The 56,338-nt window shown below is 67.7% G+C and carries 56 protein-coding genes and 2 pseudogenes (2 of these 58 only partly in view); 20 read left to right on the forward strand and 38 right to left on the reverse strand.

Annotated elements, in window-relative coordinates; genetic code table 11:
- Positions 1-136: the start of an acyl-CoA thioesterase gene (locus tag ABQF13_RS03975; RefSeq protein WP_448391445.1), read on the reverse strand. It extends 302 nt beyond the left edge of the window; only the first 136 of its 438 coding nucleotides appear in the window; its start codon is at positions 134-136; the stop codon falls past the left edge of the window.
- A 35-nt stretch (positions 137-171) separates the two neighbouring features.
- Here ABQF13_RS03975 and ABQF13_RS03980 point away from each other — a divergent pair, with 35 nt between their 5' ends.
- Complete coding sequence (locus ABQF13_RS03980) at positions 172-1,278, forward strand: alcohol dehydrogenase catalytic domain-containing protein (protein ID WP_448391446.1); 1,107 nt, start codon at positions 172-174, stop codon at positions 1,276-1,278.
- Here the strand turns inward: ABQF13_RS03980 and ABQF13_RS03985 are convergent.
- Together ABQF13_RS03985 and ABQF13_RS03990 are read right to left on the reverse strand one after the other, a co-directional pair.
- The gene (locus ABQF13_RS03985) at positions 1,275-3,071 is read right to left on the reverse strand and encodes an acyl-CoA dehydrogenase (protein WP_448391447.1); all 1,797 of its coding nucleotides are present in this window, start codon (positions 3,069-3,071) and stop codon (positions 1,275-1,277) included. The two genes, ABQF13_RS03980 and ABQF13_RS03985, sit on opposite strands and share 4 nt — an antisense overlap.
- Entirely contained in the window at positions 3,068-3,772 is a 705-nt protein-coding gene (locus tag ABQF13_RS03990) for a TetR/AcrR family transcriptional regulator (protein WP_448391448.1), read from the reverse strand. Before ABQF13_RS03990 ends, ABQF13_RS03985 begins: the two co-directional genes overlap by 4 nt.
- 140 nt (positions 3,773-3,912) lie before the next feature.
- Between ABQF13_RS03990 and ABQF13_RS03995 the strand changes: the two are divergent.
- From ABQF13_RS03995 to ABQF13_RS04010, 4 genes and pseudogenes are all read left to right on the forward strand, one after another.
- A pseudogene (locus ABQF13_RS03995) lies at positions 3,913-4,023 on the forward strand (CAP domain-containing protein); the annotation flags it as partial.
- A gap of 94 nt (positions 4,024-4,117) precedes the next feature.
- Positions 4,118-5,647 (forward strand): Re/Si-specific NAD(P)(+) transhydrogenase subunit alpha, encoded by a 1,530-nt coding sequence (locus tag ABQF13_RS04000; protein ID WP_448391449.1) that lies wholly within the window; start codon positions 4,118-4,120, stop codon positions 5,645-5,647.
- A gap of 3 nt (positions 5,648-5,650) precedes the next feature.
- The gene (gene pntB / locus ABQF13_RS04005; protein WP_448391450.1) at positions 5,651-7,096 is read left to right on the forward strand and encodes a Re/Si-specific NAD(P)(+) transhydrogenase subunit beta; all 1,446 of its coding nucleotides are present in this window, start codon (positions 5,651-5,653) and stop codon (positions 7,094-7,096) included.
- Between the two features lie 11 nt (positions 7,097-7,107).
- The gene (locus tag ABQF13_RS04010; RefSeq protein WP_448391451.1) at positions 7,108-8,259 is read left to right on the forward strand and encodes an acyl-CoA dehydrogenase family protein; all 1,152 of its coding nucleotides are present in this window, start codon (positions 7,108-7,110) and stop codon (positions 8,257-8,259) included.
- A gap of 232 nt (positions 8,260-8,491) precedes the next feature.
- Here ABQF13_RS04010 and ahpD read toward each other — a convergent pair whose 3' ends face one another.
- Positions 8,492-9,025, reverse strand: coding sequence for an alkyl hydroperoxide reductase AhpD (gene ahpD, locus ABQF13_RS04015; RefSeq protein ID WP_448391452.1), 534 nt, complete (start codon positions 9,023-9,025; stop codon positions 8,492-8,494).
- 2 nt (positions 9,026-9,027) lie between these two features.
- Positions 9,028-9,615 carry a peroxiredoxin gene (locus ABQF13_RS04020; protein WP_448391453.1) on the reverse strand — a complete coding sequence of 196 codons (588 nt, stop codon included), beginning with the start codon at positions 9,613-9,615 and terminating at the stop codon, positions 9,028-9,030.
- A 201-nt stretch (positions 9,616-9,816) separates the two neighbouring features.
- On the opposite strand from ABQF13_RS04020, the gene ABQF13_RS04025 reads away from it, so the two are divergent.
- Genes ABQF13_RS04025 through ABQF13_RS04035 form a run of 3 tightly spaced genes read left to right on the forward strand, consistent with a single transcriptional unit; the run spans position 9,817 to position 12,173 of the window.
- On the forward strand, positions 9,817-10,074 hold the full coding sequence (locus ABQF13_RS04025) for a hypothetical protein (protein WP_448391454.1): 258 nt from the start codon (positions 9,817-9,819) through the stop codon (positions 10,072-10,074).
- 21 nt (positions 10,075-10,095) lie between these two features.
- Positions 10,096-11,376 (forward strand): acyl-CoA dehydrogenase family protein, encoded by a 1,281-nt coding sequence (locus ABQF13_RS04030; protein ID WP_448391455.1) that lies wholly within the window; start codon positions 10,096-10,098, stop codon positions 11,374-11,376.
- Complete coding sequence (locus tag ABQF13_RS04035) at positions 11,376-12,173, forward strand: tyrosine-protein phosphatase (RefSeq protein ID WP_448391456.1); 798 nt, start codon at positions 11,376-11,378, stop codon at positions 12,171-12,173. Before ABQF13_RS04030 ends, ABQF13_RS04035 begins: the two co-directional genes overlap by 1 nt.
- A gap of 58 nt (positions 12,174-12,231) precedes the next feature.
- On the opposite strand, the gene ABQF13_RS04040 is transcribed toward ABQF13_RS04035, so the two are convergent.
- The 9 genes from ABQF13_RS04040 to ABQF13_RS04080 form a co-directional block, all read right to left on the reverse strand.
- Positions 12,232-13,392, reverse strand: coding sequence for an LLM class flavin-dependent oxidoreductase (locus tag ABQF13_RS04040; RefSeq protein ID WP_448391457.1), 1,161 nt, complete (start codon positions 13,390-13,392; stop codon positions 12,232-12,234).
- A gap of 9 nt (positions 13,393-13,401) precedes the next feature.
- Positions 13,402-13,887 carry a DUF456 domain-containing protein gene (locus ABQF13_RS04045; protein ID WP_448391458.1) on the reverse strand — a complete coding sequence of 162 codons (486 nt, stop codon included), beginning with the start codon at positions 13,885-13,887 and terminating at the stop codon, positions 13,402-13,404.
- Positions 13,888-13,905: 18 nt separating this feature from the next.
- Positions 13,906-14,601: a methyltransferase domain-containing protein gene (locus ABQF13_RS04050; protein ID WP_448391997.1), complete on the reverse strand. Its 696-nt coding sequence runs from the start codon at positions 14,599-14,601 to the stop codon at positions 13,906-13,908.
- A 62-nt stretch (positions 14,602-14,663) separates the two neighbouring features.
- Entirely contained in the window at positions 14,664-15,368 is a 705-nt protein-coding gene (locus ABQF13_RS04055) for a haloacid dehalogenase type II (protein WP_448391459.1), read from the reverse strand.
- A gap of 25 nt (positions 15,369-15,393) precedes the next feature.
- Positions 15,394-16,368, reverse strand: coding sequence for an NADPH:quinone oxidoreductase family protein (locus ABQF13_RS04060; protein WP_448391460.1), 975 nt, complete (start codon positions 16,366-16,368; stop codon positions 15,394-15,396).
- Between the two features lie 10 nt (positions 16,369-16,378).
- Positions 16,379-17,242: an SDR family oxidoreductase gene (locus tag ABQF13_RS04065; RefSeq protein WP_448391461.1), complete on the reverse strand. Its 864-nt coding sequence runs from the start codon at positions 17,240-17,242 to the stop codon at positions 16,379-16,381.
- Between the two features lie 75 nt (positions 17,243-17,317).
- Complete coding sequence (locus ABQF13_RS04070; RefSeq protein ID WP_448391462.1) at positions 17,318-18,718, reverse strand: aldehyde dehydrogenase family protein; 1,401 nt, start codon at positions 18,716-18,718, stop codon at positions 17,318-17,320.
- A 102-nt stretch (positions 18,719-18,820) separates the two neighbouring features.
- The gene (locus ABQF13_RS04075) at positions 18,821-19,759 is read right to left on the reverse strand and encodes a class I SAM-dependent methyltransferase (RefSeq protein ID WP_448391463.1); all 939 of its coding nucleotides are present in this window, start codon (positions 19,757-19,759) and stop codon (positions 18,821-18,823) included.
- Between the two features lie 63 nt (positions 19,760-19,822).
- Complete coding sequence (locus ABQF13_RS04080) at positions 19,823-20,458, reverse strand: TetR/AcrR family transcriptional regulator (RefSeq protein WP_448391464.1); 636 nt, start codon at positions 20,456-20,458, stop codon at positions 19,823-19,825.
- 147 nt (positions 20,459-20,605) lie between these two features.
- On the opposite strand from ABQF13_RS04080, the gene ABQF13_RS04085 reads away from it, so the two are divergent.
- Together ABQF13_RS04085 and ABQF13_RS04090 are read left to right on the forward strand one after the other, a co-directional pair.
- Positions 20,606-21,172 carry a TetR/AcrR family transcriptional regulator gene (locus ABQF13_RS04085; protein WP_448391465.1) on the forward strand — a complete coding sequence of 189 codons (567 nt, stop codon included), beginning with the start codon at positions 20,606-20,608 and terminating at the stop codon, positions 21,170-21,172.
- Positions 21,173-21,221: 49 nt separating this feature from the next.
- Positions 21,222-23,375, forward strand: coding sequence for an FUSC family protein (locus ABQF13_RS04090; protein WP_448391466.1), 2,154 nt, complete (start codon positions 21,222-21,224; stop codon positions 23,373-23,375).
- 11 nt (positions 23,376-23,386) lie between these two features.
- Here ABQF13_RS04090 and ABQF13_RS04095 read toward each other — a convergent pair whose 3' ends face one another.
- Entirely contained in the window at positions 23,387-24,355 is a 969-nt protein-coding gene (locus tag ABQF13_RS04095) for a pirin family protein (RefSeq protein ID WP_448391467.1), read from the reverse strand.
- An 88-nt stretch (positions 24,356-24,443) separates the two neighbouring features.
- Between ABQF13_RS04095 and ABQF13_RS04100 the strand changes: the two genes are divergently transcribed.
- Both ABQF13_RS04100 and ABQF13_RS04105 read left to right on the forward strand, forming a co-directional pair.
- Entirely contained in the window at positions 24,444-24,746 is a 303-nt protein-coding gene (locus ABQF13_RS04100; RefSeq protein ID WP_448391468.1) for a DUF222 domain-containing protein, read from the forward strand.
- On the forward strand, positions 24,743-26,131 hold the full coding sequence (locus ABQF13_RS04105) for an HNH endonuclease signature motif containing protein (protein ID WP_448391469.1): 1,389 nt from the start codon (positions 24,743-24,745) through the stop codon (positions 26,129-26,131). Before ABQF13_RS04100 ends, ABQF13_RS04105 begins: the two co-directional genes overlap by 4 nt.
- A gap of 20 nt (positions 26,132-26,151) precedes the next feature.
- Here the strand turns inward: ABQF13_RS04105 and ABQF13_RS04110 are convergent, their stop codons facing one another.
- Complete coding sequence (locus ABQF13_RS04110) at positions 26,152-26,460, reverse strand: hypothetical protein (RefSeq protein ID WP_448391470.1); 309 nt, start codon at positions 26,458-26,460, stop codon at positions 26,152-26,154.
- 552 nt (positions 26,461-27,012) lie between these two features.
- Here ABQF13_RS04110 and ABQF13_RS04115 point away from each other — a divergent pair.
- On the forward strand, positions 27,013-27,312 hold the full coding sequence (locus ABQF13_RS04115; RefSeq protein ID WP_448391471.1) for a hypothetical protein: 300 nt from the start codon (positions 27,013-27,015) through the stop codon (positions 27,310-27,312).
- 107 nt (positions 27,313-27,419) lie between these two features.
- A pseudogene (locus tag ABQF13_RS04120) lies at positions 27,420-28,825 on the forward strand (acyl-CoA dehydrogenase family protein).
- A gap of 6 nt (positions 28,826-28,831) precedes the next feature.
- Here the strand turns inward: ABQF13_RS04120 and eccD are convergent.
- The 12 genes from eccD to ABQF13_RS04180 all read right to left on the reverse strand — a co-directional run bounded on the left by eccD (position 28,832) and on the right by ABQF13_RS04180 (position 42,777).
- A complete protein-coding gene (eccD, locus tag ABQF13_RS04125; protein ID WP_448391472.1) occupies positions 28,832-30,361 on the reverse strand; it encodes a type VII secretion integral membrane protein EccD in 1,530 nt (509 codons plus the stop codon).
- Positions 30,358-31,746, reverse strand: coding sequence for a MinD/ParA family ATP-binding protein (locus ABQF13_RS04130; protein WP_448391473.1), 1,389 nt, complete (start codon positions 31,744-31,746; stop codon positions 30,358-30,360). Before ABQF13_RS04130 ends, eccD begins: the two co-directional genes overlap by 4 nt.
- Positions 31,747-31,836: 90 nt before the next feature.
- Positions 31,837-32,124 carry a WXG100 family type VII secretion target gene (locus tag ABQF13_RS04135; protein WP_069404752.1) on the reverse strand — a complete coding sequence of 96 codons (288 nt, stop codon included), beginning with the start codon at positions 32,122-32,124 and terminating at the stop codon, positions 31,837-31,839.
- Positions 32,125-32,157: 33 nt separating this feature from the next.
- Complete coding sequence (locus ABQF13_RS04140) at positions 32,158-32,460, reverse strand: WXG100 family type VII secretion target (RefSeq protein ID WP_448391474.1); 303 nt, start codon at positions 32,458-32,460, stop codon at positions 32,158-32,160.
- 95 nt (positions 32,461-32,555) lie between these two features.
- On the reverse strand, positions 32,556-33,845 hold the full coding sequence (locus tag ABQF13_RS04145) for a PPE family protein (RefSeq protein WP_448391475.1): 1,290 nt from the start codon (positions 33,843-33,845) through the stop codon (positions 32,556-32,558).
- Positions 33,846-33,880: 35 nt separating this feature from the next.
- A complete protein-coding gene (locus ABQF13_RS04150; RefSeq protein WP_448391476.1) occupies positions 33,881-34,174 on the reverse strand; it encodes a PE family protein in 294 nt (97 codons plus the stop codon).
- A 167-nt stretch (positions 34,175-34,341) separates the two neighbouring features.
- Entirely contained in the window at positions 34,342-36,105 is a 1,764-nt protein-coding gene (eccCb, locus tag ABQF13_RS04155; protein WP_448391477.1) for a type VII secretion protein EccCb, read from the reverse strand.
- Positions 36,102-38,333 (reverse strand): type VII secretion protein EccCa, encoded by a 2,232-nt coding sequence (gene eccCa, locus ABQF13_RS04160; RefSeq protein ID WP_448391478.1) that lies wholly within the window; start codon positions 38,331-38,333, stop codon positions 36,102-36,104. The genes eccCb and eccCa overlap by 4 nt, the downstream gene beginning before the upstream one ends.
- On the reverse strand, positions 38,330-39,808 hold the full coding sequence (gene eccB, locus ABQF13_RS04165) for a type VII secretion protein EccB (RefSeq protein WP_448391479.1): 1,479 nt from the start codon (positions 39,806-39,808) through the stop codon (positions 38,330-38,332). Before eccB ends, eccCa begins: the two co-directional genes overlap by 4 nt.
- A 4-nt stretch (positions 39,809-39,812) precedes the next feature.
- The gene (gene eccA, locus ABQF13_RS04170) at positions 39,813-41,534 is read right to left on the reverse strand and encodes a type VII secretion AAA-ATPase EccA (protein WP_448391480.1); all 1,722 of its coding nucleotides are present in this window, start codon (positions 41,532-41,534) and stop codon (positions 39,813-39,815) included.
- On the reverse strand, positions 41,527-42,000 hold the full coding sequence (locus ABQF13_RS04175) for a YbaB/EbfC family DNA-binding protein (RefSeq protein WP_448391481.1): 474 nt from the start codon (positions 41,998-42,000) through the stop codon (positions 41,527-41,529). Before ABQF13_RS04175 ends, eccA begins: the two co-directional genes overlap by 8 nt.
- Positions 42,001-42,777: an ESX secretion-associated protein EspG gene (locus tag ABQF13_RS04180; protein WP_448391998.1), complete on the reverse strand. Its 777-nt coding sequence runs from the start codon at positions 42,775-42,777 to the stop codon at positions 42,001-42,003.
- Between the two features lie 643 nt (positions 42,778-43,420).
- Here ABQF13_RS04180 and ABQF13_RS04185 point away from each other — a divergent pair.
- Positions 43,421-44,740, forward strand: a complete 1,320-nt coding sequence (locus tag ABQF13_RS04185) for a MinD/ParA family ATP-binding protein (protein ID WP_448391482.1) — start codon at positions 43,421-43,423, stop codon at positions 44,738-44,740.
- On the opposite strand, the gene ABQF13_RS04190 is transcribed toward ABQF13_RS04185, so the two are convergent.
- Positions 44,741-45,478, reverse strand: a complete 738-nt coding sequence (locus ABQF13_RS04190) for a transcriptional regulator (protein WP_448391483.1) — start codon at positions 45,476-45,478, stop codon at positions 44,741-44,743.
- A gap of 329 nt (positions 45,479-45,807) precedes the next feature.
- Here ABQF13_RS04190 and ABQF13_RS04195 point away from each other — a divergent pair, with 329 nt between their 5' ends.
- Positions 45,808-46,098, forward strand: coding sequence for a WhiB family transcriptional regulator (locus tag ABQF13_RS04195; RefSeq protein ID WP_448391484.1), 291 nt, complete (start codon positions 45,808-45,810; stop codon positions 46,096-46,098).
- Positions 46,099-46,165: 67 nt separating this feature from the next.
- Here the strand turns inward: ABQF13_RS04195 and ABQF13_RS04200 are convergent, their stop codons facing one another.
- Positions 46,166-47,731, reverse strand: coding sequence for an acyl-CoA carboxylase subunit beta (locus tag ABQF13_RS04200; RefSeq protein WP_448391999.1), 1,566 nt, complete (start codon positions 47,729-47,731; stop codon positions 46,166-46,168).
- Positions 47,732-47,814: 83 nt separating this feature from the next.
- Here ABQF13_RS04200 and ABQF13_RS04205 point away from each other — a divergent pair, with 83 nt between their 5' ends.
- From ABQF13_RS04205 to ABQF13_RS04215, 3 genes are read left to right on the forward strand one after another with little or no spacing between them, the layout of a single operon-like run.
- Positions 47,815-48,780: a pirin family protein gene (locus ABQF13_RS04205; RefSeq protein WP_448391485.1), complete on the forward strand. Its 966-nt coding sequence runs from the start codon at positions 47,815-47,817 to the stop codon at positions 48,778-48,780.
- Between the two features lie 7 nt (positions 48,781-48,787).
- Positions 48,788-49,120 carry a GNAT family N-acetyltransferase gene (locus tag ABQF13_RS04210; protein WP_448391486.1) on the forward strand — a complete coding sequence of 111 codons (333 nt, stop codon included), beginning with the start codon at positions 48,788-48,790 and terminating at the stop codon, positions 49,118-49,120.
- A gap of 27 nt (positions 49,121-49,147) precedes the next feature.
- Entirely contained in the window at positions 49,148-49,951 is an 804-nt protein-coding gene (locus ABQF13_RS04215) for a thioesterase family protein (protein ID WP_448391487.1), read from the forward strand.
- Positions 49,952-50,001: 50 nt separating this feature from the next.
- Here the strand turns inward: ABQF13_RS04215 and ABQF13_RS04220 are convergent, their stop codons facing one another.
- The 8 genes from ABQF13_RS04220 to ABQF13_RS04255 form a co-directional block, all read right to left on the reverse strand.
- On the reverse strand, positions 50,002-50,967 hold the full coding sequence (locus ABQF13_RS04220) for a ferritin-like domain-containing protein (RefSeq protein ID WP_448391488.1): 966 nt from the start codon (positions 50,965-50,967) through the stop codon (positions 50,002-50,004).
- 128 nt (positions 50,968-51,095) lie between these two features.
- Positions 51,096-51,575 (reverse strand): nitroreductase family deazaflavin-dependent oxidoreductase, encoded by a 480-nt coding sequence (locus ABQF13_RS04225; protein ID WP_448391489.1) that lies wholly within the window; start codon positions 51,573-51,575, stop codon positions 51,096-51,098.
- 4 nt (positions 51,576-51,579) lie between these two features.
- Positions 51,580-52,080, reverse strand: a complete 501-nt coding sequence (locus tag ABQF13_RS04230; protein WP_448391490.1) for a pyridoxamine 5'-phosphate oxidase family protein — start codon at positions 52,078-52,080, stop codon at positions 51,580-51,582.
- A gap of 64 nt (positions 52,081-52,144) precedes the next feature.
- The gene (locus tag ABQF13_RS04235) at positions 52,145-53,326 is read right to left on the reverse strand and encodes a DUF7373 family lipoprotein (protein ID WP_448392000.1); all 1,182 of its coding nucleotides are present in this window, start codon (positions 53,324-53,326) and stop codon (positions 52,145-52,147) included.
- Positions 53,327-53,337: 11 nt separating this feature from the next.
- Positions 53,338-53,616, reverse strand: a complete 279-nt coding sequence (locus ABQF13_RS04240; RefSeq protein ID WP_448391491.1) for a cytochrome C oxidase subunit IV family protein — start codon at positions 53,614-53,616, stop codon at positions 53,338-53,340.
- A gap of 4 nt (positions 53,617-53,620) precedes the next feature.
- On the reverse strand, positions 53,621-54,232 hold the full coding sequence (locus ABQF13_RS04245) for a cytochrome c oxidase subunit 3 (RefSeq protein WP_448391492.1): 612 nt from the start codon (positions 54,230-54,232) through the stop codon (positions 53,621-53,623).
- On the reverse strand, positions 54,229-54,987 hold the full coding sequence (locus ABQF13_RS04250) for a hypothetical protein (RefSeq protein ID WP_448391493.1): 759 nt from the start codon (positions 54,985-54,987) through the stop codon (positions 54,229-54,231). The genes ABQF13_RS04245 and ABQF13_RS04250 overlap by 4 nt, the downstream gene beginning before the upstream one ends.
- Positions 54,984-55,706 (reverse strand): hypothetical protein, encoded by a 723-nt coding sequence (locus ABQF13_RS04255; RefSeq protein ID WP_448391494.1) that lies wholly within the window; start codon positions 55,704-55,706, stop codon positions 54,984-54,986. Before ABQF13_RS04255 ends, ABQF13_RS04250 begins: the two co-directional genes overlap by 4 nt.
- Before the next feature lie 222 nt (positions 55,707-55,928).
- Here ABQF13_RS04255 and ABQF13_RS04260 point away from each other — a divergent pair, with 222 nt between their 5' ends.
- Positions 55,929-56,338 carry the 5' portion of a TetR/AcrR family transcriptional regulator gene (locus ABQF13_RS04260; protein ID WP_448392001.1) on the forward strand. It continues 211 nt past the right edge of the window, so the window shows 410 of its 621 coding nt (coding positions 1-410); it begins with the start codon at positions 55,929-55,931; its stop codon lies off the right edge, out of view.

Here is a 56,338-nt window from a genome sequence, read left to right on the forward strand (position 1 = left end):
TGATCGCCGTGTCGAACAGCCCGTAGTACACCGCGTTGTTGAGGTGGCCGAACATGTCGTTGTCCATCCACCGCGTCGACGCTGGCCAGTGCACCGGGAAGTCGCGGGCACTCGGCGGCGGCTCAGCACTGCTCATGGCAGCAGTGTGTCAGCCGCGGCAGGCTGGTAGCCATGAGAATCCGCGGCGCAGTGCTGGAGGAGATCAGTCGGCCCCGGCCGTACGCCGAGTCGCGTCCGCTATCGGTGGGCGAGCTGGAACTGGCGGCGCCGGGTGACAACGAGCTGCTGGTGCGCATCGAGGCGGCGGGGCTGTGTCATTCGGATCTTTCCGTGGTCGACGGCAGCCGGGTGCGGCCGGTGCCGATGTTGTTGGGCCACGAAGCCGCCGGGATCGTCGAGCACGTCGGCACCGGGGTGTCCGACGTCGACGCCGGCGCCAGGGTCGTGATGACGTTCCTGCCGCGCTGCGGGCAGTGCGCGGCCTGCGCCACCGACGGGTTGACGCCGTGCGTGCGCGGCAGCGCGGCCAACAACGCGGGCACCTTGATGACCGGTGCGCGACGGCTGAGCCGCGACGGCCAACCGGTGCACCATCACCTCGGCGTCTCGGGGTTCGCCACGCACGCGGTCGTGGACCGCCGTTCGGTGGTGCCCGTGGAGTCCGATGTGCCGCCGGTGGTCGCGTCGCTTTTGGGTTGTGCGGTGCTGACCGGCGGCGGCGCCGTGCTCAACGCCGGCCGCCCCCGTGCAGGCGACACGGTGGCCGTGGTGGGTCTCGGCGGGGTCGGGATGGCCGCGGTGCTCACCGCGCTGGCGCACGCCGACGTCCGCGTCGTCGGCGTCGACCGGCTGCCCGACAAGCTGGCGCGGGCCCGCGACCTCGGCGTGCATGACGCGTACACGCCGCAGGAGGCGCTCGACGGCGGTATCAAGGCCGCGGTGGTGATCGAGGCCGTCGGACATGCCGCGGCGGTGCAGACCGCGATCGCGTTGACGGCGCCGGGCGGGCGCACCGTCACCGTCGGCCTGCCCGCCCCGGATGCGCGGATGTCGTTGTCGCCGTTGGGTTTCGTCGCCGAAGGTCGCTCACTGATCGGCAGCTACCTCGGCTCGGCGGTGCCGGCGCGGGAGATACCGCACTTCGTGGGGCTGTGGCGCGACGGGCGGCTGCCGGTGGAGTCGCTGGTGTCGTCGACCATCGCGCTGGCCGACGTCAACGCGGGGATGGACGCGCTGGCCGACGGCGCCGCGGTGCGTCAGGTCGTCCTCTTCGACTAGAACCAGGCTTCGCGCATGTCCAGCGTGGTGCGGTCCAGGCTTTCCAGCAGATCCAGTTGCGGTGCGGTCTTGGGCAGCTCGTAGCGGAAGAAGTAGCGGCCCGCGGCGCGCTTGCCGTCATAGAAGTCGCCGTCGCGGCCGTGCGCGGCGATCAGCTGCTCCAGCCACATCCACGCCACCACGATGTGGCCGAACGCCTCGAGGTAGACCACGCTGTTGGCCATCGCGGCTTCGATGTCACCGGAGCCGAACATCGCCGTGGTGACCGCCACGAGGCGTTGCCAGCTGACCTCCAACGCAGCGGCGTGCTCGGCGATCTCGCCGCCGAGTTCACCGGCGGTGGCCACCGACCGGCCGAGGACGGCGCCCAGCGCACCGAGCGCGGCGCCACCGCGCGCAGTCACCTTGCGGCCCAACAGATCCAGGCTCTGGATGCCGTGGGTCCCCTCGTGGATGGGGTTGAGCCGGTTGTCGCGGTAGTGCTGTTCGACGTCGTACTCGCGGGTGTAGCCGTAACCGCCGTGCACCTGGATGGCCAGGCTGTTGGCTTCCACGCACCACTGCGACGGCCAGCTCTTGCCGACCGGGGTGAGCAGGTCGAGCAACAGCGAGTTGGCGTCGCGCTCCTCGTCGGTCTCGGCGCTGTGCATCAGGTCCATGAGCCTGGCGCAGTACAGCTGCAGCGCCATCCCGCCTTCGACATAGGCCTTCTGCGCCAACAGCATTCGCTTGACGTCGGCGTGCTCGACGATGGGGATCTGCGGCGCCGTGGGGTCGTTGGCGGTCAGCGCGCGGCCCTGTGGACGCTCGCGCGCGTACTGCAGCGATTTGAGGTACCCGGTGTACCCGAGAGCGACGGCGGCCATCCCGACCAGCAGCCGGGCCTCGTTCATCATCGTGAACATGTAGACGATGCCGCGGTGCTCTTCGCCGACCAGATAGCCGACGGCGCCGGGCCTTCCGCCGGGGGTGAACTTGCCCTCGCCGAAGTTGAGCAACGTATTGGTGATGCCGCGCTGGCCCATCTTGTGGTTCAGCCCGGCCAGCGCCACGTCGTTGCGCTCGCCGATCGAGCCGTCCGCGTCGATCAGGAATTTGGGCACGATGAACAGCGAGATGCCCTTGGTGCCCGGCGGGCCGCCGGGAACCTTGGCGAGCACCAGATGGACGATGTTGTCGGTCAACTCGTGGTCCCCGCCCGAGATCCACATTTTGGATCCGAACAGCCGGTAGCTGCCGTCGTCCTGTGGTTCTGCCCGCGTGGTGATATCGGCCAGCGACGACCCGGCCTGGGTTTCCGAGAGCGCCATCGTGCCCGAGAACCGGCCGGCCAGCATCGGTTCGAAGAAGTTGTCGATCTGCTCGGCGGTGCCGAACCGGCTGACCAGGTTGGCGTTGGCGATGGTGAGCATGAGGTAGCCGGCGGTGGCGATGTTACCGGCGGCGAACCAGGCGAAGCCGGCTTCGGCCACGGCGATTGGGAGTTGGGCGCCGCCGCGTTCGTTGTCCATCGACATGCCGAGCAGATCGGCGTCGGCGAATGCGTCCCAGGCCTGTTTGACCTCGTCGATGACGGTGACCTTCTCGCCGTCGAAGCTGGGCTCGTTGGCGTCGCTGGTCTTGTTGTGGTTCGCGAAGTAGCGGGTGGCCAACTGCTCGCACAGGTCCAGCGCGCCGTCGAACGTGTCGCGGGAGTGCTCGGCGAACCTGGGGCGCTTGGTCAGCTCGTCGACGCGCAGCCACTCGAACAGCAGGAAGTCGAGGTCACGTCGGGACAGCAGGGTGGATTTCATGATTGAGCCTGCCCCGCATTCTCGGTGTTCGGTAGGTCGATGCCCAGCGGTGATTCCACCCGCACGGTCTCGTCGCGGATCAGCCCGCGCAGTAGCGCCGTGCTGAACTCGACGGCGATCTCGCCGGCGGTGCGCCGGCCTTGGGGCCGCAGCCAGCGGTACGCACCGAGCGTCATCCCGATGTAGCCGAGGGCGAGCACGTGCGAGTCGCAGTCATAGAACTCGCCGCTTTCGATACCGCGGTCGATCACGTCGCGGATGTGCTCGTAGACCTGCGCCTCGGCCTGGCGGATGTAAGCCACCTGGTCTTCGGTGAACCACTCGGTGATGTAGGGGCCCTCCTGGAAGTACACCGCGGCGCGTTCGATGTCACTGGCGATGCCGACGAGGAGCCTGCGGGTGAAGTGGTAGATCGTCTCGCGCGCCGATGCGCTGGGGTCGTCATGCACGGCGTCGACGGTGAAGTCGGCGGCGCCTTTGTAGATGTCGTAGAGGATCAGCGACTTGCTGGCGTAGTAGTGGTACACGGTGGCCTTGTTGAGCCCGACCGCGTCGGCCACGTCGTCCATTCGGGTGCCGTGATAGCCGCGTGCGGCGAACAGCTTGGTGGCGACCGCCAACAGTTCTTCGCGCCGGGACATCCCGTTGCCCGATGAACCGCCCGCGCGATCAGGCGGTGTCGCAGGTGACGTAACGGACATGGCGACTCACTATATGCAGGCCCGGAAGGTGTCCGGGGCATCAATCAACTGGTTGGCTAGTTTATGTGCTCGGGCTATCGCCGACACCGGCAACGGGTCTAGACTTACGCCACAACCAGCCGCACTCGAGAGGTGATCACGTGGATCCGAACCCGGACTATGACGCGAGCGACGAGCTGGAGTACGGAGCGGCCTGGTTCGCCTGGATCCTGCGCGGCGTCTACCCACCCCCGGCCTACCCCCCGGTGTGAGCCCGCGGTAGCGCTTGGCTGATTTCGTCCCCTCCTACCGCTGACGGTCGGAGGGGAATTTGGTCGCCAGAAGACAGATGGCAGACTCTCCCGGATGATCATTGGGATACCGCGCGAATCCCACGCGGGTGAGACGCGCGTCGCCGCCACGCCGCAGACCGTCGGGCAGCTGATCAAGCTGGGCTATTCCGTCGTCGTCGAGTCGGGTGCAGGCGCCGCTTCCAGCTTCGCCGACGACGCCTACGTCGAGGCGGGCGCCAGCATCGGTGACCCATGGGGTGCCGAGATCGTGCTCAAGGTCAACGCACCGACCGATAGCGAGATCGCCGCAGTACGCGACGGTGCGACGGTGGTCAGCCTCATCTCTCCGGCGCTGAACCCGGACCTGGTGGAGAAGCTGTCCACACGCCCGATCACAGCGCTGGCGATGGACGCCGTCCCGCGCATTTCGCGGGCGCAGTCGCTGGACGTGCTGTCGTCGATGGCCAACATCGCGGGCTACCGCGCGGTCGTCGAGGCTGCGCACAGCTTCGGACGGTTCTTCACCGGTCAGGTGACCGCGGCGGGCAAGGTGCCGCCTGCCAAGGTGCTCGTCGTCGGCGCGGGGGTGGCCGGGCTGGCCGCCATCGGTGCGGCGGGCAGCCTCGGCGCGATCGTGAAGGCCACCGACCCGCGGCCCGAGGTCGCCGATCAGGTCCGCTCACTGGGCGGGGAGTACCTGTCCGTCGACCCGGCGGCCGAGGTCGCTGAGATTTCCAAGACCGGCTACGCCAAGGAGATGGGCGAGGACTACAAGGCCCGCGAGGCCGCGCTCTATGCCGAACAGTGCAAGGACGTCGACATCATCATCACGACGGCGCTGATCCCCGGAAAGCCGGCGCCGCGCATCATCACCGCCGAGATGGTGGCGTCGATGAAGCCGGGCAGCGTGATCGTCGACATGGCCGCGGCCAACGGCGGCAATGTCGAGGGCACCGTCAAGGATCAGGCCGTCATCACCGACAACAACGTGACGATCATCGGCTACACCGACCTGGCCGGCCGGCTGCCCGCCACCGCCTCCCAGCTGTACGGCACCAACCTGGTCCACCTGCTCAAGCTGCTCACCCCGGAGAAGGACGGGCAACTCACCCTGGACTTCGAGGACGTCGTCCAGCGCTCGATGACCGTCGTTCGCGACGGTGAAGTCACCTGGCCGCCTCCGCCGGTGCAGGTGTCGGCGGCGCCGGCGGCGGCCCCTGCCGCCGCGGTCGAGGCCAAACCGGCCAAGGAGCCGATGTCTAACGCGCGCCGGCTCGGCTTGACGTTCGCGGCGGCCGCGGCGCTGTTCGCGCTGATCGCCCTGTCACCGGCCGCGCTGCAGGTGCACCTGACGGTCTTCGCGCTGGCGATCGTGATCGGCTACTACGTGATCGGCAACGTGCACCACGCGCTGCACACCCCGCTGATGTCGGTGACCAACGCGATCTCCGGGATCATCATCGTCGGCGCGCTGCTACAGATCGGCCACGGTGACGTCATCATCACCACGTTGGCCTTCGTCGCGATCCTGATCGCCAGCATCAACATCTTCGGCGGTTTCGCGGTGACCCGCCGCATGCTGTCCATGTTCACGAGGAGCTAACCCATGTTCAGTATCGAGACCACCGCCACCGCGGCGTACGTCGTCGCGGCGCTGCTCTTTGTGCTCTCGCTGGCGGGGCTGTCCAAGCACGAGACCTCCCGCGCCGGCATCAGTTACGGCATCGGCGGCATGGCGATCGCCCTGGTAGCGACGATCGCGCTGGCCATCAACCACCGGATCGAGCCGCTGGGGTTGGGTCTGCTCGCGGTGGCCATGGTCATCGGCGCGGTGATCGGGTTGTGGCGCGCGCGGATCGTCGAGATGACCGGCATGCCCGAGTTGATCGCGTTGCTGCACTCGTTCGTCGGCCTGGCCGCCGTGTTGGTCGGCTGGAACGGCTACCTGCACGTCGAGGCCGACCCAACCGGCGCCGAAGCCGTGCAGCTGGGTCAGGACGGGATGCTGGGCATCCATTCCGCCGAGGTCGTCATCGGGGTGTTCATCGGCGCGGTGACGTTCACCGGCTCGATCGTGGCCAACCTCAAGCTCTCGGCTCGGATGAAGTCGGCGCCGCTGATGCTGCCGGGTAAGAATTTCCTCAACGTCGGCGCGTTGGTGGTCTTCGCCGCGCTCACCGTGTGGTTCGTGATCGACCCGCAGCTGTGGGTGCTGGTGGTGGTGACCGTGCTGGCGCTGCTGCTGGGCTGGCACCTGGTCGCCTCGATCGGCGGCGGCGACATGCCGGTGGTGGTGTCGATGCTCAACAGCTATTCGGGGTGGGCAGCCGCGGCGGCGGGCTTCCTGCTCGGCAACGACCTGCTGATCGTCACCGGCGCGCTGGTCGGCTCATCCGGTGCCTACCTGTCCTACATCATGTGCAAGGCGATGAACCGGTCGTTCATCTCGGTCATCGCCGGTGGGTTCGGGATCGAGGCCGGACCCGCCGACGACACCGACTACGGCGAGCACCGCGAGATCACCGCCGACGGTGCGGCCGAACTACTGGCCAACGCCCGCTCGGTGATCATCACACCCGGCTACGGGATGGCCGTCGCGCAGGCTCAGTACGGGGTCGCCGACCTGACGCGCCGGCTGCGCGAACGCGGCGTCGACGTCCGGTTCGGCATCCATCCGGTCGCGGGCCGGCTGCCCGGCCACATGAACGTGCTGCTGGCCGAGGCCAAGGTGCCCTACGACATCGTGCTGGAGATGGACGAGATCAACGACGACTTCGACGGCACCGACGTCGTGCTGGTCATCGGCGCCAACGACACCGTCAACCCGGCCGCCTCCGAGGATCCGGGTAGCCCGATCGCCGGCATGCCGGTGCTGACGGTGTGGAACGCCGACAACGTCATCGTGTTCAAACGGTCCATGGCGTCGGGCTACGCCGGGGTGCAGAACCCGCTGTTCTTCCGGGAGAACACCCAAATGTTGTTCGGCGATGCCAAGGACCGGGTGGACGCGATCAACGCCGCGCTGTCAGATGCGCTCGCCGCCGCTCATTAAGGTCGATACCCATGCCGGTCGACAGACTGTTACCAACTGACGAAGCGCATGACCTGATCGCACTCACCCGCGACATCGCCGACAAGGTGCTCGACCCGATCGTCGACGCCCACGAGAAGGCCGAGACCTATCCCGACGGGGTGTTCGGTGCGCTCGGTTCGGCTGGGCTGTTGAGCCTGCCGCAGCCCGAGGAGTGGGGCGGCGGCGGCCAACCCTACGAGGTCTACCTGCAGGTGCTCGAGGAGATCGCGGCGCGGTGGGCGGCGGTCGCGGTGGCGGTCAGCGTGCACAGCCTGTCCTCGCATCCGCTGTTGGCGTTCGGCAGCGAGGAGCAGAAGAAGCGTTGGCTGCCGCAGATGTTGTCCGGTGAGCAGATCGGCGCCTACAGCCTGTCCGAGCCGCAGGCCGGTTCGGATGCCGCGGCGCTGCGGTGTGCGGCTGTGCTTTCTGACGAAGGGCCGGTGCCCGGCTATGTCCTCAACGGGTCGAAGTCCTGGATCACCCACGGCGGGCTGGCCGACTTCTACACCTTGTTCGCCCGCACCGGCGAAGGGCCAAGGGGGATAAGCTGTTTCCTGGTCCCCGGTGATCTGCCCGGGCTGAGCTTCGGCAAGCCCGAGGAGAAGATGGGCCTGCACGCGGTCCCGACGACGTCGGCGTTCTACGACCACGCTCACATCGAGGCCGAACGCCTCATCGGCGCCGAGGGCCAAGGTCTGCAGATCGCCTTCTCCGCACTCGATTCCGGCCGCCTTGGCATCGCCGCGGTCGCAACAGGGCTGGCGCAGGCCGCCCTCGACGAAGCCGTCAAGTACGCGAACGAGCGAACCACGTTCGGCCGCAAGATCATTGACCATCAAGGGCTCGGCTTCCTGCTGGCCGACATGGCCGCCGCGGTGGCCAGCGCGCGCGCCACGTACCTGGATGCCGCGCGGCGTCGCGATCTCGACCAGCCGTACTCCCAGCAGGCCAGCATCGCCAAACTGGTCGCCACAGACGCCGCGATGAAGGTGACCACCGACGCGGTGCAGGTGTTCGGCGGCGTCGGATACACGCGCGACTACCGGGTCGAGCGCTACATGCGCGAGGCCAAGATCACCCAGATCTTCGAGGGCACCAACCAGATTCAACGCCTGGTGATCGCGCGCGGCCTGACTTCCTGACCGCTCGCCGGGCACCCCTGGACCGCGAGCAGACACAGAAACGTGTTCTGCAGCTGCGTTTGCAACCTTCTATGTCTGCTCGGCGAGGGAATCGGCACGGCGCCGCCGGTGTGGTCGCACCACGGCAAGCGCGAAGAGCACTGGCTCAAAGTTGAATCGGCTCGAATGATCATCCGATATGACGAAAAAGCGGGGCACCCATCAGGGTGCCCCGCTCTTTCGTTGGGTTCGGCTAGACGGCGGTCAGCACGTCAGCCGTCTGCAGCGCCTGTGCGACGCCGGAGACGATCGATGCCAGCCGGATCGCCTCGAAGATCGCCGTACGCGACACGTCCGCGTCGCGCAGCGTCTTCTCATGCGCGGCCAGGCAGTGCCCGCAGCCGTTGATGGCCGAGACGGCCAACGACCACAGCTCGAAGTCGTCCTTGGCGACGCCCGGGTTGCCGATGATGTTCATCCGCAGGCCTGCCCGCAGGTCGTCGTAGGCGCCGTCGAGCTGCCCCTTGGTGCGGTAGAACACGTTGTTCATCCCCATGATGGCGGCCGCGCCGAGGGCGGCGTTGTAGGCCTCCTCGCTGAGGATGTCCAGCGCGTCTTCGGCGATCTCGCGCAGCAGCCGCTCGGACTTGGTGGCCGCGGCGGTCGCCACCAGCGCACCCCACAGCTGCTGTTCGGTCAGCTCCGTCGTCTTGACGATGCTGCTGAGGTTGAGCTTGAGATCCTTGGCGTATTCCGGAAGCGCTTCCTTGATGCGGTCGATGCTCACGGTTACACCGCCTCGGCGAGAAGCTCTTCGGGCTTGATCGTCGGATCGCCCTTCTTCCAGTTGCAGGCGCACAGCTCGTCGGACTGCAGGGCGTCGAGCACCCGCAGCACCTCGTCGACGTTACGACCCACCGAGCCGGCGGTCACCGACACGAACTGAACCTCGTTGTTGGGGTCGACGATGAACGTGGCCCGGTCAGCGACACCGTCCGCGTTGAGTACGCCGGTGGCCAGCGACAGCTCGCGCTTGAGGTCCGAGGCCATCGGGAACGGCAGCGTCTTGAGGTCCTCGTGCTGGGCGCGCCACTGGAAGTGCACGAACTCGTTGTCGACCGAGACACCGATCACCTTCGCGTCGCGGTCCTCGAACTCCTCGTTGAGCTTGCCGAAGGCCGCGATCTCCGTCGGGCACACAAAGGTGAAGTCCTTCGGCCAGAAGAAGACGATCCGCCACTTGCCTTCGTGATCATCGCTGGTCACACGGGTGAAGTAGTCGTCGGGCTTCTTGGCATCGACCTCCGAGAGATCACCGCCGATAACCGCCGCCATATCGTAGCGGGGGAACTGGTCACCGATCGTCAGCAATGCCATGTGTTTGCACACCATCCTTGGTCTAGTTTGGAGTCAGTCCAGATTACGCATACGATTCTGTTCCTTTTACCGGCTAAAGACAAGGGCTACGAACGTGATAGTGGCCACACCGGCCCGGTGAAATAGGTTCGGTTTCAGCCGATTTCGGCCCCCGCCGTCGCACGACGGCGGGGGCACATACCGGTTGCTACCGTCGAGAGGATGGCAAACATCTCCGAGAACGACCCCATCGACGACGTCGCGCCCGGCGATATCGTGCGCGTTGCCGTCGGCGGCGCCGAGCCGGCGCCCTACCAAGTGGTCCACCAGGACGCCCGCGACGGCGCGGTGGTCGTGACCTACCAGGACGACGACGGCGCGACGTTCGAGGTCGAATACGCCCCCGACGCCCGGGTCACCCGCTCGCTGGAGGCCAAATGGGAGTCCGAACAAAGCCCGACGCAGCACAAGCCGGTTTAGCGGGTGTCATATCGTGGCGGCATGGACTTCGCGATGTCGGCCAAGGTGCAGGACTATCACCAGCGCTTGACCGCTTTCATGACCGAACACGTCTTTCCCGCCGAGGAGGCCTACCACCGGCACCGTGAAGAGGCCGGTCCCAAGGACCACACCGTTCCGCCGGTCGTCGAAGACCTCAAGGCGCTGGCCAAGGAGCAGGGTCTGTGGAACCTGTTTCTGCCACCGGTCTCCGGGCTCACCAACCTCGAATACGCGCCGTTGGCCGAGCTGACGGGATGGAGCCTCGAGATCGCACCCGAGGTGGTGAACTGCGCCGCGCCCGACACCGGCAACATGGAGACGCTGCATCTGTTCGCCACCGAACAGCAGCGCAAGCAGTGGCTCGAGCCGCTGCTGGCCGGTGAGATCCGCAGCGCGTTCGCGATGACCGAGCCCGCCGTGGCCTCCAGCGACGCCCGCAACATCGAGACCACCATGCTGCGCGATGGCGACGACTACGTCATCAACGGGCGCAAGTGGTGGATCACCGGAGCAGCCGACCCGCGCTGCAAGATCATGATCGTGATGGGCCGCACCAACCCCGACGCGGCCAGCCATCAGCAGCAGTCGATGATCCTGGTGCCCACCGATACCCCCGGCGTCGACATCCAGCGCTCGCTGCCGGTGTTCGGCTGGCAGGACCAGCACGGGCACTGCGAGATCGTGTTCGACAACGTGCGGGTGCCCGTCGAGAACCTACTGCACGAAGAAGGGAGCGGTTTCGCGATCGCGCAGGCCCGACTGGGCCCCGGCCGCATCCACCACTGCATGCGCGCGCTCGGTGCGGCCGAACGTGCGCTGACGCTGATGGTCGACCGCGTGCAGAAGCGGGTGGCGTTCGGCAAGCCGCTCGCCGAGCAGGGTGTGGTGCGTGAGTCGATCGCCAAGTCCCGCAACGAGATCGACCAGGCTCGGTTGCTGTGCCACAAGGCCGCGTGGACCATCGACCAGCACGGCAACAAGAGCAAGGACGCTCAGGTGCAGGTGGCCCAGATCAAGGCGGTGGCTCCGCAGGTGGCGTGCGACGTCATCGACCGCGCGATCCAGGTGCACGGCGGCGCCGGTGTCAGCGACGACGTCCCGCTGGCCCGCATGTACGGCTGGCACCGGGCGATGCGGCTGTTCGACGGGCCCGACGAGGTGCACATGCGCACCATCGCGCGCGCCGAGTTGGGCCGGGAGAAGGGCTCTCTCGCGTCGGCGGCGAGCCGCCAATCAAATTCGGCGGCGAGCCGCCAATCGGGTGAAGCGGTGACGTCCTAGTGGCTGTCGGGACCGGAGAACTGGCGGGCGCCTGGAACTTTCGGGATGTCGCGGCGACCACCGGTGTGCGGCCCGGTCGCCTGTTCCGGTCCAGCGAGCTGAGCAGCCTCTCCGAGGAGGGCCGCCAGCGGCTGGCCCAGCTGGGGATCTCGGACGTGGCCGACCTGCGTTCACCGCGCGAGGTCGAGCGCCGCGGGCCCGGAGCTGTGCCGCCCGGTGTGGCAGTACATCTGCTGCCGTTCCCCGATGTGTCGGCGGTCGACGGAGAAGCACCGCACGAGGCCACCTTCCAGAAGATGATGAGCGAGAAGCCCGACGACGAGGACGTCGCGGTGGCGGCCAGGCGGTTCATGACCGATGAGTACCAGCGGTTTCCGACGCTGGGCGGTGCGCGACGCGCTGTGCGTCAGGTGATTTCGTTGCTCGCCGACGGACGCCCGGTTATCACGCACTGCTTTGCGGGCAAGGACCGCACGGGGTTCACCGTTGCAACGGTGCTGGGAGCGGTCGGTGTCGACCGCGACGCGATCCTCGCCGACTTCCTGCGCAGCAATGACGCCGTACCGCTGCTGCGGGAACGCATCCTGGAGTCGGTCCGCGACCGCTCGGAGACACCGGAGGTCGTCACCTTCGCCGAAGCCCGACTGACCGACGAAGTTCTCGGCGTTCGAGAGGACTACCTGGCCAGCGCGTGGCAGACCATCGAGCGGGAATACGGCACGCTGCGCGGCTATCTCGAAGCCGCCGATGTGACCGATGACGATGTCGCCAAGGTGCGCGCCGCGCTGCTCGACTAGAGCGATTTGTGTGCGTTTTGTTGCGCTCACCGCGCCTGAACGCACACAAATCACGCGGCTAGCCGCTTTTTTCTGCCTCGTACTTCTTGGTCATGTGCTCGATGGCGCTCATCTGCGTGGCCGCGAGGTTTTCGCGCACGTCGCGGGCGCGGGCGGCGGCGTCGAGTGTCGGCTGGGCCTGACCCTGGAAGTGCGGAATCACCTCGGCGGCAAACAGTTCCGCTGAGCGCCTAGTGGCCGCGGGGTTGGCCCATTCATGGCCCATTTGCAGCATGCACCCGAACCCGCCGGACTGCTCACACAGCCGCTGCACCTGCGCGCGGGCCTGGTCCGGAGTGCCGATCACGCCCGCGCCGGCGCCGTTGATGACATCGACGACCTCGTCGATGTTTTCGCCGGGCACCTCCATCTGCGGGAACGCCGCGACCTTCTGGAAGTAGCGGTACCAGTGTTCGATGCCGAAGCGCACGTCGGTGCGGGCCTGTTCCTCGGTTTCGGCGATATGCATGGGGCACACCAGCGACCAGTTCCTGCGGTCGACCATGGTGCCGAACGCGGCCGCGCGTTCTTCGGCGATCCCCCAGTGGTGAGCCAGCGCGTCGAACCCCTCGACGACCAGGGTGGCGCCGATCGACAGCAAGCCGATGCCGTGCTTGCCCGCCAGCCTCGCACCTGTCGGTGAGGCCACCGCGGCGACGGCCAGCGGGATGCCGTCCTCGGCGTAGGGAGCCAATTGCAGTCGGGCGTCGTGCAGTTCGTGGGTGGCGGTCTTGGCGCTCACCGTTTCCCCCGCCAGGAGCCGCACCACGATGTCGAGGTTGGTCTCCAGCAGTTCGCGGGTGTCGGTGGGCGTCAACCCGATCATCGCCGCGTCGGTGGGCAGCGAGCCCGGTCCCATGCCGCCGATGATGCGGCCGTGGGTGAGGTGGTCGAGCAGCATCAGCCGGTCCGCCACCCACAGCGGGTTGTGGTAGGCCAGCGAGATCACTCCGGTGCCGAACCGAATCCGCTTGGCCCGCTCGGCGGCCGCGGCGATGAACACCTCCGGTGAGCTGATGATCTCGCTGCCCGCCGAGTGGTGCTCGCCGATCCACGCCTCGTCGTAGCCCAGCGCATCGAGATGTTCGACGAACTCGAGGTCGCGCTGCAACGCCAGCGTGGGGTGGGTACCTGCGCGGTGAAAGGGTGCGATGAAGTATCCGAACCGGAGCTTGGCCATGCCTGCAAGCTACTGCGTCAGGTACACCCCGATGATCCAAACGACGGTGGCCAGCAGCGCGCCGGCCAACTCCACCCCGACCGACAGCGCGACGCCCTTGAGCGCGTGTTTGGTCGACGTCCACGCCAGCGTCGGGTCCTGGCGGCGGGCGAACTCAGCGGCGTACACCCCCAGGACGAACCCGATGAACAAACCGATCACCGGGATCACGAAGAACCCGACGACGCCGGCGATCCCGCCGATGACCAGCACCGAAGTGCGAACCTGCGCCTCGCGCATGCGGCGCACCGGCCAGGTGTACTTGATGATCGCCGACACCACGATCAGCGCGGCCGCGATCCCGAACACCACCCACGAGGTGGTGGTGTTGACGACAACGGCCCACACCCCGATCGCGCCGATCACCAGCAACACCCCGGGCAGGATCGGCAGGATGATGCCGGCCAGGCCGACGGCGATCGCCAGCGCCACCAGGAGAATGCCGCCGAGGCTCACGTCAGCGAGCTTAGGCCGTCACGGCTTGCGTCCGCGCACCCACTGCACCGTGCCGATCATCTTCGTCCGCACGCTGGCCAAGCCGAGATCCTCCAATGTGTCGGCCAGTTGGTCTTCGTCGAACACGTGCGCGCCGAAGTCGGGCAGGAACCGGGAAATGTACGCGGCTGGTCCGGCGGTCGGCACCATCACCGCCATCCGGCGGCCGGAGCGCAGCACCCGCACCATCTCCGCGAGCGCGGTGGCCGGTTCGGGGATCAGCTGCAGCATCGCCACCGACACCACCGCGTCGACCGACTCATCCCGCAGGGGCAGGCGTGAAGCGTCGGCGCGCAGGAAGCCGACGTTGGGGCCGGCGTGGGCCCGGACCGCGCGGCTCAGCATCGGTTCGGAGATGTCGACGCCGAGTGCCAGGCCGGCCGGCCCGACCGCACGACCGAGCGCGGCGGTGACGTTGCCGGGCCCGCTGCCGACGTCGAGCGCCACCCCGCCGACGGGCAGGTTCAGCCACTCGGTGGGCTCCTGCCACGCGGTCAAGAGCCTGCGCACGACCATCTGCGTGTTGTCGTAGAACATCGAACCGAGTCGCGATGCCCACATCGCCTGGATCGGGCCGGTGTTCTTCTCACCCTCGGGCGTTTCCCCGAGCAGGTCGAGGTAGCCCTCGCTGACGTCGAGATGCTCGGGCGGGTCGATGAGCAGTCGGGAGGCCATCTGCAGCGCAGGCGGCAGGGGTTGGGTGGTCACGAATCCACGCTACGCCTTCGCCTCCGCGGCTACCCGTTCAGCTTGTCGGCTAGGTCGAGGAAATCCGTTGCCGTGACGTCGAACTCGCCGTCGTCGACGCGGTGCGGCGGGCGGCGCGGACCACGTTCGAGCGGTCGGGCCACATAGGCGGTCCTCAGCCCCGCATCGCGGGCCGCGCGCAGGTCGCCGGGGTGCGCGGCGACGAGCATCAGCTCGCCGGGGGCCACGTCGAGAAGTTCGGCGCAGCCGAGGTACGCCTCGGGGTCGGGTTTGTAGTGCCGGAACAGCTCGGCGGAGATGACGCAGTCCCACGGCAGCCCGGCCCGTTTGGCCATGTTCGTCAGCAGCGAGACGTTGCCGTTGGACAGCGTGGTGATGAGGAACCGCTGCTTGAGCCGCGTCAGGCCGGCCACGGCGTCGGGCCACGGATCGAGTCGATGCCAGGCGCGGTTGAGGTGGGCGATCTCGTTGTCGTCGACCGCCGCCAGCCCGACGGCCTCGAGCAGCTCGACGAGGATCATCCGGTGCAGGTCGTCGATCTTCATCCACGGCAGCTCACCGCGGCGCACCCGGTCCATCGCCGGCACGTACCCGGCGCGCCAACTGTCGGCGACCGCGGCCCAGTCGCGGTGCGCGTCGTGGCGGCGCCCGAACGCCTTGAGCTCGTCGATGATCGACGACCGCCAGTCGACGACGGTGCCGAATACGTCGAAGGCCAGCGCCTGCGGACCCATCAATCGATGCTCTTCGCGCAAGCGCTCATCGGCCGGGCTCCAACACAACTTTGCCGAGCACGCCACCGTCGGCGAGGCTCTGCAACGCGTCGGCGCCCTTGGCCAGACCGAAGCGCACCGGGGGCGGCGGCCGAAGCCCGGCCCGGACCAACTCGGCGACACCGAAGGCGAACACCGACTGCGAACCCGGCACGCGGTTGACGTACTCGCCGTAGCCGACGCCGATCACCGCGACGTTGCGCAGCAACAGCCGGTTGACCTTGACGGTCGGGATGCCCCGGCCTGCCGCGAACCCGATAACCAGCAGCCGGCCCTCGATGGCCAGTGCCCGCACCGCGTCGTCGAACGCCTCGCCGCCGACCGGGTCGACCACCAGATCCGCGCCGCGGCCGTCGGTCGCGTCCTTCACCGCCTGCAACCAGCCGTCGGCCAGTGGTAAAACCACGTCGGCACCGAGCGATTTCACGAAGTCGACGGCGTGTGGACGGTGCACCATCGCGATCACTCTGGCGCCCAACGCCTTTGCGATCTGGATGCTCGCCACGCCGATGCCGCCCGCCGATCCGAGCACCAGCACCGTCTCGCCGGGCCGCAGTGCGCCGCGGCGGGCCAGCGCGAAGTACATCGTCTGGTAGTTACCCATCAGCGCAACGGATTCGGCATCGTCGAGATCTTCGAGGGTGGGCGTGACGTTGGGGGTCGGCGCCGCCACCTGTTCCGCCCACCCGCCGAGCATCGCCATCGCCGTCACTCGCTGGCCCGGTAAGAGCCCCGACTCCTCGGGCGCCGAGCGCACCACCCCGGCGACCTCCATACCCGGGGTGAACGGCGGTTCCAACCGCAACTGGTACTCACCGCGCAGCAGCAGTAGGTCGGGGAAGCTGACCCCGGCGGCCCGGACATCGATGACCACCGCGTCGTCGCCCGCAACGGGGTCGTCGACATCGGTGTAGTCCAGGCCCGCCGGACCGGAAAGCCTTCGCGCAACAAGCGCTTTCATGTAATGCTGATCAGCCGAGGCTGAACGTCGCGCGCTGCGCAGCCGACAGGTCAGTGATCTCGCCCCACTTGGCGGCGATGTCGTCGACCGACGGCACCTCGGTGAACGTCACACCCTCGTTCTGGAACAGCGCGGCGCGCTGCACCTTGCCGCCGCCGACGATGAAGACCGACGCGGTGTCGGGCAGTTCCTCGGTGCACAGGTAGGCCACCACCGGCGCCACGTACTCGGGCGTCAGCTTCTCGAAGACCTCCGGCGGCAGGATGTCCTGCGTCATCCGGGTCGCCGCGATGGGCGCGACGGCGTTGGTCTTGATGTTGTACTTCGCGCCCTCCTGGGCCAGCGTGTTGATCAGCCCGACCAGGCCCAGCTTCGCGGCGCCGTAGTTGGCCTGCCCGAAGTTGCCGAACAGCCCGCTGGTCGAGGTCGCCACCACCACGCGGCCGAAGCTGTTCTCGCGGAAATGCGGCCAGGCCGCGCGGATCACGTTGTAGCCGCCGTAGAGGTGCACCTTGAGCACCGCGTCCCAGTTCGCGAACTCCATCTTGTGGAAGGTGCCGTCGCGCAGGATGCCCGCGTTGGAGACCACGCCGTCGACCTTGCCGAACTCATCCAAGGCGGTCTTGATGATGTTCTCGGCGCCCTCGGGTTCGGCCACCGAGTCGTAGTTGGCCACCGCGCGGCCGCCAGCATCCTTGATCTCCTTGACGACCTCGTCGGCCATTGCCGAACCGGCGCCGGTGCCGTCGCGGGCACCGCCGAGATCGTTGACGACGACGCTGGCGCCCTCCTTGGCGAGCGTCAACGCGTAGTCGCGTCCGAGGCCGCCGCCGGCCCCGGTGACGACGATGACGCGATCCTGCACTCCTGGCATGGGGTTCCCTTCTCAACTGTGGATTTCGGCGCGATGAGTTGCGCCCAGCGCTACTCAGCGCACCGAAATCGCCGACTAGAACAAACGTTTGGCGAGCTTAAGTGCCTTCTCTGTATACGGGGGATAGATGAAGGCTCCGACATCGGGTCGGGTCGGCTTGGTCATCACCGTCTTCTTGTGGCTGAACTGCTCGAAGCCGTACCTGCCGTGGTAGGCGCCCATGCCCGACGGGCCGACGCCGCCGAAGGGCAGCTTGTTGGTGGCGAAGTGGAACAGCAGGTGGTTGACCACCATGCCGCCCGCCGATACTTCCTTGATCACCCGTTCCCGGATGCTCTTGGTCTTGGTGAACAGGTAGGCCGCCAGCGGTTTGGGCCGCGAGTTGACGAATCCGATTGCGTCGTCGAGGGATTTCACCGTCATGACCGGCAGGATCGGGCCGAAGATCTCGTCGGTCATCAGCGGCTCGGCGGGATCGGGGTCGACGACTACGGTCGGCTGGATGCTGATCGTCGACGGGTCCGATCCGCCGCCGATGGCGACCTCACCCTTGGTCGCATCGAGTGCGGAGACGAGCCGGTTGAAGTGGCGCTCGTTGACGATGCGCTTGCCGCTGGGGTTCTGCGACTCGAACGTCGTCACGGCTTCTTTGATCTTGTCGACGAGCTGATCGCGGATCTTCACATCGGCCAGCACGTAGTCGGGCGCGATGCAGATCTGGCCGGAGTTGATCAGCTTGGTCCACGCGATCCGCTTGGCCGCGACGTCGATGTCGGCGTCGGCGGACACGATCACCGGGCTCTTGCCGCCCAGTTCCAGGGTGACCGGCGTCAGGTGCGGCGCGGCGCCTTCGTAGACCTTGCGGCCGATCTCGGTGCCGCCGGTGAAGCAGATGTGGTCGAAGCCCTGCGCGATGAGCTCCTGGCTGACGCTGCCGTCGCCCTCGACCACCACGATGGCGTCGTTGTCGAGGTAACGCGGTACCAACTCGGCCATCAGCGCCGAGGACGCCGGGCACACCTCGGAGGGTTTGAGCACGACGGTGTTGCCGGCCGCGATCGCCCCGATGGCAGGCCCGAGGGTCAACACGAACGGAAAGTTCCACGCGCCGATCACCAGCACGGTGCCGTAGGGCTCGTATTCGACCCAGCCGCGTCCGGGCAGCTGCGACAACTCCAGCAGCCGGTAGCGGCGGCGGGCCCACTTGCGCACGTTCTTCGCGGCGTCCTTGGCCTCACCGGCGGTGCTGGCGATGTCGGCCAGCCACGCTTCAAAGCGGTTGCGGCCGAGGTCCTGGTGCAGCGCCTCGGCGATGGCGTCCTCGTTTTCGGTGACGAGCTTTTCCATTGCCAGCAACTGCTGCTTGCGCCAGGCCAAATCCCTGGTGCGGCCGGTCTTGAACGTCTCGCGCAGTCGGCGCACGACACCGGGGATGTCGGTGGTGGGTGGCGCGGGCGCGACGGATTCAGTGGTCATGGTGGGTGTCCTTCCTGACCCGAGGAATACCCGATCCTAACCAACCGGTTGGGCCACCCTGTAGGGGCAACTTTGTCCCCCTTATATCGTCCGTTCGGGCGGTTAGCACGCCTTCTCAGCGGTGACGAACGCGGAGAACGCGTCGGCCTCGTACTCCTCGGGTGGCAGCACCCACCTGTTCAGGCGTTGCATCTCGTCGCGGGAGGTGACGGCGGCGGAGCGCCAGCCGTGCGCGTCGAGCCACTGCGCGACGTCGGCGCGGTCGGGGTCGTTGTACATCAGGTCGGCGACGTCGAGCGTTTCTTCCATGCCGAACTGGGCGGCGATGCGTTCGAACCGCGCCCGCATCTGTTCGCGACGCTCGTCGGCCTGCGTGCCGACGGTCTCGACGGCGACCCGGCTTCCCGGTGCGCTGAGCGCAGTGACCTGCTCGAACAGCCGGTCCTGGGCGTCGGCTGGCAGGTACATCAGCAGTCCCTCGGCCAGCCACGCGGTGGGCGCGTCGGCGTCGAAACCGGCGTCGCGCAGCGCTGCCGGCCAGTCGAAGCGCAGGTCGACCGGTACCGCGTGCCGTCGCACCGACGGCAGCGTGCCGTGCTCGGCCAGCCGCGCGGCCTTGTACTCGAGCACCTTGGGCTGATCGATCTCGTAGACCACGGTGCCGGCCGGCCACGGCAGCCGGTAGGCGCGCGAATCCAGGCCGGACGCCAAGATGACGGCCTGGCGGATCCCCGCGTCGGCGGCGTCGGTGAAGAACCGGTCGAAGAAGTGTGTGCGCACGGCCTGGTAGTTGCCCATGTGCTCGAAGATCACGGCGACCTCGGGGTCGACCTCGGCGACCTTGGCCTTGAACGCATCGTCGAGGATGAACTCCCAGATCCCTGTTCCTGCGCCGGCGACAAGCACCTTGGCGAACGGGTCGCGGATCAGCGGCTCGTCGCGGGCGGTCTCGGCGGCGCGGGAGGCCGCCACCATCACCGCGGTCGAGCCAACGCTGGTGGCGATGTCCCAGGTGTCGTCGTCAGTGCGCAGTGAACTCATCGTGCGCCATGGTAATCCAATAACTTAGACATGCTATCCGAACTGTGGGCGACGTCACCGGCGCTACGACTTGAGTTGCCACAGCTTGTTGGCCATCAACAGCTCGAAGTTACGGATGACCGCGGTCAGTTCTTCGTGCGTGCCGACGAAACCCGCATAGAAGCCCATCCCCCACATCACCGCGACCAGCATCTCGACCAGGTACTTGATGTCGGTGTCCGTGCTGAGCTCACCGCGTTCGATCGCGTCGTTGACCGCCCACGTGATGAACTCGCGAGAGTTCTCCAGCGAATCGTGTTCGTCGCCGCCGAGTTCGGGGTGCCGCTGAGCCTCCAGCACCGACGTGACGAGAAACGCCGCCGCCGACCGGTCCTCAGAGTCTGCCTGCATCGCGACGGTGAAATAGACGGTCAGCCGGTCGAGCAGGTTCGTCTCGGCTTCGGCGCGGGCCTTGCCCACCCTGGCGATCGTCGCGTTGGTTTGCTCGACGACCTCGCGCCACAACACCTGCTTGCTGGCGAAGTAGTGGTTGATCGCCGGCCGGGTCAGGTCGGCGCGGATGGCGATCGCCTGGAAAGTGGCGGCGTCGTATCCGAGTTCGCTGAAGACTTCGCGAGCCGCCTTTACGATGCGCTCCCGGGTCTCGGCGGCCTTCGCTGCGGGGGGACGACCGGGGCCCCTACTCGCGGTGTGCGGCACGGAGAAATTGTGCCACAGGTCACCGGGGATAACTGCACCAGGATGCTTACGGCGGCGTCAGGACCGCCCGACCAGCAAAGCATCCGACGGTGTAGCGACGAATCTGCCGTAGAGAAGACACAGGTTCACGAACTAGGGTCGCGTCCCATGGCGAGCGTCGCATCGCGTGAGGCCTACTTCGAGACGGGTCTCGACGTCCTGTCCGACCTCGGCTATGGCGGGCTGAAACTGGCCGAGGTGTGCAACCGCCTCGGCGTCACGACCGGATCGTTCTACCACTACTTCCCGAACTGGCCTGCGTACACCAAGGCGCTGGTCGCGCACTGGATGCAGGTCCGCACCGTGCGCGTCGTCGACACCGTGCGCGCCGAACCCGATCCGCGCCGGCGCATCGACATGCTGGTGCAGAGCGCCTTGGGCCTGCCCCACGGGGCCGAGGCTGCGATTCGGGTGTGGAGTGCGATCGACCCTGACGTGCGGACCGTGCAATCCGCGGTCGACCAGCAACGCTACGAGATCGTGTACGAGTCGGCCTACGAAATCCTGCAGCATGTGCGTCAGGCGCAGGTGTTCGCCGCGTGGGCGGTCTATTTGCTGATCGGGTACGAACAGGCCGCCCTGCCACGCGACGCCCACGCGCTCGAGTGGATCGCGGCCCAGATGATCAGCGCCCTCGAATCCGGCCGGTTCACGTCGGTCTTCGATGAAAGCTAACTCGGGCGCCACATCGAGCACTCGGCCCCGGTCGACCCCATCAAGATCATTGCTACGTGGCCCGGTGCGGCTGTGGCGCCGCGTGGTCGACCGGATCCGCCAACGCGACCCCGAGCACGACGCGTTGCGCCGCGCGACGCGGGCAGCGGTGATGCTGCCGGTCGCCGCGGCGGTCAGCTTCCTGGTCGCCGGCGACTCGCAGACGCCGCTGTTCACCATCTTCGGCTCGGTGGCACTGCTGATCGTGGTCGACTTCCCCGGCAACCGGCCGGCCCGAGCGCTGGCCTACGGCGGCCTCGGCGTCAACGGCGTCGTCCTCATCACGCTGGGGACGCTGGTCGCGCCGCATCCGTGGCTGGCGGTCGTGGTGATGTTCCTGCTCGGCGTGGCGGTGACGTTCTTCGGAGTGCTCAGCGAGATCGTCGCCGCGGGTCAGCGCGCCACCCTGCTCACCTTCGTGCTGCCCGTATGCACCCCCGTGGGCCCCATCCCCGAGCGGCTGCTCGGCTGGCTCATCGCGTTGGCGGTGTGCGTGCCTGCCGCGTTGTTCCTACTGCCACCACGCCATCACGACGAGTTGCGCGACAACGCGGCCGCGGTCTGCACCAAGCTCGCCGATGCGCTGGAGGGCGGCGCGACGGTCAAAGAGGTGACCCGCGCGATGAACGCGCTGTGGGAGACGTTCCTCAACGCCGACTTCCGCCCCGTCGCCCTCAGCGCGGGCAGCCGCGCGCTGGTGCGCGTGGTGGACGACCTCGGCTATCTGTCGGACCGGCTCACCGAACACACCGGGCACCAACTCGGCGTGATGAAACCGCCACTGGTGCGGGTGCTGCGCGACGGCGCCGCCGTCCTGCAGACGCCCGACCGGGTGACGCGAAGCGCCTTGGGCACCGATCTCAACATCGCGCTGAGCGAGCTGCGGTCCGCCGCGCAGGGCAACTACCGCGAGGACATCGTCGCGATCCTCGACAGTCCTGACGACACCGCCGCGGTGACGGTTGGTCGAAACCTGTTGGGGCGGCGCACCTTTTCGGCGACCGTCGGGGTGACCGGACGCGTCATCCGCAACGCGGCGGCCGCCGACGGCCGCCCGGTCTGGGACCGGGTGCTCGGCCGCGGTCTGCCACCGACCGGCACGGCCGACTGGGTGATGCCCGAGACCACCGCCGTCGCGCAGATCACCCGGGGTTTTCTGGCCACCAGGGCGGTGGTGTTCCGCAACAGCGTGCGCACCGGCCTCGGTCTCGCGCTTGCGGTCGCCGTGACGCACGTGCTGCCGCTCGAGCACGGCTTCTGGGTGGTGCTCGGCGCGATGTCGGTGCTGCGCAGCAGCGCGCTGACCACCGGCACCCGCGTCGTGCGGGCCGTCACCGGCACCGGCATCGGGTTCATCCTGGGTGTCATCGTCATCGAGCTCGTCGGCGTCGATCCGATTGTCATGTGGACGCTGCTGCCGATCGTGGCGTTCGGTTCGGCGTTCGTGCCCGAGATCGCATCGTTCATCGCCGGACAGGCGGCGTTCACCATGATGGTGCTGATCACGTTCAACCTGATAGCGCCGACGGGCTGGAGCGTCGGGTTGGCCCGCGTCGAGGACGTGGTGGTCGGCGCGCTGGTGGGGGTCATGGTGTCCCTGCTGCTGTGGCCTCGCGGAGCCGCGGCGCGGGTGAACGCCACGATCGACCGGGCGTTCACCCTCGGTGCAGCGTTCCTCAAGGCAGCCGTTCAGCGCGTCACACGTGGTGCCTCCGAAGAGGCCACAAACCGTGTGCTCACGCTCAGCCACAATGCGCTCGTCGCCACACGCACCGTCGATGATGCGGTGCGCCAATTCCTTTCGGAGAACGGCGGCGTGACCGACGTGCGGGCTCCGACGGTGCGCGCGGCCAACCGGGCGGTCCGGCTGCGCGCCGCCGCGGAGCTGATCACCGACGTCGTCCCGCCGCCGCTTGGGGTATACGACCAAACCAAGGCGGTGCTGGAAGCCCACGCCAAGGCGGTGAGCGACCGGATCATCGGCAGCAGCCGGCAGTCACCACCGCCGATCAGCGACGACTTCGTGTTGACGCTGCGCGCAGAGGCCCCCCAGGTCCGGGCGCTGCAGGCCGACACTGATCTCGCCGTTGCCGCCGCGCTGCCGCTGGTCACGGTCGCGGCCCACCTGGGCGGTCTGGAGTTGTTGTATCCCAGCCGTTCTTGACGCGCTTGGGCTCAGATGCGGTGCGGCATCAGCGCATTGGGCGGCACGGTGCCGAACTTGCCGGCCTGGTAGTCCTCGAGGGCCTGGATCAGCTCGGCCTTGGTGTTCATCACGAACGGGCCGTAGTGGACCACCGGTTCGCGGATGGGCTGGCCACCGAGCAGCAGGACCTCGAGCGCGGGACGGTGGGCGTCCTGGCCGGTGTCGGCCGCGACGCTGATCCGGTCGCCCGCGCCGAGCACCGCCAGTTGGCCCTGCCGGATCGGATGTTGCGCCGCGCCGACGGTGCCGCGGCCGGACAGCACGTAGACCAGGGCGTTGAACTCGCGTCGCCACGGGAGGTTCAGCCGTGCACCGGGTTGGATCGTGTTGTGCGCCAGGGTGATCGGCGTGTGCGTGATGCCGGGGCCGTGCTGGCCGTCGACGTCGCCGGCGATGACACGCACCAGCGCACCGCCGTCGGCCGAGGACAACAGCTTGACGTCGGCGCCTTCGATGGCCTGGTATCGGGGCGCAGCGAACTTGTTGCGGCGCGGCAGGTTAACCCATAGCTGGATGCCGTGGAACAACCCGCCGCTCTCGACGAGTTCGGCGGGCGGGGTCTCGATGTGCAGGATGCCGGAGCCTGCCGTCATCCACTGGGTGGCGCCGTCGGTGATCAACCCGCCACCGTCATGTGAGTCCTGGTGCGCGAAGCGGCCGTCGATCATGTACGTGACGGTTTCGAAGCCGCGGTGCGGATGCCAGTCGGTGCCCCGGGGCGCGCCGGGTTCGTAGTCGACTTCACCCATCTGGTCCATGTGCACGAACGGGTCGAGGTCGGCGGCGCCCACCCCGGCGAACGCCCGCACGACCGGAAAACCCTCACCCTCGTAGCCGCGCGGGCCCGTGGTGATCGAGCGGACGGGGCGTTCGGTGTCTGACGGCGACGGCGCCGCGACCCGGGGAAGGGTCAGGGTATCAGCGGTGATGGCAGGCATACTCGGACTAACCGGACTGCGGTCCAAATATTCCGGACCTGTGGATAACTTCCGCCGGTTGTCGGCCGAGGGCGGTAGACTTTCGCACATGCGTTCGAATACAGTGTCCGCGGTCGACGTGCTGACGTCGATCGAAAGCGCCTACAAGGAGTTGGCGGCGCTGCCCCTGGACCGGCTGTCGCGCACCGATCTGTATGCACTGGTGGCCGGGCTCGACAGGCTGGAGCAGCAGCGCGCCACGCTGAACCGCAAGCTCATCGGCCGGCTGGTCGCCGAAGGCGGCGCGGCTCGCCCCGTCGGGGCGTGTTCGGCGAAGGACCTGGCCAGGCGGCTGCGCATCTCCCCCGGTGAGGCGCAGCGGCGCATCCGGGAGGCGGTCACTCAGCCATGACGATGTGCGGCGTCACCTCCTCTGAGGCGGTCTTCGCGGCCGTCGGCGAGGTGGAGGCCGCCCATCAGAAACTGGCCGGCTTGTCGCTTGAGGGGTTGACGGGCCGCGAGTTGGTGGCCGTGCAGAACCGGCTGGAGCGAGTGCGTCGCCGCGACGCGGCCGTCGACCATGTGCTGATCTCACGGTTGGCGCTCGAGGACCCGAAGGCGTTGGGGGCGTCGTCGCTGGCCGAGGCGATGTGTACGGCGTTGCTGATTTCGAGAGACGAGGCCAAGCGCCGAATCGACTCGGCGCAGGCGCTCGGTCCGCGCACCGCGATGACCGGGGAACGGTTGGCGCCGCTGCTGCCCGCCACCGCGGCCGCCCAGGCCGAAGGTGCGCTTGGCGCGGAGCAGGTGCGCATCATCGAGACGTTCTTCCAGGAGCTACCCGCGCACGTGGACTATCAGTCCCGCGAGTCGGCCGAAGTCGATCTCGCGCGCATCGCGGCCGGGCTACGTCCGGAGGAACTGCGCAAGGCCGCCGACCGGCTGGCGATGCTGCTGGACCAGGACGGTCCGATGCCCAACGACAAGGAGCGCGCCCGGCGGCGCAGTCTGCACGTCGGAACCCAGGGTCGCGATGGGATGAGCAGGATCACCGGATGGCTGGATCCCGAAGCCCGCGCGACATTGGAAGCGGTGCTCGCCAAACAGGCCGCTCCGGGCATGTGCAACCCGGATGACGAAAATCCCTGCGTGGATGGTGAACCCACGCCCGAGCAGCGCCACAGCGATATGCGCAGCCAAGGTCAGCGCAACCACGATGCGCTCAAGGCGATGGGCCGCGCGGTGCTGGCCTCCGGGCAACTGGGTCAGCACAAAGGGTTGCCGGCCTCGATCATCGTGTCGACCACGCTCAAGGAGTTGGAATCGGCGTCCGGCATGGCGGTCACCGGCGGAGGCACGGTGCTGCCGATGAGCGACGTGATCCGGCTGGCCTCCCAAGCACACCACTATCTGGTGGTCTATGACGGCCACGGTGAGCTGCCGCTGTATGTCGGGCGGGCCAAGCGCTTCGCCACCCCGGGACAGCGCATCGTGCTGCACTCGCGTGACCGCGGTTGCACCAAGCCGGGATGCACCGCGCCGGGTTACTGGTGCGAAGTCCACCATGCCGCCGCCGACTGGATCGACGGCGGACAGACCAACATCAACGAGCTCACCTTCGCCTGCCCGCCGCACAACCGGCTGATCGACAGCGACGGCGGTTGGACCACCCGTCCGCGCGCCGACGGACGCACCGAGTGGCTGCCGCCACCCGACCTCGATACCGGCCAGGCCCGAGTCAACAACTACCACCACCCCGAGAAGTACCTTTTACCCGAAGACGACGAAGGCCCGTAGCCAGCGCGGGGGCCAAGGCTCTAGTCGTCCTTGCGCTTCAGCGTCCACGCCGGAATCCAGTGTGTGACGCGGTTTCGGCGTGCGCCGTAGGCGATTTCGTAGGTGACCAGGCCCCACCAGTAGCCCTGCTCGCACAAGCCCCAGCAGGTTAGCTTGCCCTCCACGATCGAGTGCATCTGCAGCCCCGCGGGGTTGTAGCCGCCGCTGTGGTGTGGCTCGCGCGGGAAGACGGCGGCCAGGTCGACGAGCACGGCAACGGGCGGGTCGACCCGACGAAAGGCCTGTTGGACCGGCTGTCCGTTGTAGCCGATCGACTGCAACTCACCCATTATTCGATCATACGTTCGATTCCGGTGGGCACTGGACCCTTGTGGGTCCGTCGACGATCATCGAGGCACGCGAACGTCGGCGAAGGGCTGGGCACTGGATACTGCGGCGAACGCGGCCGGCGGCATCGGCAGCTGGATCAGCCGGCGGGCGTTTCTTTCCGGGGACCGGCGCCCGCAACGACGAAGCGCCGGTACCCGCAGCCGAGCTGATCGGCTACGCCCGCGAGCGGCTGGCCCACTTCAGGTGCCCACCCGCGTGGAGTTCGCGGCGGAACTGCCCCGCAACGCCACCGGGAAAGTCCCCAAGACGACGCTGCGCCGCGATCACGGCGGTCACGACGCGACCGTGCAGCGCTGAGGCCGGTCCAATCCGGTGCGCACTACGTGGGCATCGGCTGCGCCGCAGCACAATTGCTGCCAGCTGACATTCAATTTCTGCCAGTGGGATTAAACCCTTGACGGTCCGGTTTGAACTGTGTAGCTGCAGCACGAACCGCGACACCTGCCACGGCTCGGATTCGTCAGAACGAGAAGAGAAGAAGGCTGGGATTGATGAAGAAGTTCAGCATTGTCACCATCGCCGCCAGCGCACTGGCCGCCGCCGTCGTCGGGTTTGCCGCCCCGGTTTCGGCCGCGCCGTCCGGACCGGGAAACGCCGAGGAGACGATCAGCCAGCTCGAGTCGGAGGGCTACAACGTGATCGTCAACCGGATCGGCAACGCGCCGCTCGACCAGGCCGATGTGGTGTCGGTGCGGTCGGGCCAGACCTACACCGAAACCAACAGCAAGGGTGTGGGCCATGACCTCAACACCCGAGTGGTCAACAAGACCGTGTACGTCGACGTGAAGTAAACCCCCTCACAGCAGGCCCCCGGATGCGCCCCCCCCCCGCATCCGGGGGCCTCGTCGTTGCGCCGACGGGGTTTCACAGCGGCGCCGAACGGCTAATCGGGTGCTCGATGGGCTTCGACCTCACCCCGACCGGGGCGCAGCACGACCTCGCGCGACGGACGCACGAGTTCGCCGTCGACGTCGTGCGCCCGGTGGCCGCCGAGTACGACGCGCGCCAGGAGTTCCCCTGGCCGGTGCTGGAGGAAGCGGCTACGCGCGGCTTCTACAGCCCGCTGTTCTACCGCGACCTCATCGGCGATCCCACCGGCCTGTCGCTGCCGATGTTCATGGAGGAGCTGTTCTGGGGGTGCGCCGGAATCGGGCTGGCCGTCGTGATGCCCGCGCTGGCGCTCTCGGCCATCGGCCAGGCCGCCTCGCCCGAGCAGATGCTGCAGTGGGCACCCGAATGTTTCGGCACCCCAGGTGATCTCAAGCTGGCGGCGTTGGCGATCTCCGAGCCCGAAGGCGCAGCGACGTGCGCAACCTGCGTACCACGGCCCGCCGTGCCGCCCCAGGAAGAGACGCTGACTGGATCATCGACGGGCACAAGATGTGGATCGGCAACGGCGGCATCGCCAACGTGCACGTGGTCAACGCCGTCGTCGACCAGGAACTCGGCCACAAGGGCCAGGCGCTGTTCATCGTTCCCGGCGGAACCCCGGGCCTGGAGTTGGTGCGCAAACTCGACAAGCTCGGCTGCCGGGCCTCACACACCGCCGAACTCAAGTTCGACGGCGTCCGGATCCCGGCCGATCACCTGCTCGGCGGGCAGGAGAAGCTCGACCACAAGCTGGCCAAGGCGCGTGAGGCCAGCCAGAAGTCGGCGCACGGTGCCAAACACTCCGGATCGGCGACGCTGGGCACCTTCGAGCAGACCCGCCCGATGGTCGCCGCGCAGGCGCTCGGGATCGCCAGGGCGGCTTTGGAATACGCCACCGAGTACGCCAACCGCCGGGAGGCGTTCGGCGCGCCGATCATCGACAACCAGGGCATCGCGTTCCCGCTCGCCGAGTTGGCGACCGCGATCGACGGGGCCCGGCTGCTCACCTGGCGCGCGTCCTGGATGGCCGCCAGCGGGGTGCCGTTCGAGCGCGGTGAGGGCTCGATGTGCAAGATGGCCGCCAGCGAGGTCGCCGTGCGCGCCACCGAACGCGCCATCCAGACGATGGGCGGCTGGGGCTACATCAAGGATCACCCGGTCGAGAAGTGGTATCGGGATGCCAAGCTGTACACCATCTTCGAGGGCACCAGCGAGATTCAGCGGATCGTGATCGCCAACGCGCTCGGCGCCGCCGACGGTAAACCGCCGCTGCACTTCGACCTCGAACCCACCGGCGGACCGTTCAACCGCGTCTTCGGCCGGGGCACCCCGCTGCGGGGGCGCGCCGCCGACGCCGCGCTCTCGGCCAAGGACCGGCTCCCAGCGCCGGTCATGCGGATGGCGATGAAAGTGCTGCGCCCGCCGCGCAAGTGAGCGACGTCAGAACCGCAGGTTGCGTAGCACGTCGTACACGCTGGCGATCCACAGCAGCAGCGGGATGACGGCCGCGATCGAGGCACCGTCCAGCAGTTCGAGAATCCGCTTGGTCACCGGTGAGACCCGGCGCACCCCGGCGGTCGCGCCGATGACGATCAACGCCACGATCCCCGCGGCGGTGTAGAGGCTCAGCACCAGCCACGCCCGCTCCGGGTACCACAGGCACAGCCGAACCATCACGCCGGTCGGGACCACAACGGTCGCCGCCAACAACGCCCACGCGCACCACCGCTCCGCGTACAGCCGCGACCGGAACGCACAGATCGCCGTGACCAGACCGGCGACGATCATGCTGTGGGCGAAGAAATGGCCTTGCACCACAACGCCGATCGCGCCCACCGACAGAATCAGCGCACCCGCCGCGACGAAACCGATCAGCAGGCGTTTGGCCAACTCGCTGCGCTCGTGCAGCCGCGCCGCGGAGTCCGGAACCGACGCGATGATGGCCTGCCAGGTCGGTGACTCGTCGCCGGTCAACTCCGATGTCGCCACCGGGTCGAGCAGTTCGTCGTTGGTCACCGTTTCACCGGGCGCCGGGATCGGCGGCAAGGCGATCCGCGCCACCGCGACGGTCAGCTTCGCGGCGTTTGTCACGATGATCAGACCGAAGGCGATGGCGCCGGCGGCCACCCAGTACTGCCACCCGTAGCCGAACGCGATGGCCGCCGCGGTCGCCGCGATGGAGGTGACCGCCAAAAACGCTGCCAGCTCGGCTCTTCGGCGTGGGCCGCCGCGAGAGGCAAGCGTCACCAACAGCACGACCGCGGCCGCGCCGGCCGCCTGCGGTGCACCCAGTGAGTCGAACCCGCGCGGCAACGGCACCGCTAACGCCGCCGCACCGGCCAGTGCGGGCAGCGACGCCGCCAGCAGGCTTTCCGCCGCCTCGAGGTTCCCGTACCGGTTCGTGGCGACCGCGCTGCCGCCGAGCAGGCCCAGCCCGAGCGCCGCCAGCGCCACCGCCCACCACCAGCCATGTCCGGTCTGCGCCCAGGTCACCAGCGTCATCACCGTCACCGCCAGCGTCGCCAATGGAATCGCCAGCCCGACAAAGCGGTTCAGCGCCGCGCGGTCGAACTCCGGTGATTCGTCCAGCACCGCGATCGCGTCGATGACATCCTCGACCAGCGGCCGATACCGTTCGGTGCGGCTGACCGAGACCAGCGTCAGCAGCGAGCCGTCGACCACGCCCGCGTCGTCGAGGGACTCACTGAACTTCAGCGGCGGCGCACCCGGCCGGGCGAACGCCCACACCCCCTGTGCGGAGAAGTCGAACCCCGCCAGCACATCTTTGGGGGTGTCCTCGAGCAGTTCGGCCAACACCGAAACCGTCTCGTCGATGTAGCTCTCGATCGGCGCCGTCGCCGGCAACACCAGATCGGTCATCCGCCGCCCGGTCAGGATCGTCACCCGTGTGGTCGACGGCCGGCCCGGCGTGACAGCCGATGGCGTTGTTGCGGCGGCGGTGGAGGTCAACGCCGCTCGATCCTGTCGAAGTCGTCGGACAGTGCCGCAGCCAACTCGATGACGCGGCGCTGGAACGTCTTGGAAAGCAACTCGAGTTGGATCTCGGTGCCCGCGGCGATGTGCTTATCCCACGGCAACACAACAACGCGGCCCGGCGGGACATGGCGTTCGAACTGCTCCACCAGGTCCTCGACGTCGATGTTCGGTTTACCCGGCACCACGTGGTTGACCACCACGCAGGAGCGGCCCAGCAGATCCTGATATCCGTTCTGCCGCAACCAGTCCATCGTCACCGCGGCTTGGCGCGCCCCGTCGATCGACGCGCTCGCGACGATGATCAGACCCGACACCGTCGACAGCACGCCACGGGCGGCGGGCTGGAACAGCCCCGCACCGCAGTCGGCCAGCACGAGGTTGTAGTAGCGCGACACGATGTTGGTCACGCCCTTCCAATCCTCGTCGTTGAACTCGCGGCGCGCGCCGCTGTAGTCCTCCGACGAGAGCACCTCGAGGTTGGCGCTGTTCATGCTCGTGTAGGCACGAATGTCGTTGTAGCGCGCCAGCTCCTTGTCGGAGAGCAGATCGGCGATGGTCGCAGCCGACTGGCGGCCGGCGCGGTCGGCCAAGTTGCCGGCGTCCGGATCGGCGTCGATGGCCAGGATTCGGTCCCCGCGCACCCTGCTCAGCGCAGAACCGAGCGCCACGGTCACGGCCGTCTTACCGACGCCGCCCTTGAGCCCGAAGACGCCGATCTGATAGGAGTCGCGGGCGTTGCGGCGGATCCGGCTGTGCAACTCCATCTCGTAGAGCTCATCGGGTGAGAGCCCCAGGTTGATGCGTGTCAACACATACAGCAGGTGCCGCCAGCCGCGCTGCGACGGCATCTTGACGGCCGACTTCACGCCGACGTGTGACAGCGCATCGATCGCGCGGTGATTGCCGATGCTGGCCGCGGACGTCGGTGCTTGATGGGCCGAGCGCCGCGGGGCGTTGGATTCCGAAGGCGCATCGGCGAATTGCTGGCTCGGCGCGGGCGCCGGAGCGGGCCGCGGCGGCGGCGCAGGTGCCTGCCCCGGCTGTTCGTAACGAGCACCAGCGGGCACCTCGGCCTGGGACGTGCGCATCATCCCGTTGGCGTGCGCCTGCGGGGGCGTCGGCCTGGCCGGCGGCATCTGGGCGGTGACCTCGGTCTCGCGCACCGGCGGCGCGGACCCGATCTGCGCCACGTGGTGGGTGATGGGCGGCGCGGGCGGCGTCACTTCACTGCGGCCCGGGCCGCTGGTGGGCATCGGGCCCGCCGCGTCTGTGGCGGCGGCGTCGCGATCCGCTACCTCGTCGGCTGTCTTCACAGCATCGCCCGGGGAGTGGAAGAGCCGGTCATAGTCGGCCGACATGGGTACCTCTCATCGTTGGAAAAACGCCGAGGCGCGGAGTGGGCGAGCCCGTCTGCGTGACGCGCTCCCCCACCCGCGTGCACCGTCGTGTTAGGCGAACATCCCGGTAACGCCGGCTTCGGTTTGGGCCATCGTCGCGCCGGCCTCGCTGATCGTCTGCGCTAAGTTCTGCAGTGCCGTGTTGAGCTCGGCAGATGTGCTGTCCCAACGCATCTGCACGGCCTGGTAGGCCTCCGAGCCCGAACCGCCCCACACCGCGGCCAGCGCGGCGAGCGAGCCCTTGCCCTCGTCGAGCAGGCCGGCGGTCTGTCCGACGGCGCCCTGAATCTCGCTTGCTCCGCCTTCGATGCCGGCGAAGTTCCATACCTGTTCGGTCATGTCTGTATTTTCCGTTCTTTTAGGTGATAGTGGTCAGATGCCCATCGCGCCCGCGACGATGCCGGCCTGGTCTTCGTCGGTGACCGTATACTGCGTGCCCGAGGTGTGAATGTTGGCTGAAATGTCGTTCAGCTCTTGGATCTGGCGGGCAGCCGCCTCGTTGTAGCGCACCAGTGCGGCCTGCGCCGCGGTGCCTGCCTGGCCGACCATCTGGCTGGCCAACGCGCCTGCCGTGGATTCGACGTGCGAGATGACGGCCTTGAGTTCACCGGAGATACGTTCGAAGTTCGCTGCCTCCTTGGCGAGGACAGCGGCATCCGTATTCATCTGTGCCATGCTGGATTCTCTTTCTTTTTTCCTGTGTCCTCACCACATATCTGGGGAAATGGCGAGTCTTTCCGGCCGGGTGGCCGGGAAGTTTCTGGTGACGACTACCAGTCGTCGTCTTCCTCTTCACCGAGGTCTTGCGGTAGCACCGACGGTGCGGTCAACCCCTGCTTCGAGCCCCCGCTGGTACCGCGTTGGCCCATGGCGCCCATCGGCCCCATCCCGCCGCCGGCGCCGACCGGCGCCACACCCGTCCCGCTCGTTCCGGCCGCCGCGCCGGGCGCCACCGCAACCGGCTTGGTTTCGCCGATCAGGTTGGCCATCAAGGGAGTTCGTGCCGCCGTGCCGCCGGCGCCGGGCAGCGACGCGGCGCGCACCAGACCGGCCCCGACGCTCGCACCGGATCCACCCGCCAGCGGATGGTTGGACAGCGGGCTGGCGCCGATCAACCCCAGCTGCGCCGTGTCGCTGCCGCCCAGGCTGCCGAGCTGGCTGAACATCGAGGTCACCTGTTGCAGCGGTTGGGTCAACTGTTGCATGGGCTGCATGACCATTTGGCTTGCCTGCTGCGGCATCTGGGCCAATGTCGAGCCCAGTTGAGCACCCATCTGCATGCCCATCTGCATGCCCTGCTGCAGCGTGTCCTGCGGTCCGAGGTTGTGGGCGTTCTGGGTGCGCTGCGCCTGTCCCTCGGCATGCACCGCAGCCTGGTTGGCTTGCGCCACCGCGCGCCCTGTCTGCAGGCCCGCCGATTCGACGCTGGCCTGCGCGCCGACATGGGCGATCGCGGCGTTGCGCAACGCGGCCCCGGGCGCCATCGCCGCGGCCTGGCCGAGCGCTGCCCCGACGGCGCCTTCAGCCATTCCCGGAATGACGATGGGTTTCATCGGCATGATCGGCTCGAACATGATGTTCATCGCCGTTTCAGCCTGGTACACGTCCATCGCGCCGGCGGCCTGGTTCCACATCCGCACGAAGTAGTCGAACTCGTTCAGCCCGATCGGAACCGTGTTCACGCCAAGGAAGTTGGTGGCTTCCAGCACCGCGTGGGTAATGTGGTTTTGCTCGATCTCCGCCAGCGGTGGCGTAGTCGCCATCGCGAGGCTGTACGAGTTGGCCTGTGCCACGGCCTGCAGTGCGCGCTTCTGCGCCTGAGCTGAGACAGTTCTTAGCCAGACGACCATCGGCATGGTTGCAGCGACGGCGCGTTCACTCGCCGATCCGCTCCACGTGGACGACAACGCGGCCAGGCTCGAGGCCAGTTCGTCGGCCTGCGTCTCCAGGAAGGCCGCCAACACCTCCCACCCCGCGGCGGCCTGCAGCATCGGCGCCGGACCGGCGCCGGCCATCAGCCGTCCAGTGTTGAGCTCTGGCGGCATTGCATGCCAGAACATCGCCTAGTGCATCCTCGCCGAGTGGGGTGAAGCCGTCAGAAGTTGGCCGCGTTGGCGCCGTCGACCGCGGTGTAGATACCGGCGATCTCCATGTACGCCGCACCCGCACGCGCCATCTCTTGCTGCGCAAATGTATTCAATGCGAGGGTTTCGACGCCTTCGGCGGCAAAAGCCAGCGCCGCCTGCGCCGACACCTCGTCGGCGCCCGCCGGCACCAGCGCGGTGACCTCGGCCGCTGCCGTCGTACCGGCGGCCAGACCGCGCGCCCCGTTCGCGACGACCTGCGCGCCGATTCCGACAGCACCCGGATTGTGCGTCATTGGTTGCATTTACGATGTCTCCTCACCTGGATGAAATGCGCAGAATATTGACTTGTGCGACCGCTACCCACGGTGGCCACTGCATCCGGGAATCTGTCCCCGACCCCTTTGCCAGCCCCCCATTGAAAGCTTTGCTGGAGGCGTATGTCTATATCTTAACCGCGCCTCGGGAGTGCTCACGACACTTCTTCTTCCGGTGGATCCACATAGGCCGCCTGGACCACCTCTTTACCGTCGGGCGTGACCAGAAATGCCTGGCCAGGGGGTCGCTTCTTGAGCCTGATCTCGCTGGACGGGAACTCCTGCTTTTCCCCGGACAGAAACATCGTGGGCGAACCGGCGCCGTAGGCGGCGCCGACGAACTTGTCCATGGTGGCCCGGTGCGCCTGGCTCATCTGGCAGGTGACGATGATGTGCAGACCGATGTCGGCGGCGGCCGGCAACAGCGGAAACAGCGGCGCCATCGGCGGCACCACACCGCTGGCGGCCACGATCATGTGCCAGTCGTCGACCAGCAACACGACGTCGGGGCCGCTCCACCAGGACCGCGACCGCAGTTGGGCGGTGGTCAGGTCCGGCGGAGGCAGTCGCTTCTTGAGGTTGATGGCCAGCGCCTTGATCGCCTCTTCCAACGTCGCGTTGTTGCGGTTGACGGCGCCCGCGTCCAGGAGATGGCTGTCGGGCACCGCGTCCAACAGGCCCGAGCGGTAGTCGGCGAGCATGAACCGCACCTGCTGCGGGCTGTTGCGCGTGCAGATCGCCTGTGCGACGGCATGTGCGATGCGGGTCTTGCCGGACTTCGGCCCACCGAAGATCAGCAGGTGCGGGGTCATGTTCATATGGTTGTAGGCCACCGACAGATCCGATTCCCGGATACCGAGGGGCACCGTCCAGCGGGCGCGGTAGTCCGCGTCGGGTCCCGGCGGCTGCGGGTCGAGTTCGTGCAGGTAGATCCGTTCGGGCAGCACCCGCACCTGCGGCGCACGCTCGGTGGTGCGCGCCCCGATGATCTGCACGGCCTCGGACATGGCGGACACCAGGTTGTCGGCGCTGTGCACCCCGTCGAGGCGCGGGACCCCCATCATCAGGTGGTGCTTTTCCATCGACACCGCCCGGCCGGGCCGGTTGGTCGGGATCTCGCGGGTGATCCGGTCGATCTGGGTTTCGTTGACGTCGCCGAGCCTGAACTCGATCTTGGTGCCGAGGTAGTCGCGCACCCGGGCTTTCAGCTCGGTCCACCGCGGCGTGGAGATCACGGTGTGCACGCCGAACGCCAAACCCTGACCGGCGAGGTCTTGGACCATCGGTTCGAGGTCCGGGAACTCCGCGACGAACGCCGGCCAGCCGTCGATGACCAGGAACACGTCGCCGAACGGGTCGGCGGCCGCGGGATGGGCGGGGTCGTCGCGCATCTGCCGGTAGGCCGCCATGGAGCCGACCCGGTGCTGCTTGAACATGCTTTCCCGTTGCCGCAGGACGGCTTTCATCTCCGCGACCACGCGGTTGACCCGGTCGGGTTCGGACCGGGTCGCGACACCGCCGACGTGCGGCAGATCCTCGAGGTACATCAAACCGCCGCCGCCGAGGTCCACGCAGTAGAACTGCACCTGTCGCGGGGTGTGGGAAGCCGCGGCCGACAGGATCAGCGTCTGCAGGAACGTCGACTTGCCGGTCTGGGGTGCGCCACCGACCGCAATGTTGCCGCTGGCGGACGCTACGTCGATGCCCCAGACTTCCTGGCGGTGTCGCCGCGGTTCGTCCATGACGCCGAGCCCGAAGCGCAACGGCCGACGCTGGTGGTGGTCGCGTTCGATCAGCTCGTTGACCGGTGTCGGATCGGCCAACGGCGGCAACCACATCCGGTATGCGCGGATCTCGCCGGTGGCCAGCTGGTCGAGGACCACCTCGCGCAACACGCGCTGTCCGGGTTGGACGGTCATGACGTCACCGCCGTGTCGAAGATCGGGGCCGTGGTGAACTGGTGGATCTGCAGCCGGCTGTCGGCGTGCACGCGGGGCTTGGCCTCCCCGTCGTCCTGCACCGGCGGCGACGGCTCGTACGGCACACCGGTGTAGACGCTGTGGAACTTGACCGGGTCCTCCATGCCGACGCGCAGAAAGCCGACGCCGCTTTCCTTGTTCGTGATGTACTGCGCCTCAGGGGTTCCGATGACCGCCTTGGACTCGGCCGAGCTGGTGGTACGCAGTGCGATGCGGTACGTCAGGTTGGGCTCGAGTTTGTCGATGCGCACACCGCCGGTGTTCAACGACTGGGTGGCCAGCAGCAGGTGCACCCGCAACGACCGGCCCACCCGGCAGATCCGGTCGAACAGCCCGATGAAGTCCGGGTGGTTCTGCAGCAGCTCGGCGAACTCGTCGACCACCACGAAAAGCGTTGGCAGCGGCGGTAGGTCGGCACCCCGCTCGCGGTGCTTCTCGTATTCGGCGACCCCGGACAGGGCGCCGGCCGCGCCGACCTGCATACCGGCCTGGCGCAGGATCGACTGGCGTCGGTCGAGCTCACCGCTGAGCACCTCGCCCATGCGGCTGACCAACTCGGCTTCTTCTTCCATATTGGTCACCACTGCGGCGGTGTGCGGCAGCTTCTCCATGCCGAGGAACGTCGAGCCGCCCTTGAAATCGGTCAGCAGCAGGTTCACCTGGTCTGGATGATGCGTCGCGGCCAACGACAGGATCAGCGTGCGCAGGAACTCCGACTTGCCCGAACCCGTTGTGCCGATCAGCATCCCGTGGGGCCCGGCACCGAACTCCGCGCCCTCCTTGATGTCGAGATACATGATGTCGCCGGTCTTGAGTTCGTGGCCGAACGGGATGCGCAGCCGGTCGCCGTCGGTATCGCTGAACATCCGCCACCGGCTCGGCGTCACTTCCGCCACCGTCTGCGCGCCGACGAGCTGGTGCCATTCGGTGGCCACCTTCTTCTGCACCCGCACGCTCTTGTCGATGATGGTGCCGGTGATGGACCAGCCGGCCAACTTGCGCGCCACCCGGGCGGCCTGCTGCGGTGTCATCCGGTCGGTCGTCGAGGTCACCAGGCGGAACGTCTGATTGGGCAGCCGGTCGTCGGCGGTGCCGTCGTCAGCTACCCGGATCCGGTATCCCGAGCCGCGGTGGTTGCCAAGCGTGATGACCGTGACGCCGGCCCGTCCGTCGACGGGGAATCCGGCCCTTCCACCGGTCAGATCGACGACGACGATGTAGGGCCCGCTGGGCGTGGCGTCGGCAGTGTGCGGGCCGCGTGCGGTCAGATCGCCCAGCCCGTCGGGCCGGGTGAACACCATTCGGGTCGGCCCGGCCACGTCGGTGTCGGTCTGATGCGCCACGTGCGGTAACCACTTGACCCACGCCCAGTCCGGGTCCTCGGGGTTGTCGATGAGCACCCGCATCTGCAACAGGTCGGGCGGATGGAACACGGCCAGGTGACAGATCATCGCAGTCAGCAGCCGGGCTGCGCCCTCGGGGTCACCGCCGATCGCGATGGTCGGAAAGGTGCGTAACTGCAACAGCTTCGGGCAGTCGTGGATCAAGCCGTGGGTGCGCAGGAACTTCGTCACCCACATGTGGCTGACCGGCTCGAGGTGCGGCTGTGGGGCGCCCTGCGGCCCCGCGAGTTCGCCGCCGACCGCCGGCTTCAACAACCGGTCGACCGCGGGTTCGGTGCCAACGCCGATCCGGGTGGCGGCGTAGAAGTCTGCGGTGACGGTGCGCGACCACTGCCGATTGGTGCCGACCAGCGACAGCAGGTCCTCGGGATGCGGTGCGTGGTAGTTGAAGAAGGTCACCTGCGCGGCCGCCGACGACGTCACCCTGGTGCGCAGACCCGCCAGATAACGCAGGTATTCCTTGCGGTCGGCGTTGATTTCCGGCACCCGCTTGCCGCCGGGTCCGCCGCCCGCCATGAACCCGACGGTGGCCATCACCATCATCAGCGGCATCATCAGCATGTACGGCGACAGCTGCCGGATGCCGGTGAAGATCATGATGGCGATCATCCCGATCATGCCGCCGCCCATCACCCAGGGCAGCGCCTTCTGGATTCCCGACGGCGGAATGTCGACACCGAGGTCATCCGGTGGGGCGACGTTGATTTCGCCGGGTGTCAACCGTGGGCCCCGTTTGATGATCGGCGTGAATTTCTTGGTGGTCATCGGCCACCTCCGGTGTTGGACGCCGGTTGGGCGGCGCCGGGGGTGCCTCCGTCGACCTTGCGTGGGTTGGGATCCGGTGGCAGCGTGTCGTGCTCGAGCAGCGCCGCCTGTTTGGTTAGCACCGGACCGTCGACGAGCATGCTCACCACCTGCCAGGGCGCGGTGTTCGGCGCGGACAACCCCAGGGTGTTCCCGGTCTCTTCGTCGGGCAGCCCGTAGCGCACTCCCTGCGGATCGATGTAGTACAGGCTTTCGCCGTACCGCGGGTCCGGTGACTGCAGCCGGATGTACTTGCCGCCGTCGATGTAAACGGTGGCATCACCGCCGATCTGGTCGATACCGCTGTTCATCGCTGACGACGGGATGGGCAGGTGCCGTCCGGCGATCACGGTCGTGGCTGGGGCCTGGTCCCCGGGTTCGCGCTGCCACGACCAGCACAGCGTCGGTGCATCCTCACGCAGCAGGATCTCCAGCGGCTCATCGGCAAGTGGGGAGGCGAAGACATGCTCGGTGATGCGCGCGACGACGCTGGCCTCCACTGACGGCGGCGACACCAGACCGTAGGAGTTGGTGGCGCGCAACGCCGCGGCCGTGGTGTCGTTGACCCGGGCCACCCCGTCGGGCAGCACCACGAAGTGCTGCTCACCGTCTTCGGTGAGCGCCTTGAACACCGCGCCGATCACCAGGTTCGGCGGCAGGCCAACGGTATTGGGTTCACCGGCGCGCGGAATCTGCGGGAGCCGCCAGGGGCCCGCGTTGGGCAACGCGTTGAACAGGCCCTCCGACATCGGTGTGGCCCTCGCGGTGACGGGGATGCCAACCGCCGACGTGACCGCGCGGTCGGCGAGGTCGATGTCGTGGCGACCGTCCTTGGTAATCAGCCAGTTGTCGTTCTCATACGACACCAGCACACCCTGGTCGGCGCGCATCGGCCCCACCGAGGAGTCGGTCAGCAGCGGCCGGATGATCACCGAGGTCGCCAGCGTGGGCGTAACGCTCTCCGGCTTCGTGACGGTGTCACATAGCGTCCACGTGGTGTCGGCGCCACCCACCGGGGTCGCGTAGGGCGCACCCGGGATGCCGATCGGCTGGCCCTTGGCCATCTGGTTGAGCTCATCGGATTTCACCGCCACCGGGTTGCCCGCATTACCGAGTACCAGCCGCGCCGACGTCAGGTTGTACACCGGCCGCAGCGAACCGGCCCCCGGCAGTGCCACATACAACTGGTTGGTGGTGCGGTCGACGAGAAGCGTGTCGCTGCCGCGCTTTCCGAGCGGTTTGAAATACGCCAACAGCCCTGCGCCCAGACAGATCAGCACCGCGATGATGACCCCGGTCGACACCGAGCGGCTGTAGAACTGCAGCGGATCGTCGAACATGCGGGTGTCGCGGCGCACGATCGCATGCTCGACTCGACGCAGCAGAAACCGCCATCCGCTGACCTGAACCTTGGTGGTAAGCCGAAAACTCGCCATGGGGTTACGCGTTGATGCTCAAGCGGCTGTGCACCGCGGTGATGGCGGCGGCCATATCGTCGCCGTTGATCTCGCTGAGCTGCTCGACCTCGAGGCTGTCGAAGTCCAGTGACCGCGCCAGCCGCATATCCCGGTTCTGTTCACCTGCCTCTACCAGTTGCCGGGCGTAGCGGCCGTTGCCTGCGATGTCCAACGCCGGTTTACCGTTCAGATCGCGCTCACTCAACAGGGTGGCGGCTTCGAGCACCCGCTTGGCAGCCTCTTCGGACAGGGTGGAATCCGTAGATGCCGCAATGACTTTGGCGATCTCGACGATCTCCTCCGGCGAGTAGGAGTCGAACTCGATGCGGGTGGCGAAGCGGGACCGCAGCCCGTCGTTGGACTCCAGCAGCCGGTCGATGTCTGCGCTGTACCCGGCGATGATGACCACCAGCCGGTCCCGGTCGTTCTCCATCCGGGCCAGCAGCGTGTCCAGCGCCTCCGTGCCGAACGGGTCCGTGCGTCCGTCGCGATCCTGCACCAGCGTGTAGGCCTCGTCGATGAACAGCACGCCATCGATCGCGCGGTCGATCGTGCGGGTCGTCTTCACCGCAGACTGTCCTTCGTATTCGGCGACGAAGTCCTTGCGGGAGGTTTCGACGAGCTTCGGTTCGCTGATCACCCCAAGGCCGGTCAGGATGTTGGCCACCACGCGGGCGATGGTCGTCTTCCCAGTACCGGGCGGGCCGGCGAAGATCATATGCTTCGAGGCCTGGGCGACCTTCATGCCGCGCGCGGCGCGGATCTTGGCCATCTGGGTCGCGGCCCGGTAGGCCTCGATCTGCTCCTTGACGCGCGTCAGACCGATCTGGCGGTCCAGCTCGGCCTGCGCCTCGGCCAGCAGCGACTCACGGCCCGATGTGTCCGCCTCGACGCTGGCCGGATCCCACGGATCCTTGCGCGACGCAATCTTCTCGGCGGTGGTCGTGGTCAGTCGATATCCCGGATCCTTCAGCGCTGCAGCGACTTTCGGTTCTGGGTGGGTGGCTTGCAGCCATTCCAGCAGCGCCACCGCGGCCTTTTCGTTGCCCTGGCTGCGCCGTGTCATCGCCAAGAACCAGGCGATGGCAGGTGCGCACGCCTCGCCTGCCGGTGCCGAGTTCGATTCCGTCAGCCGCCGTTCGGCCTCGCTGAACAACCCGAGGTTGGCCGCCGCCACGCCGTGCGCGACGCCGGCCGCGGCGGCCAGGAACTTGTCGGGCCACCCCGCGGCACCCCGCACTTCGTCGATGACCTCGGTCCAGCGTTCGGCGGCCCCGTAGATCACCGCCTTGACCCAGGAGAGCAGATGCGCTGCGCCGATGGCGGGTACCTCTTCGAGGGCTTCCATCGCATCGACGAAGTTGCCGACGGACGCTTCGTGCACCGCGAAGCCCATCGTGATGGCCAGCGGTGAGTTGACCGGGTAGGTGATGTCACCGAACTGCCCACCGATCGGCACCCTGGCGCCGAGGCTGTTCATCGAGATCTCGGCGGCCCCGGCGAGCTGGCCGAAGTTCGCCCGCGAGTACCAGGCCCGAAACAGCGTGACCCGGTCGGTGTCGCCGCACCGGATCCGGCCGACCCACGCGTCGCACGCGGCCTCGTCCACCGTGGTGATCTCGCTGAAGATTTCCAGCGAGCGGGCGGGAGCGCTGGGCAACATCCCCACCGCGCTTCCGAACAAGTTGGCCAGTTGCTCAGACACCGCCGCTCCCCTGCCTGGTCGCGAAGACCCGCTCCCGTTCGGCCGCAGCTTGTTCCGGCGTGGGGAGGGCGAGGTCGCGGGTGAGGAAGTCGCGGGTGGCGGCATCGTCGTGGCCCTGCTCGCGCATCGCCTCGAGCATGTAGGCGTATTGCGCGGACTTGGCGTCTTGGGCGGCCAGCGCGGCGACGACGACGATCTCGTCGGCCAGGTCCGCCTCGGTCATGGCGGTCGCTTTCGGCGACAGCTCGATCCGCTGCACGCGACCGTCCGATGCCGCCGTCACCGTGACGGAACCCTCGGGGTTGGCGACGATGAACACCGGATCCTGTGCGGCATCGCGCGCCGCTCGGTCATACACGTCGAGCGCGTCGAGGTCCGACGCCGCGGAGCCGTCGTCGGCGACCGAGAAGTCGAGCGCCGCGGCCAGGTCGTCGGAGTCATGCGGGGTCCGGTCACTCGTCGCCACTCAGTCCCCCTCGCCGTCAACGAGTTCGGAGGTGGGCTGATCGAACCAGGACTTCGACGGCAGGAACTCGATCAGCCCGTCGAGCGCACGCTGCAGGTTTTCGGGGCTGCCGGGCAGAAAGCTGCCGAACAGTTCACCGTTGACGCGGCGCGGAATCGACACGATCCGGCCCTGTTGGGCATCCAAAACCCCTGCGGCGACGTCGGTTTGGGTGAAGGTACCGCCGGGATGGCGTTCTTGGGCGGTGAGCTCCACCCAGCTGGCCGGGTTGGCGATGATGTCGGCGTAGACGCGGGCCGACGTGGGCGCGACGCCGTAGGTCGCGATCTGGTTGGCGCTGGTGCATTCCGCCAACTTGGTTGCGGCCCCGGTCAGCGGTTCCACGTCGGCGGCCGTCGCTGTTCCCAGGACCGTCGTCACCATGCCCGCCATCCCGACTTGCGGGGCGACGCGCTGCAACACCAGCATGTCGCCGTCACGGGCGGCGACGACGTGGCGGTCGCCCTTGCGGCACACCACGAAGCGGATCATCTTGCCGCCGACGTCGCGCCGCCACCAGCGGCCCTCCAGGGTCCGGTCGGATCGGCTGAGGGTGTCGACCATCGCCGCCACTTCGGGGTGGGGTTGGCCGAAGACATCCAGCACCCCTTGCTCCGTCAGATCGCGCCTGACCTGATCCCACACGATGTCGCGCAGATCTGGTTGCGGAATGTTGAGGCGAATGCCGAGCGATGCCGGAAACTCCATCAGCCCCAGTTGGTCGGCAATGACCAGCATGCCGTCGATGGTCACCTCTACGCCGACGACATCGTCGATGTGCGCGGCGTCGCGGTGCGCTGACTGCAGAGCGCTCACGCTGTCTGGCACGTCGCGCGCAGATCGTCGCCGGGCATGAAGTCCTCCCTGTTTGTCGTCCCGCGATGACATCCGACCGGATGTCTGGTTTCAGCGGCTCCGTCCCCGGGCTCCGGTCAGACGGATCAAGATCGCCGACGACACTTTGCCGCCCTGGCAGGCGCACCCCGACCCTGGTCTGCAAACCCCTTCGACGTTTCAAAGGGTACCAGCGCTGCGGATGTGCTAAGTGCGCTTATTTCTGGTGGGGCAGGCGCTACACGACGGACATCTGTAGCTATCTGATACTGCAGTGAATACCGCGCTGTCCTGTGCTGATCATCTGCACAGCAACGAAAATCTGACACCGCTTCGGGCGCTTAGCTAGGTTCGTCACCCTGTGCATACTCACCGGCGACGCGCGGCATACCGCCACTGCACCGCGCGCCAATGGCGTTCCGCGCGTCCCATGCCGGGCCGTATGGAAGTTTGCTACGGAGCATTGGTCGCCGCCCCCCGAGCTGCGTCGTCTCGTAGTTGATACTTGAGAAGGGGCCGAGACGAACATTCGGTGAGGAGACGTGTAGTGACCGACCGCGATGACGCATTGCGGAGAGATCTGGGCTGGACGGGCTCCGACGAGAGCGATATGGAGTCTGCCGCCGTCGAACCAGAGCCAACGCCGCCGAACCCGCCGGTGCCGCCGCCGCACCCGCCCGCGGACGTTCCGCCGGGCAGGTTCGGTCCGCCGCCGGGTATGCCACGCGATACCGGACCGCTGCCCGGCAGCGTCCGCTCCGAACCCGGACCGTGGCCCGGGCCGCCCGGCAGGCCACCGCGCCCGCCCGCCGGTCCACACGCCGGTCCAGCAAGGCCGTCGGCGCCGCCGCCCCCACCCGGTGGTCCGCAGTGGCCGGCCGGCGGATATCCACCGGATGCACCGCCTGCGCAGGGCCCGCCCAGCGGCTCGTACGCCGATCGCATCCGCGCCGACGAACTGGTGCCGGCGCGCCGGGTGCCGCCGGGTCGCGGCTGGCGGTTGGCGCTGTACAAGGCCAGTTTCGGGTTGATCAACCTGGGCCCGGGACCCGACGAGATCCGGCAGGGCCAACTCGAGGCGAAGATCAAATCTCCGATGCGCGGCCACTTCAAGGTCGGCGTGCTGGGCAAGGGCGGTGTGGGCAAGACGACGGTGTCGGCCAGCATCGGCTCGGTGCTGGCCGAGTTGCGCCAGGACGACCGCGTGGTGGCCATCGACGCCGACACCGCGTTCGGCAAGTTGGGCAGTCGTATCGACCCGCGTGCGCAGGGTTCGTACTGGGAGCTGGCGTCCGACCAGCACCTGGAGACGTTCGCCGATGTGCGCAGCCGGGTGGGCAACAACGCCGCCGGGTTGTTCGTGCTGGCCGGTGAGGCGACGCCGGCCCGGCGCCGGGTGCTCGACCCGGCGATCTACCGGGAGGCGACATCGCGGCTGGACCGGCATTTCACGATCTCGATCATCGACTGCAGTTCCACGATGGACTCCCCGGTCACCCAGGAGGTGCTGCGCGATCTGGACGCGTTGGTCGTGGTGTCCTCACCATGGGTGGACGGTGCGGCCGCCGCGGGCCAGACGCTGGACTGGCTGGCCGCCCGGGGGCTGACACCGCTGCTGCAGCGCACCGTAATCGTGCTCAACGATTCCGACGGGCATGCCGATAAGCGGACGCGTTCCATTCTGGCGCAACAGTTTTCCAGTCAGGGGCAGGCGGTCATCGAGGTTCCGTTCGACGGGCACCTGCGGCCGGGTGGTGTCATCGACCGCACCGCGGAGATGTCGCCGGCGACCAGGCGGCGCTTTTTGGAGATCGCCGCGGCGCTCGCCGAGCACTTCCCCACCCAGGACGACCGCCGACGCTTTTAGTCACCGCCAGTCGAGTTGTGCGATCAGCTCTTCGATCGCATGCGCGGCGGCAGCCGACACCGGTTCTTCGGATTCGGCGCCGGTGATGTCGTCTTCGGAAACCGCTGCGGCTTGGGCAGTTTCGGCGATGGTGAGGTTGGCGCTGCGGCGCGCGGCGTAGAGCCGCTGCCCGAGCGTGGCGTGCGGTGAGCGCGCCGCGCGCAGCATGAGCGCGTCGTAGCGGCCGCGCACCGCGCTCAACGCCTTGATCAGCGCCGGGGTGACGCGGCTGATCCGCGCGGCGCGCGCGGCGACGGACTCGAGCTGGCGCAGGTCGGCCAGGATCTTGGTCACCTTCGGGCCGAACTCGGGAGCGTCGACAGGCGGCAACGCGTCGATCGCCGACGCGAACGTGCCGACCGCGGTCACGACCGCCTGGGCGATCAGCGGGATCTCGTCGGCGTTGGTGGCCGCGGGCGGCTCGGCGCGCGTCTGCGCCGGTTCGCCCTGCCGGAGCCGGGCGATGGTGCCCGGCGGCCACTTCAGCACCTCCTCGAGCTTTGCTCGAGTGCGTTCCCTGGGCCAGCTGCGACCCTTTTCGAATGCGATCAGCGCACCGGCGTTGATGATGCCGTCGGCCGCCAGCCGACGCTGGCTGATGTTGAGCTCGCGGCGCCGTGCGGCGGCGGCCGCGCCCGCGCGCACCATGCCGGGATCCAGCGTTTCGGCCGACGCGTCGGTCGGCTCGGGCTGGCTCATGGACGACGGTTCCTGTCGAAGAAACGGGGGGCGAACGACCCCGCAATCCTATCCGCCGGCCCCCGACCGCTACAGCTTGGGTGGTGTGTCCGCACCAACTTGCTGTCGCGAAGCTACGCCTTCTTTGGGTGCTGAACTGAAGCACCGCTACGATTTGACCGGCGCGGTCTCCCCGCAGGTCGGTCCGGTTCCGCGCACCTATTGGGGGTGCGGGCTGCTCAGGCAGGTTCTGAATTCCACGGCTGTAACTGTTGCATTGCTACGGTTTAGTCCGCTACGTTGTCGTCAACGCGGCGCAGCGGCCGCAGACCAGCAGAGGAGCGACAGCCATGCACTCAATCGACTGCGACGAGATGCCCGTCGGCGCCTGCACCCGCGACCCCGAGCGGTGGACAACCTCGGCCGACCAGGCGGCCAAGGCGATCTGCCGGGCGTGCCCGCGCCGGTGGTTGTGCGCCCGCGAAGCCTGCGAGCTGCCCCGCGCCGAAGGGCTGTGGGCCGGCATCGTCGTGCCCGAAGGCGGCCGCGGGCGCACGTTTGCTCTGCGGCAGCTGCGGTCGCTGGCGGAGCGCAACGGTTACCCGGTCCGGCACCGCCGCCTGTACGCCGAATCCGCCTGACCCGCGAGGGCGCCCGCCGCCGGTTCTCGGGGGGTCGGCGGCGAGCAGCCTGGTCGGCGTCGAACGCTCACCAGGTGTCGACGAAGCGCGGCCGCACAGCACGCTCTTCGGAGCCCGCTGCGGTCAGGGTGTCGAGAATGAGCTTGCGGGTGTTGGCCGGGTCGATGACATCGTCGATCTCGAAGAGCTGGGCGGCGTTGAGCGCCTTGGCATTGTCCTGCGCGGCCGCGGTGGCCTGACGGACCCGTTCTTCGCGCTCGTCGTCGTCGGCGATGGCCTCGAGCTCCTTGCGCAACCCGAGCCGCACCGCACCTTCCAGCCCCATCGGGCCCAGGTGCGCGCCCGGCCACGCCACGGTGAGCAGCGGCTCGTGCAGGCTGCCGCCGGTCATCGCCTGCGCACCAAGCCCGTATCCGCGGCGCAGCACGACCGCGATCAGCGGCACGCTCAGCGCAGCACCGGCAACCAGCATCCGTGACCCGCGCCGCACCAGCGCCTCGGCCTCGGCCGCCGGGCCCACCATGTAGCCCGGACAGTCGACCAGGGACACCACCGGCAGCCCGAACGCGTCGCACAGTTGCAGGAACCGGGCGGCCTTGTCGGCGGCGGCCGCGGTGATCGCCCCGGCCATCACCATGGTGTTGTTGGCGAGCACCCCGACCGGGCGGCCGCCGATGCGCGTCAACGCGGTCACCATCTCCTTGGCGAAGCCGGGACGCAGAAACGTCACCGACCCTTCGTCGGCGAGCGTCTCGATGATCGGGGCCACCTGGTAGGCCCGCCGTGCGCGCTCGGGAACCATTGTGCGCAACCGGGTTTGGTGGCCGGCCGGGCCCGGTGGCGTGGTGCCCTGGAAGTAGCCGAGCAGGCGCTTGGTCACCGCGACGGCCTCGGCTTCATCGGCCACCACGACGTCGACCACACCGTTGGGCGCCTGCACCGCGATCGGGCCCACGTCGTCGGGCGCCACATCGCCGAGACCGCCGCCGGCGATCATCGCCGGCCCGCCCATCCCGATCGAGGCGTCCTCGGTCGCGACGATCAGATCCGCGCACCCGGCGATGACGGCGTTGCCCGCAAAGCAGCGGCCCTTGACGATCGCGATGCGCGGCACCACGCCCGACAGCGCTGCCCACAGCTTGAACGCGCGCACCTCCAGCGACGACACGGTGGGATAGTCGGTGTCCCCGGGCCGGCCGCCGCCGCCCTCGGCGAAAAACACCGTGGGCAACCGCATCCGGTCGATCAGCTCGAATAGCCGGTCCTTTTTGCGGTGCCCCAATGCGCCTTGGGTTCCGGCGAGCACGGTGTAGTCGTAGGACAGCACCGCGCACGCGCTGCGCTCCTCGCCGAACAGGTCGCCGTTGATGCGCGCGGTGCCCGCGATCAACCCGTCGGCGGGGGTGCGGGCGATCAGATCGGCGAGGTCGCGGCGGTGCCGTTGCGCGGCGATCGCGAACCGCCCGTATTCGACGAACGACCCTTCGTCGACGAGGTCGTCGATGTTCTCCCGTGCGGTGCGTCCGTTCGCGGCGTGCCTACGTTCGACGGCCTCGGGGCGGGCGGCGTCCTCGGTGAGCGCCCGGCGCCGCGCCAGTTCGGCGTGATCGTCGTTCATGGCGTTCGATGCTATCCACCGGCTGGCGACCGACGACCGCGATCTGGAGGTGATCCGTTCGGCGATGACGGGCGGTGGCTGACGGCTACTGTGAGGCGGTGAGCAACACCGAACCGGCGCCTGCCGCAGTCGCTTGTGCGGCAACGCCGTTCGCCGGTGTGCTGCATGCGCGCGAGGTGCCGCTGGGCGGGCCACGTGCGATGCGGGTGCGACGCACGCTGCCGCAGCGGGAACGCTCGCTGATCGGTGCGTGGTGCTTCGCCGACCACTACGGCCCGCAGGACGTGCGCGACGGGCCCGGCATGGATGTGCCCCCGCACCCGCACACCGGGTTGCAGACCGTCAGCTGGCTCTTCGCCGGCGAGGTCGAACATCGCGACAGCGCCGGAGTGCACGCGATGGTGCGCCCGGGCGAACTGAACCTGATGACTGCCGGCGCGGGCATCTGCCACTCCGAGGTGTCGACGGAGGCGACCACCGTGTTGCACGGTGTGCAGCTGTGGGTGGCGCTGCCCGACTCCGACCGCGACACCGGCCGCGACTTCGCGCATTTCGTGCCGACGCCGCGCGCCTTCGGCGGTGCCACCCTGCGGGTCTTTCTCGGTGAACTCGCTGGCGCCCAATCGCCCGTGCACACCTTCACCCCGCTGTTGGGCGCGCAGGTCGACCTCGAACCGCGCTCCGCGGTGACGTTCGAGGTCGACGCCGCGTTCGAACACGGCGTCCTGCTCGACCAGGGTGACGTCATGGTCGGTGACACCGCGCTCGACGTGGCGGATCTGGCGTTCCAGGCCGTGGGCAGCACCGATTTGGCCCTGACGAACCGCGGTGACCGCCCCGCCCGCGTCGTCGTCCTGGGCGGCCCGCCGTTTCCTGAAGAGCTGGTGATGTGGTGGAACTTCGTCGGCCGCAGCCACGACGAGGTCGCGACGTACCGCGAGCAGTGGCAAGACCACCACGGCCGGTTCGGCGCGGTGCACGGCTACCGCGGCGCGGTGGAGCGGCTGCCCGCCCCCGCGCTGCCGAACGCCACTTTGCGTCCGCGACGCAATCCGGGGGTATAGGTAGTCCATGACCACCGACAAGACCGGCGCGCCCACCGAGGTCGTCAAACAATCCGACCGCTTCAACATCACGGTGGACGGCAAGACCGCCGGGTTCACCGAGTTCGCCGACCGCGACGGCCAACGGGTCTTTCCGCACACCGAGGTGGACGATGCGTTCCAGGGTCGCGGCCTGGCCACCATCCTGATCGGCGAAGCGCTGCAGCAGACCCGAGACGACGGGCTGCGGATCGTGCCGGTGTGCGACATGGTCGCCGGCTACCTCGACAAACACGAGGAGTTCTCCGACGTCGTCGACCCCGTCACCCCCGACGTCGAACGCTGGCTGGCGGATCGGTAACCGGCCTGGCCCGCTATCGTCGGCGCGGTGACGACCGCGTTTTTCACCCCTGACGGGGATGCGTTCGTACCCGGGCCGATCGCGCAGGGCCCCTGGGGACAGACGATCAGCGGGAACTACGTCGGCGGCCTGCTCGGTCACGTGGTCGAGCGCGACGCCGGCGAGCCCGACTTCCAGCCCACCCGGTTGACCGTCGACCTGTTCCGCCCCGCCGCGCTGGCGCCGGTCCGCGTCGAGACTGCGGTCGTGCGTGCGGGTCGCCGCTTGAAGTTGGTCGACGCGGTGATGACGCAGGGCGACACCGTCGTCGCCCGGGGCACGACCCTGTTCTTGCGCCGCGGAGAGCAACCCGCCGATGAGATCTGGACCTCGCCGGTGACCATGCCGTCGCCGCCGCCGACACCTGACCTCATTCCGCCGGGGTTATCGACCCTGGTGTGGACCTACGGCAAGCACGACCGCGAACCCGGTCCCGGTGAAGGCCTGCAGAACTGGCAGCACTCGGGGCCAAAGCACATCTGGGTGCGCGACTTTCGGCCCCTGGTCGCCGGATCAGAGCTCACGCCGTTCGTGCGCGCGTCGATGGCCGGAGACATGGTCAGCTCGTTGACGCATTTCGGGCCGAGCGGTCTGCAGTGGATCAACGCCGACTACACCCTGTCGTTGGCCCGGTTGCCGAAGGGTCCCTACCTCGGCTTGGCGGCGCTGACGCACTACAGCGACGCGGGGGTGGCGACCGGCAGCGCGACGATCGTCGACGAGCACGGGCCGATCGGCAGCGGTGTGGCCAACGCGCTGTCCAACCCCGGCTTCGCCCCGCCACGCATGTAGACAAGAAAACACCCCGCGGAATGTCCGCGGGGTGTTCCTGTGTAGCCGGGTCAGCTGATGCCGACAACCTCCTGGGCGATGGCGGCCAGGCGTGTCTGCGCTGCCGACACCAACCGCTGGCGGTTCTTGTGCATCTCCTCGTAGGCGATGATCGTGCGGATGTCGCTCGGATCGTCGAGCTCCTTCACCGCGGCCACCGCGTCGTTCTGGTTCAGCTCGTCGTAGCCCTCGATGGGCAGCTCGTCGGCGTCGACGACACCGCTCTCGGCGCGCGCCTTGTGCAGCCGGTCAGCTGCTTCATCGGCGCCCTCGCGACGCACCACGTCCTCGGCCCGCTTCAGCGCGCCATCACGTGAGGCGCCGAGCGCCTTCAGCGTGATCTCGCTGGCCCGCTGCGCACGCTGGCGCAGATCCTCGACGGCCGGTCCCGCGGACCGCACCAACTCGGCGACCCGCTCAACCGACTGTGCCGACCACTGGCCGGGCAGGTTGACCAACTTCACGGCGGTGCCGGCGGCGGCCTGCATCGGCGTGCGCTGCAGCGCGGCCGGTCCACCGAGGGCGTCCTCGGCCAACACGGTGGTCAGCCAGCTCACCGTCGCCGAATGCGCGGTGATCAGGCGATCGGCCAGGTCCTGGATGTCGCGCTGTTTGGCCGAAACCGCCAGCGCCTTGATGTAGCGCGCACGGTCCAGCAACTGGTTCTCCAGCGCCAGGTCACCCAACAGAGCCTCATCGAACGGCTGCGCCTGCTCGGTCAGCGCCTTCACGGCCGCGGCCGCACGACCGAAGAACGGGCCGACGGTGTCCGGGAACCCGCCAAGGTCGCGGATCGCCTTCTCGATCGCCTCGGCGCGGATCTGGCCGTTCTCGGCGTTCTCGCTCAGCTCGCGACGCACGGCCTCGGTCCTGGCCTGCGCGACGCGGGTCTCGGCGACCTGAATCTCGGTATGGGTCAGGTCGAGCATCGTGCGTAGCTGCCGGAGCAAGGTCGTTTCGGTAGCGGTAGTAGTCATCTGCTTCTAGCCCCTTATGCGTTGACGAAAATTCATTCGGCGCTTGGGCTGCACCTGCCTAGTTGGCTACCCAGTGGCGGGGGGAAGCTGAACATTGTCCAGATGTGAGATGGGTCGCAGTCCGCCGATCAGCGCGGCTGCAAGATCACCACCGGGATCTCCCGGTCGGCCCAGGCCTGATAGGTGTCGAAGTCGGCGTAGGCCTCGACGAGCTTGGGCCACAGCCGGGCCTTCTCGTCGGGGTTCGCGGTCATCGCACGCACCGGGCGGCGCTCCGAACCGATCTCGATGTAGGCGTCGGGGTTGGCGACCAGATTGCGGTACCACTGCGGATCGGTGTCGCGTCCGCCCTGGGAGGCCACCACGATCACGTCGTCGCCGTCGTGGATGTACACCAGCGGCGACACCAACCGCCTGCCGGTCTTGCGGCCGATGTGCTCGAGCAGCAGGGTCGGCACCGGCTTCTTGAACCCCGCGCCCACCCGCCAGCTGGCGCCGACACGTCCGCCGGTGCGGCGATACACCCACACGTGGGCCTTGCCCGCGTACTTCATCACCTGGGTGACGATCGGCGAGTTCAGCTGTTTGGGCTTGCTGTTCGGGTCCATGCGATCAACTTAGATACTGCGCGGTGCTGCCGCCCAGCGGCATCTCGGGCATACCGAGCTTGCGGTGGTCCCAACTGCGCGTGCGGGTCGGCACCACCCGCACGCAGATCCGGTTGCGCATCATCTGGTCGACGTAGGGGCGCATCTCCTCGGAGTACGGCCCGGTATAGCGCTCCCACACGCTGATGCCAACGCGCAGAATGGTTTCCGGGTCGTCGACGATTTCGGCGCGGCCCTCGATCGACACACCGCGCAGGGTGTCGTAGGTATGGCCGTCCTCGATCATCACGGTCACCGTCGGGTTGCGACGCAGGTTGACGGCCTTCTGCGATTTGGCCTTGGTCTCGAACCAGATGTCCCCGTCGAGCACGCCGTACCACATGGCGACCAGGTGCGGCCGCCCGTCGGGCATCAGCGTGGCGAGGGTGGCGGTTCTGCTGCGCTCGATGTATGCGGCGATCTCCTCGTCGGTCATGACGATCTTCGCGCGTTCGTTCTTGCCCACGGCCCAGATCCTTTCAGGTCGCCGCGGCGGCGACCGTCACCGGGATGCCGTTCTGCGCGCCGCGCTAGCTCAACAACATGACGTACTGCGCGGCCGCCAACTGCTGGGCATCGAGCAAGGTGGGCCCGGCGGCCTCCATCGCATACTGGTCGGCGGTGGCCAGGCAGTAGAAGCTGCGATCCTCCAGCTGCATGCAGCGGCTGTCCGGCATATTGCGCACCGGGTTGGCCGGCTTGGACTTCGGCGACACCTCGGCGTAGAACTCGTCGACGACGGCGTTGGCTCCCGCGGCGTCCTCGGCTTCGTAGACGCTGGCCATGGCCATGGCCACCAAATCGGTTCCGGTGTCGGCGAACAGTTTGGCCGAGCGAACGGGATCACTTTGGAAGTGCAGCGCGCCGCGCCGTTCGTAGGTGGTGTTCTTCGTCAGCATCGGATCGGGCGTCTCCACCGGGATCATGTGCGCCAACAATCCGGTCGGATCGATGCTGATGTCGGCGAACTCCGACGGGTCGGTGGCGCGGAAGCTGTCGATCTCAGGGCCCTGCAGGTCGAGGGTCTTGGCGACCAGCTCGGCGGCCTGCTCGGCGCCGTCGGTGGATTGCGCGAGCTGCATCAGCACGTACGAGCCGTGCGCGGCGAACGAGCGCACGGCGTGCCGCTTGCCGGCACTGCGGTCGACGGTGGTGTAGGTGTTGGCCGTGGCGTCGGAATGGCCGGGGATGCTCACCGTCTGCGCCGGTCCGTCGGCGCCCTGCTGCTGCATCGCCGTTTCGCCGAGGGCGGTCGCCGCGGCTGCGGCCGCCTCGTCGTCGGGGAAACGCAGGACCGCGTTGAGCAACAGCTTCTTGTCGGCTTCGGTGCGTGCGGTGGCGAAGCCGTTGATGAAGTTGTGCCGGCTGGCCACCATCCCGAGCTCGCCGGGGCCGATCAGCCCGAGCGCCTGCGCCCTGGGCAGCACCATGGCGCCGAAGTTGAACCACTTCGTCAGCGCCGGGTCGACCTCCCACGGCCCGATGACGTGATTGGCCATGCGTTGCGCCTCGATGACCATGCCGCGCAGCGGATCCCCCGCCACGCCGAGCGGCCGGCTGGGTTCGGTAGGATAGGGGCCGACGTCGAGCCGGTCGAAGTCGAGTGCCCCATGCGCGCCGGTGGCCCTGACCGGCGTTCCGGCGACGGTCGAGCTGCAGGCCGCCGAGAGCATCGCGATGGCAAGAACGACTACAAGAAGTGGGTGGCGCATCACGCGCAAACCTACAGCGCGGCGAAGTAGAAACCCAGCACCAGCGCGAAGACGCCGACCAGCCAGCCGTTGGTCGTGATCTTGAGCCATGTCGGTGCGTGCCGCACCTCCATGAAATGCCATATCACCAACTGTGTCTTGACCGCGGCGATCAGCAGGACGACGACGGTGACCGTGGCGCTGACGTGGTGTGCCTGACCGCCGTCCCGGGCGGTCAGCCAGGACGCCACGGTCACCGCGGTGAGCACGGCCCACACGACGGTCAGCGGGTGGCGAAGATAGGCTGTCACAGGGTCACCTCATCAAGTAGAGCAGCGCGAACAGCACCAGCCATAACAGGTCGACCATGTGCCAGTAGGTAGCGCCGGTCTCCACCAAGATGATTCGAGGTTGGGCGGGCCCGCGCAGTTGGCGCACAATGAAAGACAGGATCACCAGCCCCAGCAACACATGGCACAGGTGCATGCCAGTCATCACGTAGTAGAACATGAAGAACAGGTTGGTTCCCGGCGTCAGACCCGCGAGGATTTCAGGAATGTACTCGAACGCCTTGAGCACCGGGAAGAGCACGCCACCGGCCAGGGCGAGCCAGAACAGCCGGTAAGCGTCGGCGGTTTTACCGGCGCGCGCCGCTGAAGTACCCAAGGCGACGAACAACGAACTGGTCAGCAGCACAACGGTGTTGACCATGCCGATGTTGTAATTCAGCTTCGCTTGGCTCACCAGGAACATGGCGTGGTCTTGACCGCGGTAGTACATGTACGCCACGAAGTACACGGCGAAGATCATCAGATCCCCGATGACGAAGAACCACATGCTCGGCTCACCGGGAAGATGCCTGCGCACCAGGAGTTTTCGCGAGGCGATGCCAGTGCGGCCCGGTAGCGCCGTGGTGGCCTCGGTCATGCGAGCACCTTCGAGACCGGTTTGATCGGCGCGTTGTCGAGTTCGTCCTCGGGTTGGTCTCTGATGGCCCGGTAGATGCAGAAGTAGACGATGATCTGCCACGGCACGTACAGCGCCATCGCGAAGTAGAACGTCACGAGGCCGTTCCAGGCGAACGGACCGGACTTGGCGATCCAGACGGGCGCGGCCATCAACTCGGTCACGTACTGCCAAACGGTGTAGTAGCCCAGCCATTTCGGCAGGATGTTGTTCTGGTCGAGGATGATGGCCAGGCCGAAGGCCATCCACATGATGCAGAAACACCCCAGCGAGCCGATGAAGGCCAGGTAGCCGAAGTCGTAGAGCATTGCCAGGATCGCCGGGTCGTAGCCGGGACGAAACGCGCCCAACCCGAAGCAGAACATCGCGAAGAGCATCCCCACGATGGTGCCGGTCATCGCGCCCAGCATCAGGCTGTAGCGCAGCACCGGGCTGACCGACATGCGGCGGATCTGGTTGAGGTACCCGGCGTTGGCCACCGGCGCCAGGCCGAACACCAGAATCAGGATGGCGCAGGCGATGAGCAGGTTCGGCGACTGCATGAACGAGAGGATCTCGGTTTGCGAAGCGCTCGGTGCGCGCGGCGGCATCATCCAGCTCAGCGGAACGAACACAATCCCGAACACGGTGAAGAAGAACGGCACCGACCAGAACGCGATCCACTGGTCGAGCTTCTTCGACTGGCGCCATCCTGCGAGCACAGCGCTCCTCGTCATATGAGCGCCTCCCGCTCATCGCCTTGGCGATTGACCACTCCCACGAGCACGACGAACATCACGGCGATGTAGCCCGCCAAGACCGCGAGACGCAGGTGAAACGACAGCACGCCGTCCCATGCGAGCGGCCCGGTCTTGTGCAAGACCGAGAATGCACCCGGAACCAGCAGCGCGGCAGTGGCGATGTTGAAATGCGCGACCCAGCGCCCGAAGACCGGCTCAGCCCGATCATCGAGGTAGATGCTGACGGCCAGACAGAGGTTCTGCACGACGAGCGTGCCGACCGGCGCGATGAAGAAGAACCACGCCATGTCGTTGAGCAGGCTGATCAGTTGCGGATCGCGCTCGGGTCGAAATGCCGCGATGCCCCAGCAGTAGTCGGCGAGGATGAACGCGGTGAGTCCCACGCCGGCGGCCAGGATGTAGGCGTAGGTGAGGACGTTGCTCGACGTGCGGATGCGCGACATCTGCACGGCGGTCACGGCGAACAGCGGAACCAGTGAACACGCGATGAGGTTGCACAGAATCACCACGCCGAGGATGCCGGTGTTGTTCGCGGCGAAGAACGCAGCGACCTGCTCGGGCGTCATGGTCGGGGGCATCGGCCCGGCGAACACCGGGAACGCGAAGTAGGCCAGCACGAACAGCGCCGCCGCCGGCGGCACTGTCCACAACAGGACGCGCTGGCCCCTGGTGTTCATCGCCGTCGTTGTCGTCATGGCTGGTCCCGTCTGTCTGGATCTGCTGGCCCGGAAGCCGGGCGCTATCGCCGACGCCATAGGTCTAGCACACTCACTGACAAATGACAACGAACTATTACGCTCGATCGTCTGCTCGAATTGCTGTGATACCACATGACCAGCCCGGATAGCGGCCAGCACCGTTCACCCCGAAGACAGCGTTCCTGAGAATTTAGTGACATCTGTCGATGAATGGGCTTGGTGCGGCACAATGGGTGCGTGGCCGAGACTGCGACCCGGCGGGAAACCCAGCGCGAGAACACCCGCGCGCGGCTGCTGGATGCCGCCATCGTGGAGTTTCAGCGCGCCGGCGCCCACTCGGCCGACATCAACGCCATCGTCAAGGCCGCAGGGGTGGCGCGCAGCACCTTCTACTTCCACTTCCCGACCAAGGAACATGTGCTGCTCGAGCTGATCCGGCGCGACGAGGCGCAATTGGCGAACGAACTGGGCCGGTTCCTCGACACCCGCCCTGGCCTGCCTGCGGTGTTGAAGACGATCATCGAGCTGGTGCTGGATTTGGAAAGCCGTTGGGGCACATCACTGTTCCACGACGTCATCAGCCTCTACTTCTCACCCACGCTGCCGGAGCGAGAACAGTGGACCAACCA

Source organism: Mycolicibacterium sp. XJ879 (assembly GCF_053483935.1).

Coding starts and splice junctions, on each gene's coding strand:
- ABQF13_RS03980 (WP_448391446.1), top strand. CDS start 172: ATGAGAATCCGCGGCGCAGTGCTGGAGGAGATCAGTCGGCCCCGGCCG.
- ABQF13_RS03985 (WP_448391447.1), bottom strand. CDS start 3,071: ATGAAATCCACCCTGCTGTCCCGACGTGACCTCGACTTCCTGCTGTTC.
- ABQF13_RS03990 (WP_448391448.1), bottom strand. CDS start 3,772: ATGTCCGTTACGTCACCTGCGACACCGCCTGATCGCGCGGGCGGTTCA.
- ABQF13_RS04000 (WP_448391449.1), top strand. CDS start 4,118: ATGATCATTGGGATACCGCGCGAATCCCACGCGGGTGAGACGCGCGTC.
- pntB (WP_448391450.1), top strand. CDS start 5,651: ATGTTCAGTATCGAGACCACCGCCACCGCGGCGTACGTCGTCGCGGCG.
- ABQF13_RS04010 (WP_448391451.1), top strand. CDS start 7,108: ATGCCGGTCGACAGACTGTTACCAACTGACGAAGCGCATGACCTGATC.
- ABQF13_RS04020 (WP_448391453.1), bottom strand. CDS start 9,615: ATGGCATTGCTGACGATCGGTGACCAGTTCCCCCGCTACGATATGGCG.
- ABQF13_RS04025 (WP_448391454.1), top strand. CDS start 9,817: ATGGCAAACATCTCCGAGAACGACCCCATCGACGACGTCGCGCCCGGC.
- ABQF13_RS04030 (WP_448391455.1), top strand. CDS start 10,096: ATGGACTTCGCGATGTCGGCCAAGGTGCAGGACTATCACCAGCGCTTG.
- ABQF13_RS04040 (WP_448391457.1), bottom strand. CDS start 13,392: ATGGCCAAGCTCCGGTTCGGATACTTCATCGCACCCTTTCACCGCGCA.
- ABQF13_RS04050 (WP_448391997.1), bottom strand. CDS start 14,601: ATGGCCTCCCGACTGCTCATCGACCCGCCCGAGCATCTCGACGTCAGC.
- ABQF13_RS04055 (WP_448391459.1), bottom strand. CDS start 15,368: ATGGGTCCGCAGGCGCTGGCCTTCGACGTATTCGGCACCGTCGTCGAC.
- ABQF13_RS04060 (WP_448391460.1), bottom strand. CDS start 16,368: ATGAAAGCGCTTGTTGCGCGAAGGCTTTCCGGTCCGGCGGGCCTGGAC.
- ABQF13_RS04065 (WP_448391461.1), bottom strand. CDS start 17,242: ATGCCAGGAGTGCAGGATCGCGTCATCGTCGTCACCGGGGCCGGCGGC.
- ABQF13_RS04070 (WP_448391462.1), bottom strand. CDS start 18,718: ATGACCACTGAATCCGTCGCGCCCGCGCCACCCACCACCGACATCCCC.
- ABQF13_RS04075 (WP_448391463.1), bottom strand. CDS start 19,759: ATGAGTTCACTGCGCACTGACGACGACACCTGGGACATCGCCACCAGC.
- ABQF13_RS04085 (WP_448391465.1), top strand. CDS start 20,606: ATGGCGAGCGTCGCATCGCGTGAGGCCTACTTCGAGACGGGTCTCGAC.
- ABQF13_RS04095 (WP_448391467.1), bottom strand. CDS start 24,355: ATGCCTGCCATCACCGCTGATACCCTGACCCTTCCCCGGGTCGCGGCG.
- ABQF13_RS04100 (WP_448391468.1), top strand. CDS start 24,444: ATGCGTTCGAATACAGTGTCCGCGGTCGACGTGCTGACGTCGATCGAA.
- ABQF13_RS04105 (WP_448391469.1), top strand. CDS start 24,743: ATGACGATGTGCGGCGTCACCTCCTCTGAGGCGGTCTTCGCGGCCGTC.
- ABQF13_RS04110 (WP_448391470.1), bottom strand. CDS start 26,460: ATGGGTGAGTTGCAGTCGATCGGCTACAACGGACAGCCGGTCCAACAG.
- ABQF13_RS04115 (WP_448391471.1), top strand. CDS start 27,013: ATGAAGAAGTTCAGCATTGTCACCATCGCCGCCAGCGCACTGGCCGCC.
- ABQF13_RS04130 (WP_448391473.1), bottom strand. CDS start 31,746: ATGTCGGCCGACTATGACCGGCTCTTCCACTCCCCGGGCGATGCTGTG.
- ABQF13_RS04135 (WP_069404752.1), bottom strand. CDS start 32,124: ATGACCGAACAGGTATGGAACTTCGCCGGCATCGAAGGCGGAGCAAGC.
- ABQF13_RS04140 (WP_448391474.1), bottom strand. CDS start 32,460: ATGGCACAGATGAATACGGATGCCGCTGTCCTCGCCAAGGAGGCAGCG.
- ABQF13_RS04145 (WP_448391475.1), bottom strand. CDS start 33,845: ATGTTCTGGCATGCAATGCCGCCAGAGCTCAACACTGGACGGCTGATG.
- ABQF13_RS04150 (WP_448391476.1), bottom strand. CDS start 34,174: ATGCAACCAATGACGCACAATCCGGGTGCTGTCGGAATCGGCGCGCAG.
- eccCb (WP_448391477.1), bottom strand. CDS start 36,105: ATGACCGTCCAACCCGGACAGCGCGTGTTGCGCGAGGTGGTCCTCGAC.
- eccCa (WP_448391478.1), bottom strand. CDS start 38,333: ATGACCACCAAGAAATTCACGCCGATCATCAAACGGGGCCCACGGTTG.
- eccB (WP_448391479.1), bottom strand. CDS start 39,808: ATGGCGAGTTTTCGGCTTACCACCAAGGTTCAGGTCAGCGGATGGCGG.
- ABQF13_RS04180 (WP_448391998.1), bottom strand. CDS start 42,777: ATGCTGGTCATTGCCGACCAACTGGGGCTGATGGAGTTTCCGGCATCG.
- ABQF13_RS04190 (WP_448391483.1), bottom strand. CDS start 45,478: ATGAGCCAGCCCGAGCCGACCGACGCGTCGGCCGAAACGCTGGATCCC.
- ABQF13_RS04195 (WP_448391484.1), top strand. CDS start 45,808: ATGCACTCAATCGACTGCGACGAGATGCCCGTCGGCGCCTGCACCCGC.
- ABQF13_RS04210 (WP_448391486.1), top strand. CDS start 48,788: ATGACCACCGACAAGACCGGCGCGCCCACCGAGGTCGTCAAACAATCC.
- ABQF13_RS04220 (WP_448391488.1), bottom strand. CDS start 50,967: ATGACTACTACCGCTACCGAAACGACCTTGCTCCGGCAGCTACGCACG.
- ABQF13_RS04225 (WP_448391489.1), bottom strand. CDS start 51,575: ATGGACCCGAACAGCAAGCCCAAACAGCTGAACTCGCCGATCGTCACC.
- ABQF13_RS04235 (WP_448392000.1), bottom strand. CDS start 53,326: ATGCGCCACCCACTTCTTGTAGTCGTTCTTGCCATCGCGATGCTCTCG.
- ABQF13_RS04245 (WP_448391492.1), bottom strand. CDS start 54,232: ATGACCGAGGCCACCACGGCGCTACCGGGCCGCACTGGCATCGCCTCG.
- ABQF13_RS04250 (WP_448391493.1), bottom strand. CDS start 54,987: ATGACGAGGAGCGCTGTGCTCGCAGGATGGCGCCAGTCGAAGAAGCTC.
- ABQF13_RS04255 (WP_448391494.1), bottom strand. CDS start 55,706: ATGACGACAACGACGGCGATGAACACCAGGGGCCAGCGCGTCCTGTTG.